This window comes from Thermotoga sp. SG1, from assembly GCF_002865985.1.
Classification (GTDB): domain Bacteria; phylum Thermotogota; class Thermotogae; order Thermotogales; family Thermotogaceae; genus Thermotoga.
The window spans coordinates 283,723-335,221 of record NZ_LNDD01000005.1; the positions used below are offsets into that span (position 1 = coordinate 283,723).

At 46.4% G+C, this 51,499-nt stretch carries 54 protein-coding genes and 4 tRNA genes (1 of these 58 cut by a window edge); 40 read left to right on the forward strand and 18 right to left on the reverse strand.

Annotated elements, in window-relative coordinates:
- From AS006_RS09165 to recJ, 4 genes are all read right to left on the reverse strand, one after another.
- Positions 1-257 carry the start of a rod shape-determining protein gene (locus AS006_RS09165; RefSeq protein WP_101514039.1) on the reverse strand. Its footprint begins 754 nt before the window's first position, so the window shows 257 of its 1,011 coding nt (coding positions 1-257); it begins with the start codon at positions 255-257; its stop codon lies off the left edge, out of view.
- A 60-nt stretch (positions 258-317) separates the two neighbouring features.
- Positions 318-393 (reverse strand) — tRNA-Arg (locus AS006_RS09170).
- Complete coding sequence (locus AS006_RS09175; RefSeq protein WP_101514040.1) at positions 384-1,007, reverse strand: RuvX/YqgF family protein; 624 nt, start codon at positions 1,005-1,007, stop codon at positions 384-386. Before AS006_RS09175 ends, AS006_RS09170 begins: the two co-directional genes overlap by 10 nt.
- A complete protein-coding gene (gene recJ / locus AS006_RS09180) occupies positions 1,004-3,841 on the reverse strand; it encodes a single-stranded-DNA-specific exonuclease RecJ (RefSeq protein WP_101514041.1) in 2,838 nt (945 codons plus the stop codon). The genes AS006_RS09175 and recJ overlap by 4 nt, the downstream gene beginning before the upstream one ends.
- 81 nt (positions 3,842-3,922) lie before the next feature.
- Between recJ and AS006_RS09185 the strand changes: the two genes are divergently transcribed.
- Genes AS006_RS09185 through AS006_RS09195 form a run of 3 tightly spaced genes read left to right on the forward strand, consistent with a single transcriptional unit; the run spans position 3,923 to position 8,005 of the window.
- The gene (locus AS006_RS09185) at positions 3,923-5,335 is read left to right on the forward strand and encodes an HD domain-containing protein (RefSeq protein WP_101514042.1); all 1,413 of its coding nucleotides are present in this window, start codon (positions 3,923-3,925) and stop codon (positions 5,333-5,335) included.
- Positions 5,329-7,149 (forward strand): nucleoside-diphosphate sugar epimerase/dehydratase, encoded by a 1,821-nt coding sequence (locus AS006_RS09190; RefSeq protein WP_199167562.1) that lies wholly within the window; start codon positions 5,329-5,331, stop codon positions 7,147-7,149. Before AS006_RS09185 ends, AS006_RS09190 begins: the two co-directional genes overlap by 7 nt.
- Positions 7,130-8,005 carry a glycosyltransferase family 4 protein gene (locus AS006_RS09195; RefSeq protein WP_101514043.1) on the forward strand — a complete coding sequence of 292 codons (876 nt, stop codon included), beginning with the start codon at positions 7,130-7,132 and terminating at the stop codon, positions 8,003-8,005. Before AS006_RS09190 ends, AS006_RS09195 begins: the two co-directional genes overlap by 20 nt.
- Here the strand turns inward: AS006_RS09195 and AS006_RS09200 are convergent.
- Complete coding sequence (locus tag AS006_RS09200) at positions 7,901-8,791, reverse strand: DUF1385 domain-containing protein (RefSeq protein ID WP_101514097.1); 891 nt, start codon at positions 8,789-8,791, stop codon at positions 7,901-7,903. The two genes, AS006_RS09195 and AS006_RS09200, sit on opposite strands and share 105 nt — an antisense overlap.
- A gap of 88 nt (positions 8,792-8,879) precedes the next feature.
- Here AS006_RS09200 and amrA point away from each other — a divergent pair, with 88 nt between their 5' ends.
- From amrA to lepB, 22 genes are all read left to right on the forward strand, one after another.
- On the forward strand, positions 8,880-9,404 hold the full coding sequence (gene amrA / locus AS006_RS09205; RefSeq protein ID WP_101514044.1) for an AmmeMemoRadiSam system protein A: 525 nt from the start codon (positions 8,880-8,882) through the stop codon (positions 9,402-9,404).
- Positions 9,405-9,416: 12 nt separating this feature from the next.
- Entirely contained in the window at positions 9,417-10,412 is a 996-nt protein-coding gene (gene amrS, locus AS006_RS09210) for an AmmeMemoRadiSam system radical SAM enzyme (protein WP_101514045.1), read from the forward strand.
- Positions 10,379-11,428, forward strand: coding sequence for an FAD:protein FMN transferase (locus tag AS006_RS09215; RefSeq protein ID WP_199167564.1), 1,050 nt, complete (start codon positions 10,379-10,381; stop codon positions 11,426-11,428). Before amrS ends, AS006_RS09215 begins: the two co-directional genes overlap by 34 nt.
- A gap of 4 nt (positions 11,429-11,432) precedes the next feature.
- Positions 11,433-11,783 (forward strand): NusG domain II-containing protein, encoded by a 351-nt coding sequence (locus tag AS006_RS09220; RefSeq protein WP_101514047.1) that lies wholly within the window; start codon positions 11,433-11,435, stop codon positions 11,781-11,783.
- Positions 11,777-12,319 (forward strand): Gx transporter family protein, encoded by a 543-nt coding sequence (locus AS006_RS09225; RefSeq protein WP_233185715.1) that lies wholly within the window; start codon positions 11,777-11,779, stop codon positions 12,317-12,319. Before AS006_RS09220 ends, AS006_RS09225 begins: the two co-directional genes overlap by 7 nt.
- Entirely contained in the window at positions 12,249-12,848 is a 600-nt protein-coding gene (locus tag AS006_RS09230) for a Maf family nucleotide pyrophosphatase (protein ID WP_101514048.1), read from the forward strand. Before AS006_RS09225 ends, AS006_RS09230 begins: the two co-directional genes overlap by 71 nt.
- Entirely contained in the window at positions 12,811-13,458 is a 648-nt protein-coding gene (radC, locus tag AS006_RS09235) for a DNA repair protein RadC (RefSeq protein ID WP_101514049.1), read from the forward strand. The genes AS006_RS09230 and radC overlap by 38 nt, the downstream gene beginning before the upstream one ends.
- Positions 13,455-14,003 carry an HD domain-containing protein gene (locus tag AS006_RS09240; RefSeq protein ID WP_101514050.1) on the forward strand — a complete coding sequence of 183 codons (549 nt, stop codon included), beginning with the start codon at positions 13,455-13,457 and terminating at the stop codon, positions 14,001-14,003. The genes radC and AS006_RS09240 overlap by 4 nt, the downstream gene beginning before the upstream one ends.
- A 10-nt stretch (positions 14,004-14,013) precedes the next feature.
- Positions 14,014-14,760, forward strand: a complete 747-nt coding sequence (gene deoC / locus AS006_RS09245; protein ID WP_101514051.1) for a deoxyribose-phosphate aldolase — start codon at positions 14,014-14,016, stop codon at positions 14,758-14,760.
- The gene (locus AS006_RS09250; RefSeq protein ID WP_101514052.1) at positions 14,750-15,358 is read left to right on the forward strand and encodes a cyclodeaminase/cyclohydrolase family protein; all 609 of its coding nucleotides are present in this window, start codon (positions 14,750-14,752) and stop codon (positions 15,356-15,358) included. Before deoC ends, AS006_RS09250 begins: the two co-directional genes overlap by 11 nt.
- Positions 15,343-16,452, forward strand: a complete 1,110-nt coding sequence (tgt, locus tag AS006_RS09255) for a tRNA guanosine(34) transglycosylase Tgt (RefSeq protein ID WP_101514053.1) — start codon at positions 15,343-15,345, stop codon at positions 16,450-16,452. Before AS006_RS09250 ends, tgt begins: the two co-directional genes overlap by 16 nt.
- Complete coding sequence (locus AS006_RS09260; RefSeq protein ID WP_101514054.1) at positions 16,449-17,249, forward strand: hypothetical protein; 801 nt, start codon at positions 16,449-16,451, stop codon at positions 17,247-17,249. The genes tgt and AS006_RS09260 overlap by 4 nt, the downstream gene beginning before the upstream one ends.
- A gap of 5 nt (positions 17,250-17,254) precedes the next feature.
- Entirely contained in the window at positions 17,255-18,061 is an 807-nt protein-coding gene (locus AS006_RS09265) for a mechanosensitive ion channel family protein (RefSeq protein ID WP_101514099.1), read from the forward strand.
- On the forward strand, positions 18,036-18,308 hold the full coding sequence (locus AS006_RS09270) for an acylphosphatase (RefSeq protein ID WP_101514055.1): 273 nt from the start codon (positions 18,036-18,038) through the stop codon (positions 18,306-18,308). The genes AS006_RS09265 and AS006_RS09270 overlap by 26 nt, the downstream gene beginning before the upstream one ends.
- A gap of 151 nt (positions 18,309-18,459) precedes the next feature.
- Positions 18,460-19,761 (forward strand): signal recognition particle protein, encoded by a 1,302-nt coding sequence (gene ffh / locus AS006_RS09275; RefSeq protein ID WP_101514056.1) that lies wholly within the window; start codon positions 18,460-18,462, stop codon positions 19,759-19,761.
- Between the two features lie 13 nt (positions 19,762-19,774).
- Positions 19,775-20,062 carry a 30S ribosomal protein S16 gene (rpsP, locus tag AS006_RS09280; RefSeq protein ID WP_101514057.1) on the forward strand — a complete coding sequence of 96 codons (288 nt, stop codon included), beginning with the start codon at positions 19,775-19,777 and terminating at the stop codon, positions 20,060-20,062.
- Positions 20,059-20,286, forward strand: a complete 228-nt coding sequence (locus tag AS006_RS09285) for a KH domain-containing protein (RefSeq protein ID WP_041844320.1) — start codon at positions 20,059-20,061, stop codon at positions 20,284-20,286. The genes rpsP and AS006_RS09285 overlap by 4 nt, the downstream gene beginning before the upstream one ends.
- A 4-nt stretch (positions 20,287-20,290) precedes the next feature.
- The gene (gene rimM / locus AS006_RS09290) at positions 20,291-20,821 is read left to right on the forward strand and encodes a ribosome maturation factor RimM (protein ID WP_015919642.1); all 531 of its coding nucleotides are present in this window, start codon (positions 20,291-20,293) and stop codon (positions 20,819-20,821) included.
- Positions 20,821-21,558 (forward strand): tRNA (guanosine(37)-N1)-methyltransferase TrmD, encoded by a 738-nt coding sequence (gene trmD / locus AS006_RS09295; RefSeq protein ID WP_101514058.1) that lies wholly within the window; start codon positions 20,821-20,823, stop codon positions 21,556-21,558. The genes rimM and trmD overlap by 1 nt, the downstream gene beginning before the upstream one ends.
- Positions 21,552-22,130, forward strand: coding sequence for an RNA methyltransferase (locus tag AS006_RS09300; protein WP_101514059.1), 579 nt, complete (start codon positions 21,552-21,554; stop codon positions 22,128-22,130). The genes trmD and AS006_RS09300 overlap by 7 nt, the downstream gene beginning before the upstream one ends.
- 9 nt (positions 22,131-22,139) lie before the next feature.
- Positions 22,140-22,487, forward strand: coding sequence for a 50S ribosomal protein L19 (rplS, locus tag AS006_RS09305; protein WP_101514100.1), 348 nt, complete (start codon positions 22,140-22,142; stop codon positions 22,485-22,487).
- On the forward strand, positions 22,487-23,407 hold the full coding sequence (gene lepB / locus AS006_RS09310; RefSeq protein WP_101514101.1) for a signal peptidase I: 921 nt from the start codon (positions 22,487-22,489) through the stop codon (positions 23,405-23,407). Before rplS ends, lepB begins: the two co-directional genes overlap by 1 nt.
- Here the strand turns inward: lepB and AS006_RS09315 are convergent, their stop codons facing one another.
- Positions 23,408-25,219 carry a PQQ-binding-like beta-propeller repeat protein gene (locus AS006_RS09315; protein ID WP_199167566.1) on the reverse strand — a complete coding sequence of 604 codons (1,812 nt, stop codon included), beginning with the start codon at positions 25,217-25,219 and terminating at the stop codon, positions 23,408-23,410.
- A 74-nt stretch (positions 25,220-25,293) separates the two neighbouring features.
- Here AS006_RS09315 and truA point away from each other — a divergent pair, with 74 nt between their 5' ends.
- The 5 genes from truA (at position 25,294) to prfB (ending at position 33,081) form a co-directional block, all read left to right on the forward strand.
- Positions 25,294-26,031 (forward strand): tRNA pseudouridine(38-40) synthase TruA, encoded by a 738-nt coding sequence (truA, locus tag AS006_RS09320; RefSeq protein ID WP_101514061.1) that lies wholly within the window; start codon positions 25,294-25,296, stop codon positions 26,029-26,031.
- A gap of 1,294 nt (positions 26,032-27,325) precedes the next feature.
- A complete protein-coding gene (locus AS006_RS09330; protein ID WP_101514063.1) occupies positions 27,326-28,129 on the forward strand; it encodes a TlyA family RNA methyltransferase in 804 nt (267 codons plus the stop codon).
- Complete coding sequence (locus AS006_RS09335) at positions 28,126-29,355, forward strand: hypothetical protein (RefSeq protein ID WP_101514064.1); 1,230 nt, start codon at positions 28,126-28,128, stop codon at positions 29,353-29,355. The genes AS006_RS09330 and AS006_RS09335 overlap by 4 nt, the downstream gene beginning before the upstream one ends.
- A gap of 1 nt (position 29,356) precedes the next feature.
- Positions 29,357-31,972 (forward strand): preprotein translocase subunit SecA, encoded by a 2,616-nt coding sequence (secA, locus tag AS006_RS09340; RefSeq protein WP_101514065.1) that lies wholly within the window; start codon positions 29,357-29,359, stop codon positions 31,970-31,972.
- A 5-nt stretch (positions 31,973-31,977) separates the two neighbouring features.
- The gene (gene prfB, locus AS006_RS09345; RefSeq protein ID WP_199167567.1) at positions 31,978-33,081 is read left to right on the forward strand and encodes a peptide chain release factor 2; all 1,104 of its coding nucleotides are present in this window, start codon (positions 31,978-31,980) and stop codon (positions 33,079-33,081) included.
- On the opposite strand, the gene AS006_RS09350 is transcribed toward prfB, so the two are convergent.
- Positions 33,073-34,056 carry a helix-turn-helix domain-containing protein gene (locus tag AS006_RS09350; protein WP_101514067.1) on the reverse strand — a complete coding sequence of 328 codons (984 nt, stop codon included), beginning with the start codon at positions 34,054-34,056 and terminating at the stop codon, positions 33,073-33,075. The two genes, prfB and AS006_RS09350, sit on opposite strands and share 9 nt — an antisense overlap.
- Positions 34,057-34,137: 81 nt before the next feature.
- Here AS006_RS09350 and AS006_RS09355 point away from each other — a divergent pair, with 81 nt between their 5' ends.
- Genes AS006_RS09355 through AS006_RS09370 form a run of 4 tightly spaced genes read left to right on the forward strand, consistent with a single transcriptional unit; the run spans position 34,138 to position 37,389 of the window.
- On the forward strand, positions 34,138-35,277 hold the full coding sequence (locus tag AS006_RS09355) for an alkaline phosphatase family protein (RefSeq protein ID WP_101514068.1): 1,140 nt from the start codon (positions 34,138-34,140) through the stop codon (positions 35,275-35,277).
- Entirely contained in the window at positions 35,222-35,734 is a 513-nt protein-coding gene (locus AS006_RS09360) for a ribonuclease H-like YkuK family protein (RefSeq protein ID WP_233185718.1), read from the forward strand. The genes AS006_RS09355 and AS006_RS09360 overlap by 56 nt, the downstream gene beginning before the upstream one ends.
- A gap of 15 nt (positions 35,735-35,749) precedes the next feature.
- On the forward strand, positions 35,750-36,790 hold the full coding sequence (locus AS006_RS09365) for a hypothetical protein (protein WP_101514069.1): 1,041 nt from the start codon (positions 35,750-35,752) through the stop codon (positions 36,788-36,790).
- Positions 36,784-37,389 carry a ComF family protein gene (locus tag AS006_RS09370; protein WP_101514070.1) on the forward strand — a complete coding sequence of 202 codons (606 nt, stop codon included), beginning with the start codon at positions 36,784-36,786 and terminating at the stop codon, positions 37,387-37,389. The genes AS006_RS09365 and AS006_RS09370 overlap by 7 nt, the downstream gene beginning before the upstream one ends.
- On the opposite strand, the gene AS006_RS09375 is transcribed toward AS006_RS09370, so the two are convergent.
- Together AS006_RS09375 and AS006_RS09380 are read right to left on the reverse strand one after the other, a co-directional pair.
- Positions 37,382-38,632, reverse strand: coding sequence for a glycerate kinase (locus AS006_RS09375; protein WP_199167569.1), 1,251 nt, complete (start codon positions 38,630-38,632; stop codon positions 37,382-37,384). The genes AS006_RS09370 and AS006_RS09375 overlap by 8 nt on opposite strands.
- Entirely contained in the window at positions 38,611-39,231 is a 621-nt protein-coding gene (locus AS006_RS09380) for a nitroreductase family protein (protein ID WP_101514072.1), read from the reverse strand. The genes AS006_RS09375 and AS006_RS09380 overlap by 22 nt, the downstream gene beginning before the upstream one ends.
- 29 nt (positions 39,232-39,260) lie before the next feature.
- On the opposite strand from AS006_RS09380, the gene AS006_RS09385 reads away from it, so the two are divergent.
- From AS006_RS09385 to AS006_RS09400, 4 genes are all read left to right on the forward strand, one after another.
- Complete coding sequence (locus AS006_RS09385; RefSeq protein WP_101514073.1) at positions 39,261-39,647, forward strand: hypothetical protein; 387 nt, start codon at positions 39,261-39,263, stop codon at positions 39,645-39,647.
- Positions 39,631-40,371 carry a GGDEF domain-containing protein gene (locus AS006_RS09390; protein WP_233185719.1) on the forward strand — a complete coding sequence of 247 codons (741 nt, stop codon included), beginning with the start codon at positions 39,631-39,633 and terminating at the stop codon, positions 40,369-40,371. The genes AS006_RS09385 and AS006_RS09390 overlap by 17 nt, the downstream gene beginning before the upstream one ends.
- 33 nt (positions 40,372-40,404) lie before the next feature.
- A tRNA-Val gene (locus tag AS006_RS09395) sits at positions 40,405-40,479 on the forward strand.
- Positions 40,480-40,491: 12 nt separating this feature from the next.
- A tRNA-Phe gene (locus AS006_RS09400) sits at positions 40,492-40,567 on the forward strand.
- Positions 40,568-40,851: 284 nt separating this feature from the next.
- On the opposite strand, the gene AS006_RS09405 is transcribed toward AS006_RS09400, so the two are convergent.
- The 3 genes from AS006_RS09405 to AS006_RS09415 form a co-directional block, all read right to left on the reverse strand.
- Entirely contained in the window at positions 40,852-41,397 is a 546-nt protein-coding gene (locus tag AS006_RS09405) for a YkgJ family cysteine cluster protein (protein WP_101514075.1), read from the reverse strand.
- Positions 41,398-41,508: 111 nt separating this feature from the next.
- Entirely contained in the window at positions 41,509-42,735 is a 1,227-nt protein-coding gene (locus AS006_RS09410; protein WP_101514076.1) for a hypothetical protein, read from the reverse strand.
- A gap of 459 nt (positions 42,736-43,194) precedes the next feature.
- Positions 43,195-43,270, reverse strand: a tRNA-Glu gene (locus AS006_RS09415).
- Positions 43,271-43,363: 93 nt separating this feature from the next.
- Between AS006_RS09415 and AS006_RS09420 the strand changes: the two genes are divergently transcribed.
- Positions 43,364-44,188, forward strand: a complete 825-nt coding sequence (locus AS006_RS09420) for a DMT family transporter (protein ID WP_101514077.1) — start codon at positions 43,364-43,366, stop codon at positions 44,186-44,188.
- A gap of 86 nt (positions 44,189-44,274) precedes the next feature.
- The gene (locus AS006_RS09425; RefSeq protein ID WP_101514078.1) at positions 44,275-44,451 is read left to right on the forward strand and encodes a hypothetical protein; all 177 of its coding nucleotides are present in this window, start codon (positions 44,275-44,277) and stop codon (positions 44,449-44,451) included.
- Positions 44,452-44,470: 19 nt separating this feature from the next.
- Here the strand turns inward: AS006_RS09425 and AS006_RS09430 are convergent, their stop codons facing one another.
- From AS006_RS09430 to AS006_RS09455, 6 genes are read right to left on the reverse strand one after another with little or no spacing between them, the layout of a single operon-like run.
- Entirely contained in the window at positions 44,471-45,625 is a 1,155-nt protein-coding gene (locus AS006_RS09430) for an acetylornithine transaminase (protein WP_101514079.1), read from the reverse strand.
- Positions 45,626-45,627: 2 nt separating this feature from the next.
- On the reverse strand, positions 45,628-46,476 hold the full coding sequence (gene argB / locus AS006_RS09435; protein ID WP_101514080.1) for an acetylglutamate kinase: 849 nt from the start codon (positions 46,474-46,476) through the stop codon (positions 45,628-45,630).
- A complete protein-coding gene (gene argJ / locus AS006_RS09440; protein WP_101514081.1) occupies positions 46,473-47,666 on the reverse strand; it encodes a bifunctional glutamate N-acetyltransferase/amino-acid acetyltransferase ArgJ in 1,194 nt (397 codons plus the stop codon). The genes argB and argJ overlap by 4 nt, the downstream gene beginning before the upstream one ends.
- 16 nt (positions 47,667-47,682) lie before the next feature.
- On the reverse strand, positions 47,683-48,702 hold the full coding sequence (argC, locus tag AS006_RS09445; protein ID WP_101514082.1) for an N-acetyl-gamma-glutamyl-phosphate reductase: 1,020 nt from the start codon (positions 48,700-48,702) through the stop codon (positions 47,683-47,685).
- Positions 48,699-49,895 (reverse strand): argininosuccinate lyase, encoded by a 1,197-nt coding sequence (argH, locus tag AS006_RS09450; protein ID WP_101514083.1) that lies wholly within the window; start codon positions 49,893-49,895, stop codon positions 48,699-48,701. Before argH ends, argC begins: the two co-directional genes overlap by 4 nt.
- The gene (locus tag AS006_RS09455; RefSeq protein WP_101514084.1) at positions 49,892-51,121 is read right to left on the reverse strand and encodes an argininosuccinate synthase; all 1,230 of its coding nucleotides are present in this window, start codon (positions 51,119-51,121) and stop codon (positions 49,892-49,894) included. The genes argH and AS006_RS09455 overlap by 4 nt, the downstream gene beginning before the upstream one ends.
- Positions 51,122-51,499 lie beyond the last annotated feature (378 nt).

A 51,499-nucleotide genomic window follows, 5' to 3' on the forward strand; every position in this document is an offset into this window, starting at 1 on the left:
CGCTTTAGAAAACTTCGAATGATCGCTTCTATGGTTTTATAGTCTGCTATCACACCGTCTTTCATCGGCCGGATGGCCTTCAACCCCTCGGGGGTCTTTCCGAGCATCTTCTTCGCTTCCTCACCGATGGCGACGATCTCCCCTGTCTTCTCCGATATCGCCACAACGGAGGGTTCGTGCAAAACGATTCCTTCACCTCTTTTGTAAACGATGATGGATGCTGTTCCCAGGTCTATGCCGATGTCTCCCTTTGGCATATCGAAAACCTCCTCGTTTTGATTGTTCTTTCTTCAGGTGGGATGTTCCTAAAAAAAATCTGGTGTGCCTGGCGGGACTCGAACCCGCAACCTCTGGATCCGGAGTCCAGCGCTCTATCCGTTGAGCTACAGGCACACCAGTTTTCCTTTTTCCGATAAATATTTTTTCAGCTCTTCACACTCTTTTCCTGAGACGATCAGATCGTACTTTTTCTCGGGAACGTTTCTTTCAACGAAGTATCCTTTCTTGTAGAAAAAATAGGCAAGAACAGGGTCCTTCGTTACCACATCGGTTTCTTTCGAATCCAATTTCAAAGAAGGGTCAGGAAACTCGTACAGAAGAACCTTTTTGTCTGAAACGCTCTCCAGTGAAAGATTGACTTTCTTTCTTCTGTCTTCGACCTTCGTACATCCTGCTGGATTTTCAACAAAAGACTGAAATATAAGAGCTGCACTCACCACATCGTCTCTTTTCGATAACCTGCTTGCAATTCTCGTTGTGAGTCTTTCATCACACAGATAGGTCTCGTACTTTTTCGAAAAAGACAGGGCAGTTTCGACTGTTTTGAACGTTTGCTGTGAGTATCGACCACTCATCGAAAGAGGCATTCCGAAAACTATTTTATCAGGATTCAGCCTCTCCACGAACTTTTTGAGTTCCTTAGTGGGTACGACCACGCTGTCTTGTGGGAGAATTTTTCCAAAGGCCACACCGCATTTTCTCTCGCCGTAATCTATCGCAACGATCACCTTATCACCCTGTCCCTGAAGAAGGAGTACAGATTTTTCAGGTCTTCTGTGAGGACGAAGGCTGTATCTTCGAAAACACTCTTTTCAAGATCGCCCTCAAGAACTCTCCATGGGGTTTTCCCGGAACGCAACTCCTCTATCAGGTCCACGTACAAATCCTTCAAGACATTTCCTTTTATTCCGTAGTCATTTTCGAGGATCTCTTCCAGTTCTGTCCTGTCTTTCGTTCTTTCAGTTGCACGGGCTATCTCTTCCAGTTTATCTGGACTGGGGAACAACCTTTCCAGTTCAGCCCGGCGCTTTTCCATGTCCTGAGATGAATAGCACAGATTGATGACGGTTCTTCTTCTCAGAAGGTCCACGATCTCGTAGATGCTGAATGGAAAATCGTAGAAAATGATATCAGCCTTGATATGGGTGGGCAGACCATCAGTGTTACTCGTGAAAATTGCCCTCCGGGCAGATCCGCTTTCTATCAATCCCACCACTTTCAATTTTTTCTCCAGATCCATGCCTGCGTAGTAAACGACCGCTTTCTTACCGAGTTTTTTGTAGATGTCTGGAATCAACCTTTTTTCGGAAACCACTATCGAAAAACCGCTGGAACCTGTGAGCGTTTCAAGGTCAAATCGTCCTCTCTGGTCTGAAAACAGAAACTCTTCAAGTTCATTTGTTTTGAGATCCACAACTTCGTATTCACCGTTTCTCAAAAAGTCTTCCAAGGCTGGATTTTTCATCGAGGAGACGAAGAGAAATTTTCCGGGGTGTCTTTCCAGAAGGTTCAGAAATTCCTGAACCTGACTGTTGCTGTTGTGGGATACAAAATCCTGAAATTCGTTCACGATGAACACATCAAAGTCGTTCAAAGGAAGATGTTTCAGAAAACCCACAAGAGTGAAAACAACGATGTCGTTTTCCAGCCCCCTGGTGAAAACAGAGTTCACATATCCTGATGCATTTGATGAACTGTATCTTGCCAGACAACCTGAGACGTTCTGTGCTGAAGCGTTCGTCAGGGAAATGATGCCGAGTCTTCCCCCGGTTTCTTCCTTCACCGAAAGCAGAAACTTCGTCTTGGAAGGGTACGGGATTCTGATCAGAATTTTTTCCTCTTTTGCTTTTCTCAGAAGAGAACTCACTTCTTTGCTCTTCACGCGAAAGACCGGTTTCACATCCAGAGAAACAAGGTAATAAGACAGGCTGTCTCCCATGGGTCTCAGGTTGACGACGACGCTACCCCTTGTTGGAGCAACAGGAAGGGCGGAAAACGAGTTCGACAGATTCTTGAAGTTGTACCCGATCACTTCCAGTTTCCTTTCTCCATCCTTCAGGTGGAGAAAGACGTTGCTGTTGTCTTCTCCGAAGAAGTGTATCTTCTCTATGAGCAGGTCGCTGAACAGGAGTACAGGCTCGGGGTTTCCCTGACCAAACGGCATGAGAAGCTGAATGTCCTCGATGAACCTTTCATCGATGTCGTTGAGGCTCACTTCGGCATCCACCAGCACTTTCTCGTCTTTCATCTCAAGGGCGATATTCTTTATGTACTCTTTGAAAGATTCCAGATGCTCTTTTCGGAGGGAGAATCCCGCAGCAGAGGAATGTCCTCCTATTTCATCGAATATCTCCAGAACGTCACCGGAGAAGGCGTTCATTATGTCGTAGCCGTTGTAACTTCTTATGGAGCCCTTGGCGTACCCGTCGTTGAGAGAGACAACCGCCACAGGCTTTTCGTATCTGTTGGCAAGTTTTGCTGCCACGATACCTATAACTCCCACATGCCAGTTTTCTCCGGCAACCACTATAATGGGATCTTTCCACAGATCGTTCGCCTCGATTTTCTCGACTGCCTCTTTGTATATCTGCCTTTCGATTCTCCGGCGTTCGTTGTTCAACTCCATCAATCTCTCCACAACGCTTTCGGCTCTGGTAGGATCTTTCATCGTCAGCAACATAAAAGCATCCGTTGCACTTCCCATACGGCCCGCTGCGTTGAGGCGGGGAGCTATTTTGTAGCTGATATCGTGTGAGGTGAGCCTTTTCAGTCCAAGTTTCTCCAGGAGTTTTTTCAATCCCAGACGTTCTGTTTTCATGAGGAGTTCTATACCCTTTTTCACGAAATACCTGTTCTCATCTAGAAGGGACACCATATCGGCGACTGTTCCGAGGGCTACCAGTTCCAGGTACTTTTCGACATCGGGATATTTCAACACCTGGGCGAGAGCCTGTACAAGTTTGTAGGTTACCCCAACACCCGCAAGGTCCCTGAAGGGATAGTCTTCTTCTGGCACCTTTGGGTTCACAACGGCATCGGCGGGTGGAATGTCTCCATTCACTTCATGGTGATCGGTCACGATCACTTTCATACCGAGTCTTTTTGCCAGATCTATGGACTCAACGGCCGTGATTCCACAATCGACCGTCACAAGACAGGAGACTCCCATCTCCTTGAAGGAAAGAACGTTTTCCTTCTGAACGCCGTAGCCTTCTTCGATTCGATGGGGGATGTAGACGTCCACCTTCCAGCCGTTCTCTTCGAGAAACTCCTTCAGCACGACAGCCGATGTTATTCCGTCCACATCGTAATCACCATGGATCAGAACGAGTTGACCTTCAGAGCGAACTTGAAGGAGGGTTTCAACGGCTTTCCCCATGTCCTTGAAGAGGAAAGGGTCATGCTGGCAGGCTTCATCTGTGAACAGAAAAGATCTTGCAGCCTCTTCTGTGTCAATGCCACGGTTCACCAGAACCCTTGCGGCTATTTCACTGAGACCAAAATGCTGTGAAATTCTTTTCACAGCGTGTTCATCAGGGTGTGAAAGTTCCCACTTTTTCATCCTCCGTAGTCTCCTTTTCTTTTTTAATAATTTTACCACATCTTCGAGTGATACAATTTTAGTTGAAAGGTGGTGGTGAAGGTGTTCAAGAAAGTTTCAAGGGATCCTGTACATTCGGAGATATATCTGTATCCTCTGGAAATACTTGTAGCCGATACGAAGGTTGTTCAGAGGTTGAGATTCCTGTCTCAGCTTGCAGGGGCAACGATGGTGTACCCTGGAGCAACGCACACCAGGTTTGCCCACTCTCTTGGAACGATGCACATAGCGGGTATGTACGCCAGGAACCTGTTCGACGATCACAGTCGGATCAGGTTGATACGTCTCGCAGCACTTTTACACGATGTGGGACACGGTCCTTTCAGTCATCAATTCGATGATGTGGTCTTCAAAAGATACGGTTACGAAGATGGTCACGATGAATTCAGAGATAGACTGGTTCTTGAGAAACTTCCAGAGGAAATGAAGAGGGTCTTCAGCAGTTACAACTCGAGGTTGAAGCGTGCGGTGGAAGAAGATGTGATAAAGACCGTGGGGGATCTTCCCATCGAGGAAGCGTTCCAGGAGATTGCGAAAAGGGTTGTGGAGGTCTTCAGAGGAGAAGAGATGGGAAGCGTTGATTTCAACGTGATACAGGGGCCACTGGGGGCAGACAGACTCGATTTCCTTCTGAGAGACTCGTACCACAGCGGTGTTGGACATTTTGCACCGATGAACGTGGACAGGGTGCTCAGAAACTCTCTTGTCAGAGTGAAGGACGGAAAGGAAATCCTGTGCTATCATGTGAAAGTGGTGGACAACATCTACTCCATCCTCTTCAGCAGGTTCATGATGTACAAGAACGTCTATTTCCACAAGACATCGCGTGCGGCAGACCTCATGATTCAGGAAATGCTCTCGCACGCCTGTGAAATTCTCAACCTGGAAGAGCGACTGAAAAACCTGGATGAATTTCTTGAACTCACGGATTACTCCATTCTCAAAGAGCTGGAGATGAAGGGTGACGAGAGGGTCAAAAAACTCATAAACAGGTTCAAGAATCGTGACCTGTGGAAGATGGTGGTGGAGCGTCCGTTCTCCACTGAAGGTTTCGACCCGTCCGAACTGAGTCTTTCGGCGGCAAAGAATCTGATAGACAGAATCGTTGAGAACATCCGTGATGTTTTAGAAAATGGTGATGTGGCGGACGAAGACAGAAAGATCCTCGCTGACATCTGTGAGAGGAAAGACGATTACTTCAGAATCGACACTCCTTACAAGCTCACCATCTTTCATCCAGATGAATTCTTGCAGAACAACGTGTTCCTTTATGATCCAGGTTCTGATGAAGTGCTCACCGTGGACGAATACGTGAGAAAGTATCCTGCCTACAAGTTGATGGTGAGTAACATGATACAGATCGTCAGGATATATGTAACGGAAGATGTGCGAGAGATCCTGTACAGGTACAGAGTCGTGCCGGAGGATGGAAGAAGGGCGGTCACGAGATGGTGAACATGAGGAAACTGTCGCTGTTTCTTCTGGATACAGGTCTGACCCTCTTTTCCGGTGTGGTGGCGCTCTTTGCGAGGTTCGGATTCGACTTTCAAGAGATGATGCGATACGATGAGTCGATCTTCATATACACTATCATCTCGATGGTTGTTTATGTTCTAAATGGGAACTACTCCGTTGTGTGGGAGTATGCCAACGCAAGAGACTTTCTTCTGCTGATAAGGGGAAGTGTCATATCCTACATCTCCGCACTCGCTTTTTTCTACTTCTACCGCGATGTTGTTCTTCCTCGCTCCGTTGGTTTTGCCACCTTCCTTGGTTCCATGATTCTCATCGTTCTTAGCAGAATCACCTGGCAGTGGTTGACGTTGAATCGAAAAGGAAGCCCCACGGAGAAGAGGATCATGATCATCGGGGCTGGTGACGCGGGCGTCTCCATCCTAGAGGAGTTCGAAAAGCATCCTCACCTCGGAAAAGTGGTTGCCTTCATGGATGACTCACCACGGAAGATAGGAAGAAGAATCAGGGGAATTCCCGTTTTTGGTCCCATCGACAGAACGATGGAGTACGTCGAAAGGATGGGTGTGGATGAAATCATCGTGGCCATCCCGTCTGCCACAAAACAGCAGATGGAGCGCATCCTTGAAAGTATAGATCTGAAAAAGGTCAGGGTGAAAACCCTTCCGAGTATCAGAGAGTTGATGGAGGGCCAAGTGAGACTTTCTCACCTGAAGGACATATCGATAGAAGATCTTCTTGGAAGAGAAGAGGTGAAGATCGATGTGCATGGAATAGAGAATCTTCTGAAGGGAAAGAGAATCCTCGTGACGGGAGCCGGGGGAAGTATAGGATCTGAACTCTGCAAGCAGATAGCGAAGATGAATCCTGAAGAACTCATCCTCCTAGGACACGGTGAGAACAGCATCTACCTGATAGATGAATTCCTCAGCGAGAATTTCCCGAATTTGAAGAAGAAAAGGGTGATAGCAGACGTTGCCTGTGAGAATCTTATGGAACTCTGGATGTCAAGTCTGAGGCCGGATATCGTCTTTCATGTTGCTGCCCACAAGCACGTGCCGTTGATGGAGGAGAACCCGCTGGAGGCCTTCCGGGTGAACACCCTCGGAACGATCAACCTGGTGGAACTCTCCAGAAAGATGAAGGTGGAACACTTCGTTTTCATCTCCACCGACAAAGCGGTGAATCCTACCTCCGTGATGGGGCTCACAAAAAGGATCTCAGAGCTTTACATTATGACACAGGATACAGACGATACGAAATTTTCCATCGTGAGATTCGGAAACGTCCTGGGAAGCCGGGGCAGTGTGGTGGAAAAATTCAAACGGCAGATAGAAAAGGGTGGACCGGTGACCGTGACAGACCCACGAATGAGGAGGTACTTCATGTCCATACCGGAGGCGGTATCCCTCATCCTTCAGTCTCTTTTGTACTCGTCCGGCAAAGACCTCTTCATCCTCGATATGGGAGAGCAAATACCCATCGTGAAACTCGCAGAAACAATGATCATGCTCTCGGGATTTGTGCCTCACCAGGACATAAAGATCGTCTACACCGGTGTCAGACCAGGAGAAAAGATGTACGAAGAACTCACCTATCCTTATGAAAGGAAAGAATTCACACCTCATCCGAAGATATTCAGAGTGAAGCCCGATTCTCTACCCTCCAGGGAAACAATCCTTGAAGCGATTCTTTCCATGAAAAGTGCTCTTGAAAGAAAAGACGTGAATGCCCTCCTTTCTGAGATGATGAGACTCGTTCCGGAGGCAAAGTTGAATGACGGAGTTTTTGACTAGTTTTCTTTTGACCTGCGTGCTTGCTTATTTTGGAAAAAAGACCGGTTTTCTCGATCACCCTTCTTCCAGAAAAACCCACAGAAAGGCGGTTCCTCCGGTTGGAGGGATTGCTCTCTTTTTGACGCTTCTGATGTTCGAAAGGGACAATCCAATCTTTCTCTACTCAACGCCCATGTTCGTCCTTGGGCTTTTTGATGACCTGTTCGATCTGTCGTACAGGCTGAAACTCATAGTCACGGGTCTTGTTTCGCTGTGGTTTGTGGTTTCGGCTTCAACCGACACTTTCATCTTTGGGCTGGAAGTTCACCCCGTTTTTCTTCTTGTCTGGCTTGCCGGTATGATGAACGCCTTCAACGTGATAGATGGACTGGACGGATTGCTGGGCGGGATTTCCATTGTTTCTTCTTTTTTGATAGGTGAGAAGAGCCTGGCTTTCTCTCTTCTTGGTTTTCTTCCCATGAACCTTCCACCAGCGAGGGTCTTTCTTGGGAACAACGGTGCTTTCTTTGTCGGTGCTTTTCTTTCCATGTCGACTGTGAGGTTCTTTCATGGAGACGTGGGATTTGCTACCCTCTTTCTTGGCCTTCCCTTCTACGAAATAGTCTTCAGTTTTTTGAGAAGGGTGGTTTCCGGAAGGAATCCTTTTTCCGCTGATGAACTTCACATTCACCATGTATTCAGCAGAAAACTGGGAAAATGGCGTGCGCTCATCTTGCTGGTGGCGTTTTCTTTTCTTTTCAACCTTCTGGGTTTAACCGAGAAGTTCCACGTCCTCTTCCTTTTTCTGCTCCTCTGTGGCGTTCTTTTCCTCTCCTACAGCATGTTTCAGAGCAGCGATTGCAACCTCGATCTGTGAGTCGTCCGGTCTTGCCGTGGTCAGGTATTGAAGGAGATACCCCGGAAGATAGAGGATCTTCACCCATCCCTTTCCGTTGAAAAACGCAACGACTTTCAAAAGTTCGTAGGAGATTCCAGCGACAACGGGAAGCAGAATCAACCTCGAAAGTATCCTCGTCCAGGTGGAAAGATTCACCACACTCCCGAAGACGCTGAGAAGAACGATGGCCACGATCAGAAATATCATGAGAAAGTTGGTCCCGCACCTTGGATGTATGGTGGAATACTTCCTCACGTTTTCCACGCGCAGGTCTTCACCACGTTCGAACGCATGGATCGTCATGTGTTCGGCACCGTGGAACTGAAATACCTGTTTCACGTCCCGAAACAGGGAGATGATCCACACGTAGAGGAGAAAGAGTCCAAGCCTGATGAAACCCTCCACGATCGAGTAAAGAAATTCTCCCCTTTTCTCCACAAGGAAGTTGGTCAGAAAGATCGGAACGACGATGAAAAGCCCAACAGCAAGTCCAATCGCAAGAAGCAGTGAAAGAACTTTTTCGCTGTTTTTCATCTGTTCACCGGAGGAGAGCTCCGAGGAGAGGTTGAGGGCTTTTATTCCGAAGTAAAGAGATACGAACAGCGAATAAAAACCCCTTATGAAGGGAACCTTTGCCCATTTTGGAAAGTTCACCTTTCCCAGATCTCTGACGACGATCTCTCCGTTTGATTTTCTGACGGCCAGAGACACCTTTTTTGCTATCATCAAGACACCCTCGATGACCGCCTGACCTCCAACTTTCACCCTATCCACTCCTTCTGTGGTCTTCATCTTCAATGATACACCAGAATTTTTGTTGCTCCATAGTATAATTGTTTTGGTGGTGGGAATCATGATAGGTGAACATCCCTACGTAAAGTGGGCAATAAAGGTGATAGAGAATTATGTGAAATATGGAAAGATCTTAGAACCCGATGAATCTGTTCCAAAAGAGCTTTTCGAAAGAAGGGCTGGTGCTTTTGTCACCCTTCACAAAGTGGATGGATCTTTGAGGGGCTGTATTGGGACGTACCTTCCCACCAAGCCGAATCTTGCCCTCGAAATAAGAGACAACGCCATTGCAGCAGCCACGCAGGATCCCCGTTTTCCACCGGTCACCTCCGACGAGCTGGACGAAATTGTGGTTCATGTGGACATCTTGAGTCCTCCCGAGCCCGTCAGAGAGATTTCGGATCTGGACCCGAAGAAATACGGTGTGATCGTTGTTAAGGACTGGAGGAGGGGGTTGCTCCTTCCAGACATAGAGGGTGTCGACACCGTGGAGGAGCAACTTCGAATTGCAAAGTTGAAGGCTGGTATCCCGGAATGGGACGACGATGTGGAGATATACAGGTTCACCGTTGAGCGCTACAAGTGAGGAGGTTGGGACATGGAGCGGATGGCCATACACTTTGAACCCCTTGAGGGAAAAAAGGTAAAATGTCTTCTGTGCCCACACGAGTGCGTTCTCAGTGAGGGACAGACGGGTTTGTGCGGTGCGAGGAAAAACAAAGATGGTTTCCTTGTGAGTCTGAACTACGGAGAAGTGACTGCCATTGCCATGGACCCAATAGAGAAGAAACCTCTCTTTCATTTCAATCCCGGTGAACAGATCTTCTCTGTCGGGACGTTCGGATGCAATTTCAAGTGTGGGTTCTGTCAGAACTGGGAAATCTCTCAGGCAAAACCTGAGACCAAGAGGGTGACTCCCGAACAACTTGTGAAGATAGCCCTGATGAATCGAGAGTCAAAAGGTATTGCCTTCACGTACAACGAGCCGCTCATCTGGTTCGAATTCGTACTGGATACCTCCCGGGTGGCTGTGAAAGAGGGAATGTACTGTGTACTTGTGACGAACGGTTTTGTGAACGAAGAGCCACTGGAACTTCTGTTCCAGTCTGTCCACGCTATGAACATAGATCTGAAGGGATTCAACAAAGAGTTTTACAGAGAAATAGGCGGCGATCTTGACGTGGTTCTCAGAAACATTGAGAAGGTGTACAACGCAGGAATTCATGTGGAATTGACGACCCTCATAATCCCCGGGAAAAACGATGACAGAGAAGATCTGAAGAGAGAATTCGAGTGGATCGCCAGTTTGGACAAAGACATTCCCCTTCACATAAGTCGCTACTTTCCAAACTACAAGTACACCATTTCTCCTACACCCCTCGAAGAGCTCGTGGAGATATACGAGATGGCGAAGGAATATCTCAACTTCGTTTACCTCGGTAATGTGTGGGACGAAAGGTACGAAAGTACCTTCTGCCCGGACTGCGGCAGTCTTGTGATCAGAAGACAGGGATACGAAGTGGAGAAGGTGGGACTGGACGAGGAAGGGAAGTGCAAAAAATGTGGCCGTCAGATAGCAACGATCATCGGGTAACCAGAAGAAATGTTGTGATTTTTGCCATTCTCCTTTTTGGAACCCTCGGAACTTTTCTTTCCTTCCTTCTTCTTCGTGGAAACGAGCAGTATTATGAACTCAGGGGATTCGCACTCGGAACGAGTGTGCGCATCGTGGTCTCTTCCAAAAAGATAGACCCAAAAACCATCGCCGAAGCCATCTTAGAAGATATGAAGAGAATCACGTACAAATTCTCCACAACCGACGAAAGAAGCGTGGTGAAAAAGATCAACGATCACGCTGGAGAGTGGGTGGAAGTTGACGAGGAAACTTACAGTTTGATAAAGGCAGCCTATGCGTTCGCTGAACTCACAGAAGGAGCGTTCGATCCCACGGTGGGAAAGCTTCTGGAGGTGTGGGGATTCACTGGAAACTATGAAAACCTCAGGGTTCCCTCGGATGACGAGATAAAAAAAGCTCTGAGCTTTGTTGGGTATCGTAATGTTCTCTTCGATGACAAGAATATGCAGGTGATGGTGAAGAACGGCTCAAAGATAGACCTTGGCGGAATAGCGAAGGGTTATGCACTGGATCGCGCAAGACAGATAGCCCTCTCTTTCGACGAGAATGCGACGGGATTCGTTGAGGCGGGAGGAGACATCAGAATCATTGGGCCAAAGTTCGGGAAATATCCCTGGGTCATAGGTGTGAAGGATCCAAGGGGTGATGACGTTATAGACTACATATACCTGAAATCGGGTGCGGCGGCGACCTCCGGTGATTACGAAAGATACTTCATAGAGGATGGCATCAGGTACCATCACATCATAGATCCATCTACGGGATATCCGGCACGGGGTATCTGGAGTGTAACGATCGTTGCGGAGGATGCTACAACGGCGGATGCCCTCTCCACGGCTGGGTTTGTGATGGCCGGGAGGGACTGGAGAAAGGTGGTCCTGGATTTTCCACGGATGGGAGCGCATCCTCTGATAGTTCTGGAGGGCGGAAAGATCGAAAAGTCCGAGACTTTCAAATTGTTCGAGAGAGAGTGAAAGAATGAGGAAGTTCTTTGAAAAAAGAGATCTTCTCATCTTTCTGATCGTACTGTTTTCTATCGGGTTTTCTTTCGTTGTTCCAAGGGGAAATGGAGAGAAAGTTATTGTCGAGGGGAAGGATTTCAGGAAGGTTCTGGAAAAGCCGGGACTCTACGACATCACAGAAAACGGGAGATTCCTCATGAGGGTGGAGTTCGATGGGAAGAAGGCCAGGGTGATTGAATCCACGTGTCCTTTGAAGATCTGTGTGAAAACAGGCTGGGTTGGTCCCGGTGGAACCATAGTGTGTGTGCCGAACGAGGTGATAATATACTTCGAAGGAAAAACGGATTACGATACAAAAACGTGGTGAGAAGAACTGCGTTTCTTTCCATTCTTACTGCCCTTTCTTCCGTTATGTACACGGTGGAGAACTTTCTACCGTTTCCAGTACCCTTTGGAAGGTGGGGATTTTCGAACTCCGTTGTTCTTCTGGTGGCATCGGAAGTGGGGTTTCTGGACGCCCTGATCGTTTCTTCGGCCAAGAGTATCATGGGTTCGCTCTTCGGTGGACAGTTTCTTTCTCCCTCCTTTTTGACGGGTCTTTCCGGAGCGGTCTCTGCTGCCGTCGTTGAATCGTTGCTTGCAAGATTTGGATTTGGCTTTCTTGGTTTGAGTCTTGCTGGATCGTTTGCAAGCAACCTTGCACAGCTGATGGTGATATCGCTTCTGTTGAAAAGTACAAAGACCTTTTTGCTGTTCAACGTCATGGTGGGGCTTGGTATGATCTCTGCCAGTGTCAACGCTTTCATCGCCAGCAAAATGGGAGGGATCGTGTTTGAGAATTATTCTGGCTTCTTCTTCACCAAGGAGAAAGGAGTTGATGAAACTTTTGGGAATAGAGTTTGAGATCAAACCACCTGAGATCGATGAAAACGTTTCTGGAGAGCCAGCTGAGGTGGTAAAGGAACTTTCCCTGAAAAAGGCAGCACACGTTTTCCAGAGGGAAGGATCTGAAAACGTTCTGGTCATAGGTTCTGACACGGTGGTCGTTCTGGATGGGAAGATACTGGGAAAACCCAAAACAGAAGAGGAAGCAAAAGAGTTCCTCAAGAGGTTGTCTGGAAGATGGCACACGGTGTACACCGGGGTTGCCTTTGTCTCCAATTCTGAAAAAGACGTCTTTGTCTCCTCAACGAGGGTGAAATTCAGAGATATCCCGGATGAAGTGATAGATTATTACGTTGAAAACTACCATCCTTTTGACAAAGCAGGAGGGTACGGCATTCAGGATTTTGCCGCTGTCTTCGTCGAAAAGATGGAGGGAGATTTTTTCACGGTCATGGGCTTTCCGGTGGGACTCGTGTGGCAGTACCTTTACGAGAAAGGCTGGTGGAAGGTTGCTTCCAAGAGAGAGGTTGATAAAGGCAGGACCTGATGCTCTTTCGAACGAAGAACTCCTCGCCGTTCTTTTGAGAACAGGAAAGAAAGGAAAACACGTTCTTGAACTTTCAAAGGAGCTCTTCAGAAGGTTCGATAACTCACTGGTTAAATTGATGAATGCGAGTGTGGAAGAAATTGCGGCCATCGAAGGGGTGGGAATCGTAAAGGCGGTCACGTTGAAAGCCGCTCTTGAACTTGGAAAGAGACTCCACAGAGAACTGGAACGGGTTCCGGAAAAACTAGACTCTGCGGGCAAGGTTTACAGGTACTGTCAGGACATGATCTATCTCGAAAAAGAGGTTGTGAAAGTGGTGTGCCTGGACAGAAGACTGAACGTTCTATCCGAATCTGTCATCACGGTGGGAACCTCCGACAGAAGTCTGGTCCATCCAAGGGATGTCTTCAGAGTGGCGATCAGATCGAACGCTTCTGGTGTTATCGTGGTTCACAACCATCCCAGCGGTGATCCCACGCCCAGCAAAGAAGACAGAGCGATCACAAAGAATTTGAAAAGAGTCGGCGAGATCCTCGGGATAGAACTTGTCGATCATGTGATAATCTCAAAGAGGGGATACTACAGCTTCAGGGAGGAGGGAGAGATTTGATAAGCAGAGAAAACGCTCTTGCTCTGTTGAAAAAACACGTCAGAACGAAAAATCTGATAAAACACTGTCTGGCGACGGAAGCGGTGATGAGAGCCCTCGCAAGGGAATTCAACGAAGACAAGGAAAAATGGGGAATAGCGGGCCTGCTTCACGACCTGGATTACGACTACACCAAAGACAATCCGGACGAACATGGACTGAAAACCCTGGAGATTTTGAAGGAAGAGGACGTTCCTGAAGACGTTCTCAACGCGATCCTTGCACACTGTGGAAAGAAAGACCCCGAAACTCTTATGGAAAAAGCGCTCTACGCGGTGGATCCAGTGACGGGTTTTATCGTGGCGGCAGCCCTCATCAGACCAGAGAAAAAACTGGAAGTGCTCGATGTCGACTTTTTGATGAGAAGATTCAAAGAGAAAGCATTTGCGAGGGGAGCTAGCAGAGAACAGATCAGATCCTGCGAATCGTTCGGACTGTCGCTGGAGAGGTTTCTGGGGATATCCCTTGAGGCGATGAAGTCCATTGCCTCTGATCTTGGTCTGTGAGGTGGTCTCGATGCTGGAGTACGAAATCGAAAAGGAAATAGTGAGGTACAGAGAGTCCTACGAGTTCAAACCGTTCAGAGAGAGTGTTTCCCTCGAGGATGTGAGAAGAGCGATAGAGCACACAAATCTGAAGCCCTTTGCCACACCAGATGACATAATAAAGCTCTGCCAGGAGGCAAAGGATAACAGGCTCTACGGTGTGTGCGTAAACCCCTGTTATATTCCGATTGCAAAGAGAGAGCTTTCAGAGACCGATGTTAGGGTTGTCACCGTTGTTGGATTTCCTCTGGGTGCGAACGAAAGCAGAACGAAAGCTCAGGAAACTGTCTTTGCCATCGAAAGCGGAGCTGACGAAATCGACATGGTTCTGAACATCGGTATGTTGAAAGCCAAAGAGTGGGAGTTTGTCTACGAAGATATCAGAAGCGTTGTGGAGGCTGCGCGCGGGAAAACGGTCAAGGTGATACTGGAGACGTGTTATCTCGATCTGGAAGAAAAGATAGCAGCATGCGTCATTTCCAAACTTGCAGGTGCTCACTACGTGAAGACCTCGACCGGATTTGGTCCAAAAGGTGCGACTGTAGAAGACGTCCACCTTTTGAAATGGATCGTTGGAAAAGAGATGAAAGTGAAGGCGGCAGGTGGCATCAGAACCTTCGAAGACGCCGCCAAGATGATGATGTACGGTGCGGACAAGATAGGCACGAGTTCTGGGCACAGAATTGTGATGGAGGGGGAGGAAAAGCATGGAGGTTGAAAATCTTTCACTGAAAGAGTTCTGTGAAAAGGTTGCGGAGAGAAAACCCACCCCCGGTGGGGGAGCTGTCGGTTCAGTTGTCGGTGCTCTGGCCTGTGCCCTCGCCGAGATGGTAGCAAACTTCACGAGGAAGAAAAAGGGATACGAGGACGTTGAACCGGAGATGGAAAGAATCGTTGAGGCAATGGAGGAAGCAAGAGAAAAGCTCTTTTCCCTCGCAGAAAAGGACATGAAAGCCTTCGAAAAAGTGATGAAGGCCTACAAGGGATCTAGAGAAGAGCTTCAGACTGCGCTCAAGGAAGCTGCATCTGTTCCCTTGGATGTCATAAGGGTCATGAGAGATCTGGGGCACGATCTTGAAAAGCTTGCAGAATTTGGAAACAAAAATCTAGCTTCTGACACGCTGAACGCCATGGACCTCTGTCGTGCGGTGTTTCTGGTTGAAAAAGTGAACGTTCTGGTCAATCTGAAGAATATAGAGGATGAGAAATTCAAAAACGAGATGCTGGAAGAACTCGAAGGGCAGGAAAAGCAAATAGAGGGAAGTTACAGAAGAGTGAGAGAGTATCTGGAGGGAGTCGTGTGGAATTCGAAGTGAAAAAGACCTCTGGAAGGGCAAGAGTCGGTGTTCTGAAACTACCACACGGTGTTGTGAAGACACCCGTTTTCATGCCGGTTGGAACGAACGCGAACGTAAAACTCCTCACTCCACGCGACCTGGAAGAAGCAGGAGCAGAGATCGTGCTGTCGAACACGTTCCATCTCATGCTCAAACCGGGAGTCGAGATCATAAGACTCCACGGTGGACTTCACAAATTCATGGGATGGAAAAAGCCCATACTCACCGACAGTGGAGGGTTTCAGGTCTTCAGTCTCCCAAAACTCAAGATAGACGATGAGGGTGTGACCTTCAAGTCGCCGATAGATGGATCGAAGGTCTTCCTCAGCCCGGAGATTTCGATGGAGGTTCAGAGCGCTCTCGGTTCTGACATCTGCATGGCCTTTGATCACTGCCCCCCGCCCGATGCGGACTACGAGGTGGTGAAGGAGGCAACTGAACGCACTTACAGATGGGCCCTGAGATCCAAAGAGGCGTTCAAAACGGAAAATCAGGTGCTCTTTGGCATCGTTCAGGGGGGTGTGTATCCCGATTTGAGGAAGGAAAGCGCTCTTCAGATAACGTCGATAGGATTCGATGGGTACGCAATAGGAGGGCTCAGCATAGGAGAGGAAAGAAGTCTCACGCTCGAGATGACAGAAATCAGCGTGGAGTATCTGCCGGAGGACAGGCCCCGGTACTTCATGGGAGGAGGATCTCCCGAACTCATCCTGGAACTCGTCGATCGTGGTGTTGATATGTTCGACAGTGTCTTTCCAACAAGGATCGCCCGTCACGGAACCGCCCTCACCTGGAAAGGAAGGTTGAATCTGAAGGCATCCTACAACAAGAGATCTCTCGATCCTGTGGACGAGCAGTGCGGGTGTTATACTTGTAAAAACTTCACCCGTTCTTACATACACCATCTGATAGATCGTGGTGAAGTTCTGGGACAGATCCTGCTCACTCTTCACAATGTGAGCTTCATGATTTCCTTTATGCGTGAAATGAGACGCTCCATAGAGGAAGGAACTTTCAGGGAGTTCAAAAGCAAAATGATCGATGTTTATTCATCAGGGGGTGTTAACGTATGAAGAAGGTACTCCTTTTCTTTTTGATAGCGTCAGGTGTACTTTTAGCCTCTCAGCTAGAGATTTTCTCTTCTTCAGGTGAATGGGCTTTTTTTGAAAATCCCGCGAGGGTGTACTTTCTCAGCAAACAGGGACTCATAGGGTCCTACGATGTTCTGTCTAGCGATGGAGGATCTCTGGGTACGTTTTTGATCGGTCTGTTTCAACCACCCGAGGCGAATATAGCAGGAGTTCTGTTCCTGAAAAGGAGTACATTGAAGAGCGCCGAGTACACCACTTCGATTGAGTACGATGTGGCGATTTCTCCAGAGGAAAACGTGATGATCGGAGCCGGTGCTTCTCTTGCAATGGATCAGGATGGAAGAAAGAAGCTTGATCTTCACGGCGGCGTTTTCGGATATCTTCTGAAGGACGTCGGATACTCTGTGAGTGTGAGAGATTTCACGCTTTGGAGCCAGGAAGGAACCTACATGGGAGGAGTTTACACATTGAAGCTCTTCTATGACTCGTCCAGAAAGAACAGATTTTCCTACTGTCTTCAGTTCGATCAGGAGGTGCTGGAAAACAGAATAGATTTCGTGATAGGAAAAGAACAGAAGGCTGGCCTTGGTATCTCCATGGTGACCAACACTGACACAGGGCAGAACGCTTTCAAGATATCTCTTGGATTCTATGCAAGCGTGAACAACGTTTCAATAGGATTCGACACGTTCGTTCTCAGTTCTTCTGTCAGTTCGAATTCCTTCTCCGAATACCATTACACGAGAGGAACTGGTATTAGATTCGCCGTGAGGTGGTGAAAATGTTGCTAACGAGACTTATTCTCACAGCGATCACCGTCGCCGTATCGTATTTGATTTTCAAGTGGCTCTTCAAACTCATCGAAAAAAGCGTCGAAAAACTGGGAAAAGAGCTCCAGATGAGAAACACCATCAGGTTCTTTCTTGGTCTCATCATAGCCGTGATGGCCATCATGGTTGTTCTTGACATCTGGGATCTCAACCTTGCCCCCATGCTGGCGGGTGTGGGAATAGGAGGACTCGTTGTTGGTCTGGCACTTCAGGAGCCGCTTTCCAATTTCTTCTCCGGGATTTTCCTGCTCGTTTCCCGGGCGGTGAAGGAAGGAGAGGCACTGGAAGTGGGAGGGGTTTCTGGAACCGTCGAGGTGGTGAACCTGAACCACACGGTAATCAGAACGTGGGACGGAAAAAGGGTGATGATTCCAAACAGATCCGTCTGGAACGACAAGATCATTCATTTTTGGCCTTCCAGTGTGAGAAGACAGGAGATCACAGTGGGAGTTCCGTACTCTGCGGATCTCAGAAAGGTTGTGGAAATTTTTCAGAAGGCTCTTGAGGACGAAGAGACGGTGGAAAAGGATCCTGCACCTGCGATCGTTTTCTCTGGATTCAACAACTCTTCCATAGATTTCATAATCAGGTTCTGGGTGAATCGTGATAACTTCTTCGAGGGTGTAAAGAGGCTTGCTTTCAGGATAAAGGATTATTTGGAAAAAGAAGGAATCTACATACCCTTCCCGCAACTCGATGTACATTTCGACGAAGAGTTCCTGAGGGCGTGGAAATATGAAAGCACTGAAAATAAGAATTGAAGGGATCGTACAGGGAGTTGGATTCCGGTACTTTACCAGAAGGATCGCCAGAACCCTTGGTATAAAGGGCTATGTGATGAACATGGACGATGGATCCGTCTTCATCCATGCCGAAGGTGAGGAAGAAAAACTTCGCCGGTTCCTGGATGAGGTATCAAAAGGACCTCCGGCGGCCGTTGTAACGAATGTGAGTGTTGAAGAAACCTCTCCAGAGGGATACGAGGACTTCACGATCAGATATTATTAATGTTATGTGACATTGGTTGGGTGTATTAAGTTAAACCACCGAGTCTTTGAAATCGTTTTGTAACAATGATTAAGTCACTCTTTAGACAATCGGAAAACTGTCATTAATGAGAAGCGTCTAATATCAGAGAAGGCGCTCTGGAGGTGTTTGGATGTTCGAAAATCTTCAGGAAAAACTCTCTCGAGTTTTCAAAAATCTTTCCGGACGCGGAAAGATAACAGAGAAAAACGTGAAAGATGCCGTCAGGGAAGTGAAACTTTCCCTGCTGGAGGCCGATGTCAACTACAAGGTTGTGAAGGAGTTCGTCGATCATGTTTTACAGAAGGCACTCGGTGAAGAGGTTCTCAAGAGCCTGACACCGGATCAGCAATTCATAAAGATCGTAAGGGACGAACTGATCAAGATAATGGGCGAAAAGAACGAACCTCTGAGATTGATTCACAGACCCGCTCCCATAATGATGGTAGGACTTCAGGGTAGCGGAAAAACCACAACATGTGCAAAACTCGCAAAACTTCTCAAGAAAGAAGGGAGAAACCCTTTGCTCGTTGCGGCCGACCTTTACAGGCCTGCGGCAGTGGATCAGCTCGTGAAACTCGGAAACCAGATAGGGGTGAACGTGGTCCACGATTACAACAAGTCACCCGTTGAGATAGTAAAAGAAGGCATTCAGGAGGCAGAAAGAACGGGAAAAGACGTTCTCATAGTCGATACAGCGGGGCGTCTTCACATAGATGAGGATATGATGAGAGAACTTGAGGAGATAAAGGCCATTCTCAACCCCGATGAGATTCTGCTCGTTGTGGATGCGATGATGGGGCAGGATGCGGTCAACACTGCGAAAGTCTTCGATGAAAAACTCGACCTTACAGGGTTTGTTGTGACGAAGATGGACGGGGACGCAAGGGGCGGAGTGATTCTATCCATAAAGTACGTAACAGGAAAGCCTGTCAAATTCATAGGAACGAGCGAAAAACTCGACGGGCTGGAACCCTTCCACCCAGACAGGATCGCAAACAGAATTCTCGGCATGGGAGACGTTCTTTCCCTGATCGAGAAGGTAGAAAAAGAGCTCGACCAGGAAAAGATGAAAAAGAGTGCCGAAAAGTTTTTAAGGGCAGAATTCACTCTAGAAGACTTCAAAGAACAGCTTCAGGAGATGAAAAAATTGGGACCACTCTCTTCCATCCTTGAGATGCTCCCGGGTGCTCCTAAGGTGGATGTCGAAATGAGCGAAAAAGAACTGAAAAAGATAGAAGCCATCATAAATTCTATGACCATAGAAGAGAGGAGAAACCCCCGGATAATAGATGCAAGCAGAAAAAGAAGGATCGCCCGCGGAAGCGGCACCACCGTTCAAGATGTAAACAAACTTCTCAAGAGCTATGAGCAGATGAAGGTCCTCATGAAGAGAATGAAGAAAGGGAAATTCAAAATACCATTTGGGTTCTGAGGAGGTGTAGGTTGTGGTCAGGATAAGACTCACGAGAATGGGAAAGAGGAAGCAGCCCTTTTACAGAATAGTGGTTGTGGACAGCAGAAAGAGAAGAGACGGTGCCTACATTGAATCGCTCGGTTACTACAATCCTCTGAAAGAGGGAGAGATAAAGCTCGATGTCGAGAAGGCTGTGGACTGGATATTGAAGGGAGCCCAGCCAAGTGACACCGTGAGGGATATCTTCAGAAAGTTCGGCGTTATGAAGAGGGTACATGAAATAAAGTACGGAAAGAAGGAGGAGGCAACCTCTGAATGAAAGAACTCGTTGAGAAGATCCTTCGGGGGATAGTGAAACATCCCGAGGAAGTGGTGGTTGTTGAGTTCGACGAAGAAGGGAAAAAGGTGTACGAGATAGTGGTGAACGAAGAAGACGTTGGACAGGTCATAGGAAAAGATGGAAGGACCATAAAGTCTTTGAAGATTCTGCTGAGTGCTCTCCTGGGTGACTCCAAGGAGATCACCATCAGGGTGGTCAGGTGAAAGCATGATAAAGACCGTTCAGGACCTGATCAACGAAAGAATTGCCGTTGGAAAGGTTGTCAACACACATGGATTGAAGGGAGAGGTTAAGTTCTTCCCTTACACGAACTCGGAAGAGATTGTGAAGAACCTCTCCAGCGTCGTGCTTTACAACAGAGAAAAGAAGGTCTTCTACAACCTTTCCGTTGAGTCCGTGAGGAGGATGAACAAGCTTTTCCTGATCAAATTCGAAACGATCGACACAGTGGAGGCAGCAGAGAAGATAAAAGGGTGTGAAGTCTTCATAAAGTACGAGGAACTACCTCCCCTTCAAAACGATGAATACTACTTCTACGAAATACTGGGATGCGAGGTTTACTACGAATCCGGAGAGTGTGTTGGAAAGGTCGTCGACATAATCGAAACAGGATCGAACGATGTCCTCGTGGTCAAGAAGAAGAACAGGGAAACACTGATTCCCATGATAAAAGACTGTGTCGTTGAAATCAAAAAGCCTGAGAAAAAGATCGTGGTTAAGGAACTGGAGTGGATTTGATGAGAATCACCATAGTGACCATATTTCCGGAAATGGTCGAGGTTGTGAAGAAATACGGTGTCATCGCCCGTGCGGTTGAAAGAGGTATTGTGGAAATAAACGTGGAAAATCTGAGGGACTACACCACCGACAGGCACAGAACGGTGGATGACTATCAGTACGGCGGCGGATACGGTATGGTCATGAAGCCCGAGCCATTCTTCAGATTCTACGAAAACTATGTTGAAAAACACGGAAAACCGTACGTGATCTTAACAAGTCCTCAGGGCAGGATTTTCAACTACAAGATAGCCGAGGAACTTTCGAAGAAAGATGACATTGTGATATTCTGCGGTAGGTACGAAGGAATAGACGAGAGAGTGATGAGCATTGTCGATGACGAGATATCCATAGGTGACTACATCCTCACCGGTGGAGAGCTTCCGGCGATGGTGATAACGGATGCCATTGTGAGACTTGTACCCGGTGTTGTGGAAAGGGAATCCGTGGAGAGGGAGTCGTTCCATCAAGGGTTCCTTGATCATCCCGTCTACACCAGGCCGTACGAGTACAGGGGCATGAAGGTTCCCGAAGTACTGCTCTCCGGAGATCACCAGAAGGTGGAGTTGTGGAGAAGGAAAGAAAGCATCAAAAAAACCATAATGAAAAGACCGGATCTTTTTCTTTCAAAAGAACTGGACGAACTCGATAAACTGGCTATAATAGAGTTGTTCAGGGAGTTGATGGAGAAGTGTTAGAGAAGGTGTACGTGGCTCTCATCCATTACCCCATAATGGGAAAGGATGGTAGTATCATATCGACTGCTGTGACAAATCTCGACGTTCATGACATAGCAAGAACCGCAAGAACGTACGATTTGAAGGGTTACTACATAGTCACCAATCTCAAAGCTCAGCAGGATATGGTCTACAAGATGCTGAAGTTCTGGAGAGAAGGTTTTGGGAGTCGATACAATCCATCCCGAGCCGAATCCCTGAAGCTAGTTAAGCTGAAACCCTATTTGGAAGATGTTTTGGAAGATATAGAGAAGATCGAAGGAGAAAAACCTCTGATATTCTTTACCTCCGCAAAGAAGCGAGAGAATGACATATCTTTTGAGGAAGGAAGAAGGATCATAATGGAAACAGATCGACCTGTCCTCATACTCTTTGGTACAGGCTGGGGGCTTCCTGATGAAATTCTTGTGATCTCAGATTATATCCTTGAGCCTGTGAGGGCAGGGGCGGATTTCAATCATCTGTCCGTCAGGGCGGCAGCGGCTATAATAATCGATAGACTGATAGGAGAAAATTACGTGAGGAGGGATTGAAAGATGAGTATGGATAATCTTGTAAGAATCATCGAAAAAAAGTATGAAAAGAAGGAAATCCCGGATTTTAGGCCGGGTGACACGGTAAGAGTACATGTGAAAGTGATCGAAGGTGATAGAGAGAGAACACAGGTTTTCGAAGGAATCGTTATTGCCAAGAGGGGATCTGGAATAAACAAAACGTTCACCGTGAGAAGAATAGGAAGCCACGGTGTTGGAGTGGAAAGGATATTCCCGATTCACTCACCCGTTGTAGAAAAGATAGAGGTCGTGAGAAAGGGTAAGGTGAGAAGAGCCAAACTTTACTACCTCAGAGACGTCAAGGGTAAGATCAGGATCAAGGAGCGCAGGGATTGATGAACTTCAAAAAAGAATCCGTAGAATGGATCAAAGCGTTGCTCTATGCACTTGTTGCTGCAACGATCGTGAGACTCTACATATTCGAGACCATGCTGGTACCAACGGGCTCGATGATCCCAACGATCCAGATTGGGGATCGTCTCTTCGTGGAGAAGATCACCTACACCGTTCGAGAACCTCAAATAGGAGAAATCGTTGTGTTCTGGTCACCCTTTGTTGACGAGCGTGCAAGTCACATGCTTCGTCTCTTTGACAAATTCATGGATCTCTTTTCTCCGGCGAAGTTCAGAGGCCACGTCAAGTACGTGAAGCGCCTGGTCGGAAAAGGTGGAGATGTTCTGGAGATAAAGGACGGAAAACTCTACGTAAACGGAAAAATTCCTGAAGCCCTGAAAGACAGATACTACGAGCCAGAAGGGATTTTCAAGTACGAGGATTTCTATGAGTGGCTCTACACCGCAAGCAAATTGAGAAAGGACAAAGAAGCATACAGGAATTTCATATACGAACTTGCAAGAGAACACGGAAGGACAGCGGCTGTGCTGGTGTTTTCCCTCATCGGGGAGGAAGGCTTGAAGTACGATGAACCGTTCCTCCCCGGTTTGCTGAACTACTTCGATCCTTCGATGGTTTACTACGACGAGAAAACCCAGACCTACTACATTCCAGGAATGATCTACCATGAGTTCTACGAGGAGTACTATTCCAAGCTGGACCTCAAGAAATACATCGAGAAAACAGAAGACGGTACGGTGAGGATAAGAGTCCCGGAAGGTTTCTACTTTTTGATGGGTGACAACACGAAAGAGAGTCTGGACTGCAGATACTTCGGTTTTGTTCCAAAAGATCACATCATTGGCTGGCCCATCTTGAGAATCTGGCCGTTTGAGAGGTTTGGGCCCATTCAAAAGTACTGATCACGGGTGAACCGAGTCGAAAAAGCAATAGACGGTCCCATCCCGTGTGGCAACGATCACACGTTCTTCTCCAACGGCTGGCTCAGAGATGGTTTCCCCCACTTTTCTTTCCCATCTTTTCTGACCATCGATCGTGTAGGAAAAGAGAGTTCCGTTTGAGACAAAGAACAGTACCCCTTCCTTTGAAACGGCAACAGGGGATGGAGACTCTGCGAAGACAATATTCTTCACATTGCCCTGAAGGTCAACAAGGTATATCCCGTCGCTGCCGTTTATGATCAGAAGATCTTTATAAACGGAAAGAGCAGAGTTGAGGGTCAGGGGAAGTTCCTTCTTCCAGATCACACTTCCGCTTGATCTGTCAAAGCAGAACAGCCATCCGGAGCTGCTTGCGGCAAATACGTATTTTCCAACAACAACGGGTTTTGTCGTCAGAAGGTATCCAGTCTTCGTTTTCCATTTTAAGGAACCGTTCGGGTAGAGAGAGTAGAGATTTTTCAATGTCCCAAAATAGACGGCGCCTTTTTCGTCAACGGTGACCCCCGTGGACACCCATTCGTCATCCTTGAACTGCCAGAGTGTTTCAGAGTTGTGATCGATCAGATACACCCTTCCTCCATCGATTGCAAGATAGACTCCATACGGATTCACCTCGAACGGCTTTGAGACGTCCGATTCCAGTTCTACTTTCCAGACCAGATTCCCATTCTCTGAGATTGCGTACAGGAAGTTGTCCCAGCTCGTCACGTAGACTCTATCCAGATAAACCTTCGGAGGTGCTGTTACCACAAAGCCCGTCCTGTATTCCCACAATCTTGCTCCGTTCAGTGACATGGCGTGCACAACTCCTTCGACATCCGCCACAAGAACGAGTGTGTCGGTGACGGCAGGAGATGCTCTCACCTCGGAATCCAGATTCCTCTTCCAGAGAAGTTCACCCGCCGTGATCACCCTTTTCTCGGGTGAAAGGACCAGAAACACCCGCTGAGCCACACCCAGTCTTTTCATCGAAAGCGTTGAATCCATTCTGTAGAGGATATTTCCCGAGGTGAAAAAGATCGATCCATCTGCCTTCACAAACGAAGAGACTCCGACGTTGTATTCTTTGACCACTTCTGGGGCGTTCATCTTTCCGGCGTTCATGATGATTATTCTGTTCCCAGAAGAAACAAAAAGGAAGTTTTCCAGCCACTCCACATTTTTTGCATTTTCAACTCTGGTGAAGAACACTATCTTCGGTGCAAGGGTGTTTTCCAGGTCGGCGAGAAATAGAGTTCCATCTTTCGTGATTCCAGCGAGTGCCTTCCTTTTTACGTTCACGGAGATATCGACAACAGCAGAAGGTGCTTCTATCTTCCAGATTTCCTCTCTGTTTTTCACAAGGGAGACGTACTTTCCGTAACTCACGATCAGTTCGCCTTCAAATGTCTCAACATCCACCGGATCTTCAGACAGATCTATGGCAGTGTAGTTGAACGTGATGGGATCCAGCAGAAAGATCTTCCTTTTGGAGAGAATCAAAAGATTGTTTTCACTCCATCTCAGATCCTCCACCCACATCTGGGCCTTTCTGACGATCTCTTCTCTTTCCAGATCGTACTCCATCAGTTCTTTTCCACTCACAAAGTAGGCCTTGTTCGAGATCACGATACCCTTTGATGGTGAAAAAGGGAGTGTGAAACTGGAGATATCTTTCATCTCTTCTTCCTCGACCGTCATCAAAGATGCCACGTTATCATGGATCAACATCAACTGGATGGAGAAAGAAAGTGTTGCCAGTACAGCAGAGAAAAGGACAAAAATCTTCCACATCGTTCTCAACTCCGGCTGTTAAAATATCATGGGTGGCCCGAATAAGAATATAGCACAGATCGAGGTGATAAGCGTTGAGAAGGGTAGCGGCAATCGTCGAGTACGACGGGAGCAATTTCTTCGGTTATCAGGGACAACCAGACGTGCGAACCGTTCAGGGAGTTATAGAGGACGCTCTGGAAAGGATTTTCAAGCAAAGGATTTACACTCAGGCAGCGGGGAGAACGGATGCGGGTGTCCACGCAAACGGACAACTGATAGCTTTCAACTGCCCGAACGACAGGATGACCACGGAGGACATCAAAAATGCCATGAACGCAAACTTGCCGGATGATGTGTACGTGAAGAAAGTGTTCGAGGTACCAGAGAATTTCCATCCAAGGTTCGACGTAAAAAAAAGGATCTATCACTATTTCATACACACCTCCAGAGAGAAGAACGTCTTCCTCAGGAAGTATGTATGGTGGTTCCCATACGAACTGGATCTTGGGGCGATGAGAAAAGCTGCAAGATATCTGGAAGGGACGCATGACTTCACATCCTTCAAAACGGGAAGCGACGAGAGAGATCCGGTGAGAACGATCTACAGGATCAGGATATTGAGCCTTGGAAAAGACATGATCCTCATCAGGGTTGAGGGGAGATCCTTCCTCAGAAGAATGGTGAGAAACATCGTTGCAGCTTTGGTGAAGGTCGGGTTGAAACAGTGGGAACCGGAAAAGTTGAAGGAGGTGCTTGAGGCACGGGACAGAAGCGCGGCGGCTGGTACCGCACCTGCACATGGATTGTATTTCTACAAAGTGCTCTTTTGATGTTTGCATTCGACTACAGGATAGAAGAAAACGGTGTTCTCTACTTTCTTGGGGATGCCACTCCCACCGAAGTTGAACTGGAGATCGTCCAGGAGTGGAAAGATCTCCCGGTGGTGACACTCGTGTACGACGGACCGGGTGAGTACGAAGGTCTTGTGGAAAACCTCCTGACACAGGATGGTGTTCTTACAGGTGTGGGGACGCCTTTGATAGTGAAACTGAGAGTTAAAGAAGATCTTGTTGCCTTTCAGATCGTCTTCGAGGACAAAAAACTTGACAACTTCGAAAATCCGGTAACTTCAAATCTGTTCCCCGAGCAGTTCAGAGAGGTCGTGAGGAAGATCTTTTCCCAACTGGAGGTTCCGTCGAGGTTTTTCCTCATCGAGTACAGAGATGGAAAGTTCGAAAAGAAGATCGCTCAAACCCATGATTTTCCAGGGAAAAAAGCCCCTGTGGTGATAGTTCCTGTGTGGAAACAGAAGCACGTTCTGGAGATAGGAAACTACAGAGAAGTTGTGGACGAAGGATTCTACCAAATAGGCGGAAAGACGATATACGTGGGAAGGGACATATCGTTGAAGAGTGTACCGGGACTGTACGAAGGGGTCGATATGGTCTTTCTGGATGGAGAAAAGGAGTACATCTACAAAGATGGATTCCTCAGAATGGGAGAGAAAGTTTTGAAGATTCAAGAACCCGTGGATGTCGTCGATGAAAAGGTGATCACAGGATACAGGATAGGAGAGCAAGAAGTGGATGACACGATACTCTTCAGATGGAACGATTTCGTTCTGACGGCATCCGGTGTTTTGATTGGTATCAACGGCAACTGGACATGGCAGGTCTCCAGAGCACCGGTGGAGTTTTCTTTCCGGGACGGTAGAATGTACATACTGGATGTTTGCGGATTTCTGAGAAGTTACGATTTGAAGACAAGACGCCTCCTCTGGGAGAGAAGGATCGAAGGTGCGTGGGGCCTTGATACATCCAGAGACAGGGTGTTCGTTGGTGTAGGGAGCAACGTGGTGGTTTTGAACGCAGAAGACGGAGAGACGATCGAAATACTGGAGGCAGAGGATTTTGCGGTGTGGGAGGATGAACTTCTGATCTACAAAGAGGGCAAGATAAGCGGAGAAAACGTTGGAGATGGCTTTTTCATCAGAAACTTTGGAACTCCTCTTTTTATTTCAGAAGGCAAAGTTCTGTTTTTTGGATCGGAGAAAAAGATTTACAGGAATGTTGAGAAAATCCGGGTGTTTCAGTGGGGAACTGTCATAAAGGAAGGTAATGAACTATGGCTGATAAGAAGAGACTAGATCTACTCGTTCTGGAAAAAGGTCTTGTGGAAAGTCGTGAAAAGGCAAAGGCTCTGATTCTGGCAGGAAAGATACTGGTGAACGGCGAGAGAGTAACAAAAGCAAGCAAACTCGTTCCGGTGGACTCGCACCTGGAAGTTCTGGAAGAGCCAAGGTACGTGAGCAGAGGAGGATACAAACTCGAATCTGCGTTCGAACGATTCAAAATAAACGTCGCGGGAAAGGTCGCATGTGACATAGGTGCTTCCACCGGTGGCTTCACTGACTTTCTCCTGAAAAACGGCGCCCGGAAGGTCTTTGCGGTTGACGTGGGATACGGCCAGCTCCATTGGAAGTTGAGAAACGATCCGAGAGTGGTAGTGATGGAGAGGGTGAACGCCAGATATTTGAAATGGCAGGATCTGGGAGAAAAGGTTGACATCGTCACCTGTGATGTTTCGTTCATATCGGTGAAGAAGATCCTCCCTGCTATCTACGATATCTTGAAGGACCAGGGTGATGCGGTCGTACTGGTGAAGCCCCAGTTTGAAGCGCCAAGAGAGTTCGTGAAAAAGGGAATCGTGAAGGATCCTGAGGTCCATGTGAAAGTGTTGATGGATGTACAGAAAAGCCTGACAGAGAACGGGTTTGTGGTGAAGGACTGCTGTTTTTCCAAAATAAAGGGAGTGGAGGGTAACATAGAGTTTTTCTTCTGGGTGGGAAAAGAGGGGAAGAATCAAAACGTGGATTTCCAGAGAGTGGTGGAAGAGGCCTGGAAGTTCTTCGGGGAGATGAAATCGTGAGGACACTTCTTTTTCTGGTGATGATCACAACGGTGGCCTTTTCTGTACCCGTTTTTCAGGATTACGATTACTTCATATGGTTTAGAAACACGGGTGAGTTTTACTCGATAATAAAGCAACTTCCTCTCTTTGAATTTCTGCTTTCAGAAAAGGGAGCCGGTTTTGAGCAGGCAGCGATCAAATGGGTTGAAAACCGTGTGGATCGGCCGGAGAACTTTTTTCAGGCACTATCAAAGGAGATCGTTGTCTGTGGAAAGGGCAATCTGGAAGATCTTTTCACCTTCAATATCAACAATCTTCTTTCTCTGCCTTACAGACTCAAAGAAGGTTTCATCGCCTTCAAAACAGGCGCTCCACAAGAATTCGTGGAATCCTTCGCAAAACTGAATACGGCAGAGTTTTACGAAAAGGATGACCTTTACATCATCGAAAGCTCTACCCCTCTTTACCTGAGAGCGCTCGGAGAGTATCTTGTGCTTTCAATAAGCAGAGAGTTGCTCGAAAAAGTGCAGGACGAAAAAACGTCTTTTGAAAGCGCTCCTTTTGTGGCACACGTGAAGGAGCTGGAGCTTTTCGGGAAAAAGGGTGAAGCATTTTTGAAAGCAAATGCGAGCGTTTCTCAGCTCACACTTGAGATCACCCAGAAGGCAAAGCCTTTTTCAGTTTCAAAACTTGAAGACCTTGGTCAACTCCCCTACTCTGGAGATCTCTACGTTTTCTCAGGTGATTCTGAAATCTCAAAGGAGCTTCTGGGAGAAATCTTCAAAGGAAGTGATTTCGAATATTTCTACCGAACGTTCATCGATGGAAGTATCATGCTTGCTTCGTCACTCTATGGAGCTTCTGAACTTGTTCTTTTCGTTCAGAACAAGAGTCTGAAAGACGTAGAAACCGATCTCATAAGTCGGGGAGCAGAAAGACTTGGTGAAGAATGGGAGCTTTCTGTTCAGAATCGTCCACTTCGTTTCTTTGAGTACCGTGGCCGTCTTGTTATCTCTTCTATGAAGAAGATAGAATTCCTTCAGGCCGTCAACAGAAGAAGGCTTTCGAACCATCCCAGTTTCAGATTTCTGGAAAAGCAGATGCCAGAAAACGTGTTTCTGGAGATGTTCTTAGATCTTGACTCTTTCCTGAACAAACTCCTCGGCTTTTCCCCAAATTCCAGTTTGCTTCTGATTGGATACGTGGAGGGTGAAACCATAAAGTACAGATTGGAGGTAATGTGACATGTTGTTTTTTGACAAAAACAAGCGCATTTTGAAGAGGTATTCGAAGATCGTCGAAAAGATCAACCAACTGGATCAGAACATGAGATCAAAAAGCAACGAAGAGATAATAGCTCTGTCCTCCGAGTTAAAAGAGAGGGTGAATTCTCTCGAAGATGCAGATAGAAACCTTGTAGAAGCTTTTGCCCTGGTGAGGGAAGCCGCTCGAAGAACGCTTGGTATGAGACCTTTCGATGTTCAGGTGATGGGAGGAATTGCCCTCCATGAAGGAAAAGTGGCGGAAATGAAAACGGGAGAGGGAAAGACACTCGCCGCCACCATGCCCGTGTACCTGAATGCCCTCATAGGAAAGGGCGTACACGTGGTCACCGTAAACGACTACCTTGCAAGGAGAGACGCCCTGTGGATGGGACCTGTATACCTGCTTCTGGGGTTGAGAGTTGGGGTGATAAACTCCCTTGGGAAATCCTATGAAGTTGTTTGGAAGGACCCTTCGTTGGTTGAGAAGGCGATAAAAGAAAACTGGAGTGTGTGGCCACAGGAGTTCGATGGGGAGGTTCTGAAGGAAGATCAGATGAACAAAGAAGCTCTGAACGCCTTTCAGGTGGAACTCAAAGAGATCTCGAGAAAAGAAGCCTACATGTGTGATGTGACTTACGGTACAAACAACGAGTTTGGATTCGACTACCTGAGAGACAACCTCGTTCTGGACTACAACGATAAGGTCCAAAGGGGCCATTTTTATGCCATAGTGGACGAGGCTGACAGCGTGTTGATAGACGAGGCAAGGACTCCCCTGATCATCTCCGGACCATCTAAAGAGAGTCCTTCCACCTACAGAAGATTCGCTCAGATCGCAAAGAAATTCGTCAAAGACAAAGATTTCACGATCGATGAAAAGGCGAAAGCGGTCATTTTGACCGAAGAGGGTGTGGCAAAGGCAGAGAAGATAATAGGTGTGGATAACCTCTACGAACCCGGGAACGTCTCCCTTCTGTATCACCTCATAAACGCCCTGAAAGCGCTACATCTCTTCAAAAAGGACGTCGATTACGTTGTCATGAACGGAGAAGTCATCATCGTCGATGAATTCACTGGAAGGCTCCTTCCTGGAAGACGCTACAGTGGGGGATTGCACCAGGCCATAGAGGCAAAAGAAGGGGTCCCGATAAAGGAAGAATCCATAACGTACGCCACGATCACCTTCCAGAACTATTTCAGGATGTATGAAAAACTCGCGGGGATGACAGGAACCGCCAAGACGGAAGAAAACGAATTTGTTCAGGTTTACGGCATGGAAGTTGTGGTCATTCCAACGCACAAGCCCATGATAAGAAAGGACCACGATGATCTTGTTTTCAGAACACAGAAGGAAAAATACGAAAAGATCGTGGAAGAAATCGAAAAACGCTATAAAAAAGGTCAGCCAGTTCTTGTGGGTACCACTTCCATAGAAAAGAGTGAACTCCTTAGCTCCATGCTGAAAAAGAAGGGAATACCTCACCAGGTACTGAATGCAAAGCACCATGAAAAGGAAGCGGAGATCGTTGCCAAAGCCGGGCAGAAAGGCATGGTGACCATAGCAACCAACATGGCCGGAAGGGGAACGGACATAAAACTCGGTCCTGGTGTGGCGGAGCTCGGTGGCCTCTGTGTCATTGGAACAGAAAGGCACGAAAGCAGAAGGATAGACAACCAGCTCAGGGGTCGATCCGGAAGGCAGGGAGATCCTGGAGAATCGATATTCTTCCTCTCACTGGAAGACGACCTTCTGAGGATCTTCGGTGGAGAACAGATCGGAAAGGTGATGAAGATACTCAAAATAGAAGAAGGTCAGCCCATACAGCATCCCATGCTTTCAAAGCTCATAGAGAACATCCAGAAGAAGGTGGAGGGAATTAACTTCTCCATAAGGAAATCCCTCATGGAAATGGACGAAGTTCTGGACAAACAGAGAAGCACCATATACTCTCTTCGAGATCAAATACTTCTGGAAAAAGACTACGATGAGTACCTGAAACAGATCTTCGAAGACGTCATCGAAACAAGGGTGGAGGAGTTTTGCTCCGGCAAAAACTGGGATCTCGAAGGCCTGAAAAACTCCCTTTCGTTCCTTCCAAGAGATCTCTTCGAATTCGATGGAAAGCGTTTCGAATCGTCCGAAGAGCTTTACGAGTATCTTTTCAACAGAATGTGGGAGGAGTATCAAAAAAAGAAGCAGGAAATAGGGGAGGAATACAGCAAAGTAATCAGATTTTTGATGCTTCGAATCATCGACGAGCACTGGAGAAGATACCTTGAAGAAGTGGAACACGTCAGGGAAGCGGTTCAGTTGAGGGCGTACGGGCAAAAAGATCCGATCGTTGAATTCAAAAAAGAAACGTACCTTATGTTCGATGAGATGATGAGAAGGATCAACGATACGATAGCCAATTATGTCCTGAGAGTGGTCAAGGTGACGGAGAAGGATGAAAAGGAAGCAAAGGAAGAACTTGGTAAAATAAGACTTGTGCATGAGGAGTTCAACCTTGTGAACAGGGCCATGAGAAGGGCCATGGAGAAAAGAAAGAAAAAAGGTGGCTCCCACGGACTTGGTAAAATAAGAGTGAAGAGGTGATGAGAATGATCAGTTTTGAGACGAGAACGAAGATAGAAGAACTCGAAAAGAAGTTCAAAGATGTGCTTTCTATAGTCAACGAGGAGGAAGTCAACAGAGAGCTGAAGGAACTCGAAAAGAAACTCTCTGATCCTTCCGTCTGGGACGATCAGAAAAAAGCCCGTGAGTACACACAAAAACTGAAGAGACTTAAGAACATCTCTGAAGATCTGAAGAGGGTAAGATCTCTCTTTGAAGATCTCGAGGTCGCAATAGAACTCTCAGAAGAAGATATGGATATGGTGAATCAGGTAGAGGAGATCGTTCAAGATCTGGAAAAGGCTGTGAAGAAGCTTGAACTGGAGATCATCCTGAATGGAAAGTACGATCCCAACAACGCCTATCTTTCCGTTCACCCAGGTGCAGGAGGGACCGAGTCTCAGGATTGGGCTCAGATGTTGCTCAGGATGTACATGAGATGGGCAGAAAGAAAGGGCTTTGACGTTGAGATTGTGGAGTATCAGCCAGGTGAAGAGGCAGGCATAAAGGACGCAACGATTTTAATAAAGGGTGAGTACGCTTACGGATACCTGAAGTACGAGTCTGGTGTCCATCGACTGGTGAGAATTTCGCCCTTCGATGCGGCAAGAAGAAGACACACGTCTTTTGCATCGGTGAACGTGATACCAGAGATAGAAGACGATGTCGATATCGAGATAAAGCCGGAGGATTTGAAAATAGAAACCTTCAGAGCCTCTGGACATGGCGGTCAGCACGTGAACAAAACAGAGTCCGCTGTGAGGATCACGCACATTCCAACGGGAATCGTTGTCACCTGTCAAAACGAAAGATCGCAGCATCAGAACAAGCAAACAGCGTTGAAGATTTTGAAAGCAAGACTGTATCAGCTGGAGCTGGAAAAGAAGAGAAAAGAGATACAGGAGATCCAGGGAGAACTGAAGGACATATCCTGGGGAAACCAGATCAGATCCTATGTCTTTCATCCGTACACGATGGTAAAAGATCACAGAACGGGTGTGGAGACTTCAAACGTTGATGCGGTGATGGACGGTGATATCGATATCTTCATAGAAGCGGAACTTGTATACTTTGCACGTCATTCATCCTAAGCCGTACTTCTTTATCTTGTAGGACAGTGTTTTGTAGTTTATGTTCAGGATTTCACAGGCTTTTTTTCGATTGCCCTCGCTCTCTTCGAGGGCTTTTTCTATCATCTTTCTTTCCACGAACTCAACGACCGTTTCGACGAACTTTTTCAGATCGGTGCCCTTTGTTCCTTTGAGATCGCTCACAACGCTCTTGACCTGTTCTGCAGAATCCTTCAGCGTGAGGATCTCGTACGTTTTCTCAAGGAACTCCTGCGTGTTTCCCGGCCAGTGGTAGTTCATGAGCACCTTGACTAGCCCATCGTCGATTTTGAAGGTCTTTCCCTGAAGTTGGAGAGATCTGAGAACCCCGTCCAGCATGTAGGGGATATCCATTCTTCTTTCCCGCAAAGGAGGAATTACAACGAATGGAATGTCGATCTTAGGTGGAAGGTTCATTCCCAGAACCACCTTTTTCCCGGAAAACCTTGGAGGTTGGAAATCCGATGGTGCGTCGTCTATGAACACCGTGCTTGCTCCTGTGTTTATGGGAAGTTCTTCATGGTATATGAGTGAAAGATAGTTTCCACCCGTCACAAAATCAACGTACGCGTGTCTGTGAATGCCCTTCTCAGAAACAAGAGCAAAGACAGGATAGGAGTTGTAGAACTTCTGTACCTGAAAGAGCGTCTCTTTTATTTTTGCTCCCTGAAGTTCCGGAGTGTACAGAAGAAGATTGTATTTCGCCTTCAAGGATTCGTAGTCTTTCTTGCTCACGACATACTCAAGAGCCAGTTCCAATTCTTTCAACGTTTGAACGAACACCGTGTCGTCCATTTCAAAGATCTTCTCACCGAAGATTACATCCCACTTTTCGGCCAGAACCTTGTCTCTGTAATCCTCACCCTCGTAGAGATCCCAGTCTACATCGTGTGGGATCTTGGTTATCATATCTTTGAAGGCATCGACGATGTCTTTTCTCACGAGCACTTTCAGCACTCTCTCATCCCCATCGTGCTATCATTCTTCTACGAAACCCCGTTTCAAATCTTACCATATGGAAGGGAGGAACTCGGTTCGATGAAGCTGGAAAGACTTGATGAAGGACTCTTCTATCCACATTATAACGGATATTCCATCGTCAATTTTTCGAACACCATCCTGAAGATATTCGGTGAAAAAACGCTTCACAGACCCTTTCCACTTCCCGAAAGATTTCTCGAAAACGTTCGCAAGGTGGTTGTTCTGGTTGTCGATTCTTTGAGTTACGATGCGTTCTCGAATACCATACAGGACGATGATGTGCAGGTGTTTCCGTGTTCTTCCGTTTTTCCCACAACCACGGCCGCCGCACTCCCCAGTTTGTACTCCGGGTTGACCCCCCTGGAACACGGTTTTCTGGGGTACATCCTTTACCTTCGAGAAGTGGGTAGCCCCGTGAACATGATAGAGATGGCTCCCCCGGGTTTTCCGAAAGAAAGTGTACTTAGAATTCATGAGTTTCGATTCACAACGATATTCCAGAGGTTAAAGATTCGATCCTTCTTTCTTGTTCCCAGATATCTACTGGGGACGGGCTTTTCCAGGCTCATGTCTCAAGGAGCAGAGCAGATCGGTTTTTCCAGTTTCGGTGACATGATCGAGAAAATGCTGGAGATACTGGCAAATCAGGAAACAGTGCTTGTCTTTGGATATTGGCCCTCACTTGATTCAATAGCACACAAATCGGGTGTTGGAAGGGCCTATTTCAGAGAACTCAAATGGCTCTACAGAATCCTGAAGGAAGAACTCATCAGGAGATTAAAATCAGACACCCTCTTTTTCATGGTGAGTGATCATGGACAGATATCAACACCACCGGAGAGGGAAGTGTGGTGGGACAGTTCTTCAGAAGTAATGAAGCTTCTCGACAGACCTCCTGCTGGTGAGCAAAGAATGATGTATCTTTACACAAAAAGAAAGAAAGCTCTGGTAGAATATCTTGTGGAAAAGTACGCTGATTTTGCGGTCTTCATCGATGCCAGAAGGGTGACACGCCTTTTTGGAGTGGGAAGGAATCATCCTGAGTTCGCGAATAGAATCGGTGATGTGATACTGATAACAAAAGAGAATTTCTCCTTCAACTACAGGTACACGGGAAAAGAAGAAAGTCTTGCTGGAAGGCATGGAAGTCTCACTCATCAGGAGTTGGTGGTTCCCCTGGTGGTCTATCGGAGGTGATAGGTTCCGTTATCTGAAGAGTCCCACTTGGGGAAAAGTAGATCATCAGAAGGCAAAGCATCTCATAAAAAAGTTCACAGAGGGGCACAGGTATGAGGTCTTCGTAGGAACGGACAGTGACATCAGAGACGGAGAGGTAGTGTACGCCACAGCGGTCGTGGTGTATCGATTTGGAAACGGTGCAACCTATTTTTACACCGTATACAAAGATGGAAAGAACAGAGACCTGTACACGAGAATATTCAAAGAAGCGGAGATGAGCCTGGAGATGGCCAGATTCGTGGAAGAGGTCCTGGAACTAGGAAAACCAGTGGTTCATCTGGATATCGGATACGAGGGTCTCACAAAAGATCTGGTCTCTTCTGTGATAGGATACGTGAAGGGAATGGGGTATCCCTATCAGGTGAAACCGGATTCTTTTGCCGCAACGAAGATCGCCCATAAACACACCAAGTGAGGAGGTTGCCCGCCCATGAGAATCCTGTTGTGTAATCCTGAAAGCAAAAACGAGATATTGGGTGTTCTGAAAGACCTCGATGAGGAGTACGAGATTCTACTTCCAGCGGAACGTATGAAGGATTTTGATATCCTCTACGTGAAGTGGAAAGAACTGCCGTTCAGGAGGGGGGAGGAGGAAGTTCTTTCTGTTGTAGACGAGAATGTGATAGGACTTTTCTTCGAGGCGATAAAGAACTACCGGGAAAAGGTGGTAGTTACGGACCTCGATGATCTGAAACTTGCTCTTTCTGAGATAGAACGAACGGGTGATGTTTCACTTCAGACCAGAAGGTTTCTTTTTCTCAAAGCCCTGGCATACTTTCTGAATTTCCAGTCGAGAATTTTGAAGGATCTATCCGATCTTTTTTTCATAAAAAGATGGGAAGCATTCGTTCTGGAAAGGATAGAGGAGGAAGGTTCCGAAGCAATTGTGAAACAGCTTTCTCAGAAGATACCTGAGAAGAAATCACTGGATATCAGTCTTGCGGTTCATTTCCTCCGGTATCTTCCACATGGTTCGTGCATCCTGGTGAAAGATTGCACCGTAGTGTACGCCTCTTCGAAGGGAGACCTTCCCGATGTGAGCAGTGGTGTTCTGGGATACAGTGGAACTTTCTCTGGGAAGAAAAATTATGACTTCGTCGTGGCTGAAGATTTCAGGGAAGACACGGAAGGAATCAGGTTGAACGAACTCGACACATTCGAGGAAGGAATGGTTCTTCTTGGAACAGCCGGTGTTCTCAGAGAGCCTGTTCCAACGGACAACTTCACGGAGGCTCTCTCCATGCATCCTGCTTTCGACTGCTGTGCTGTGACGAAGGATGGCTATCTGGTGGCACACCTTGTTGAACTCGACAAAAGTAAGATCTTTGAAAAACTGGAACATCTCGACCTTTCCGGAACGTCTGTGGCCTTCAATTTTCCTGTAGAGGAATCTTCAAGGAAACATCTCAAAGAGAAGGGAGTAGCGAGAATATCCTGGATAGACTCAAGAAGAATCTGGAGAAGGTGCTGAACTTCCTCTATACGAACACGTGTCTTCTCTGTGAAAGGGAAATTTCCCCGTTTTCCTCTCTTTGTGAAAGGTGCAGGACAGAAATCATAGAAAAGGGTCCCTCTTTCTATCATGAACGTCACAGAAGCTACGAGATTTTCGTCTATTCCACCTACGCCGATAAATTAGAAGAGGTGATAAAACTCTACAAGTATCACAACGAGACTTTGCTTTCTGGTTTCCTTACAGAGATTTTCATCAGACTGTACGGTTACTTTCAGAGGGAAGCAGATATTGTTACCTGGGTACCGTCTTCTTTAAGCTCACTCGAAGAAAGAGGATTCGATCATATGGAGCTGATAGCAAAGAAGTTCGCCAGAAAACTTTCCATCCCTTTTGCGAGGGTTCTCAAAAACGTCTCGGAAGGAAGACAGGTGGACAGAGAAAAAGAAGAGAGGAAGAAGCTGGGAAGGTTCGTGTGTCAAAAGCCCCCACCCCGCAGGGTCATTTTACTGGACGATGTGCTGACGACGGGAACGAGTGTAAAAGATTGCGTCCAAACACTCCTCAGAAACGGAACAGAAAGTGTTTTTGTGTACGTTTTAGCAAAGGCTAGATGACAAGGCCAACGATCAGATCGTTGACGTTCGTTCCTGTGGGTCCTGTCTTGAAAAGAGCACCTGCTTTCTTCAGGGCGTTGTAGGAGTCGTTGTTCTCGAGGTATTCAATAGGATCTTCTCCCATCTCTTTCAGAATCTTTACCGTTCTTCCATCAACGATGCCACCCGCTGCATCCGTGGGACCGTCTGTTCCATCTGTTCCGACGGAGCACAGAACGACTCCTTCTATTCCCTCCAGGGCTATCGCTGCCGAAAGTGCGAGTTCCTGATTCCTTCCTCCAAGACCTTTTCCTTTCACATGTACCACCGTTTCTCCACCGAGAATCACCGCAGCAGGTTTCTTTAAGGGTCTGTCTCTGAATTTTATTTCCTTCATGATGCTTGCGATGAACCTTCCTGCTTCTTTTGCTTCACAATCCAGTGCAGTTGTCAGTATTTCGCTGTTAAAACCCTTCTCGATGGCTATCTTCTTTGCTGCCTCGCATACCTTCTGAACGTTTCCCAACACATGAATCTCCACGTTTGACAGGTGCTTTGGTGTTTCCTTTAAAAGGGCTTTCTTTACATTGTTGCTCACATTGATCTTGTATCTTTCCAGGATCTTAATGGCCTCTTCTGAGGTTGAAGTGTCTAAAGAGGTGGGACCGGAAGCTACAACATCGATCCTGTCACCAAGAACATCGGAAAGAACAAGCGTAATAACTTTTGCAGGATGTACCTTCTCTGCGAATCTTCCTCCTTTTACCTGTGAAAGATGCTTTCTTACGGTGTTTATCTCCTCAATATTCGCGCCACTTTTCAACAGTAAATCGGTGATTTCCTGAATCTCCTCAAGAGAAACACCTTCCATAGGCAGTTCAAACAAGGCAGATCCCCCACCAGATAGAAGAAAAAGGACCGTATCTTTCTCATTCAACCCCTCAACCATCTCTATAACCCTTCGAGTGGCTTTCAGAGTATTTTCGTCTGGAATGGGATGTCCTGCTTCGTATACCTCAAAGTCATTGATGGGGCCTTCACTGTGACCGTACTTTGTGATAACGATCCCTTTTCTTATCTTTCCGTTCAATATTTCGTAAGCAGCTTGGGCCATACGCCATGCCGCTTTTCCGACCGACACGAGTAAGACATCTTGAAGGTTCAATCTTTTCAGCGTGTCTTTCACCGCTCTATCTGGCAACACAGACTCTATGGAGTTTCTCGCTATCTCGATCGCTGTTTTCAGTAATTCAGAACCAGACAATATGTATCCTCTCCTTTCTTCACAATTTCTGGTTCCCTTTTGAATATCTCCCGTGCGACAAGGAACGCATGTGAAAGGGCTATTCCGAGATCCACAGGACTTTTAGAGGAGATGCAGATCTCCCCACCTGTGAACCTTATTCTCCATGGTTGTCTGTTCATAGCAGAGGGTGAAAGTACGGTCATTTCCACTATCTTCATGATTTCTGGCGGCAGCTCTTTCACATCGTTTTCAAGAAAAGAGGTGATAGGTTTTCTGTTTCTGGTGAAGTTTCTTGATCTGGGATACCCGAAAACGATGATGTAAGGAACATCCGGATGAGGAGAACGTGCCATCCAGCATGTTCCAAAGTCCTTGATGGTAAGAAAAAGAACGATCTGTTCTCCTTGGAAACCATAATCAACCAGTTTTTCAAAATCTTTCTTGGTTGTTGCATAAACGTAACCTGGGAAAGTGGAAAGATTCACTTTCCAGTTGAGTTTTTCCGTGATAAACTTTAAAAGAAGATTTTCTATTTCTTCTTTTATATCTTCCGGCAACTTTCTTTCCAGAAAATCCCGCACTGAATGCCTTCTTTCAATCGCCTCGAAAATATCCATACGTGCCACCTCCAGAAGGGGGATAGAAGTTGAGAAAATTGGCTCTCTTTTTGTTGCTTTTTCTATTTTCTCATGCCTTTTCTGCCCTTATACTCTTTGAAAAAGTCGACGTAGATTTCCCAGAGGATCTATACAAAACAGTCGGCACAAGGTCTTTTCTCGTGAAATATTTTACTCTCTTTGAAAGTGAAGAGCAAAGAGGATTGATCCTTTCTGGATGGATCTTTTCTCCAACCGATCAAGCCTCCACAACTGTCGAGATAAGAGTGGAAAGTGGAAACGAATTCCATGTCTTCAAAGTGGAAACAGAAAAAGAAGGGTTTTACTCTGTTATTCCCCCTTGTCTTCTAATAGTTCCAAAAGGTGCGAAGATATTCCTTGGAAAATACGAAATAGGGGGTGATATTGTTGATTGAAAAATTGGTCCATTTTTCCGCTGCGATCCTTCTTGTATTTTTCATCCTTCATCTGAGAAAGTATTTGAAGAGTTTCAAAAGTAATTTTATGGAATTCGGCATAGCCATCATAATAGCAGGGCTTCTGGTCGATCCATTCTATGAGATCTTGGGATACAACATCATGATAGTTGGTATAGTAGTTGTTTTCTTTGGGATATTGAGAGTTTTTAAAAATCTCAAAGAGATTGCAATTAGAGACTATCTAACAGGACTTTACACCAGGTACTATTTCTTCGAAGAGTGGCTTCCTCAAGAGATGGAAAGACAAAAGCGAAGGAAAGGAAAGGGAATAGCTTTTCTTGTGATAGATCTTGACGACTTCAAGATAATAAACGATCGCTACTCTCACAAAATGGGAGACAAGGTTCTGAAATTTGTTGCCCAAAAGATAGTAGAAAACATAAGAAAAACAGACTGTGCCGTGAGGTTTGGAGGAGACGAGATACTGGTCGCTTTCCCAGAAGCAGACGAGAAAACAGTTGAAAACATCGTGAAGAGACTGGAAAAAAAGCTTTTGTTCAATCCATTTGGACTTCCTTTGAAATTTTCCTACGGTGTGGAAACCTGGAAACCAGGTGAAGATATAGAAAGCGTGGTGCAGAGAGCAGATCTTCAGATGTATTCTTTGAAAAGCCTGAGAAAGCAAAGGCAGATCTTGTCTGGAGAAGAAGATGTTGACTAATTCCGAATTTTAATGTAATATATTTAATGCGGTGGGAGCGTAGCTCAGGGGAAGAGCGCCTGCCTTACAAGCAGGAGGTCGTAGGTTCAAGTCCTGCCGCTCCCACCAGAGATATGAGGTGGCCAGGTAGCTCAGTTGGTAGAGCACTGGACTGAAAATCCAGGTGTCGGCGGTTCGATTCCGCCCCTGGCCACCAGATCTACTAATCAGAATGCGAACAGCCCGGCCATTTCGGCCGGGTTTTTTGTTTTTTACACTTCAAAACGGTGGTGAACAAAACAGGTGGAAGGAGTTTTGGTGGGAAATGGGATAGAATAACCCAGCTTGAGATAATCTTGGAAAGTTTCCCCTGCCACTAGTTTTGTTTGTCAGTTCTGAGTTTTTCAAGAAAATCTATACTATCATCAGACCAGAAGTTAAATCCCAGGTTTTGTTTTTTCACTCTTCTCGAAGAACCAATCTGTCATGTCATTTGTCTTATCATGCTCCTTTGTATCTAAGCTCCGGAAAAAGAGAAACGCAGGTGTATTCCAGGGCTTTCTTGAAAGCGATGTTTATAGGGTATCTTTCCTGTGCAAGGAAGAAATCGATGGAGAGCAACTTCGAGTGAATTTCCTGACATTCGGGAAGGTTTTCAAGAAGTCCGCCCAGCTGTGGTTTTAGGTATCTGCAAGCCCACACCTCTGGTTTTCCCTTTCTCAATATGTAGCTTCCAGAAAACAGTCTGCAAACAAGAGGTCTGAAAGAATGATAAGAGCATCCACCGTGTTCAGAACGAGGATCAAAGAGCACACATCGATCTGACTCATCGATGGTTTCAAGGATGTTCAGCCACTTTTCTATGGAGCCCTTCCTTAGAAGATGAATTGCCAAGGGAAGAAACTCAAGGATTGTCGCTTCGATGTTGATGGAGGGAGTACCGCAACACTCCCTGCACCCGTTGCAGGAAGGAAGTCCGCTCTGGATGTTTTCCAGTTCCAGATACAGCTTCATCACTTTGATAGCCAGTTCTTCCAGCCTTTTCACAAAGAGTATCTATATCGAGTCTAGGTAACAAACAAAGGCTAACTCAGGAAAGGAAAGAAAAAGGAAGTGTTAAGATCAAAGAACAGTAGAAAGGGGCACAGCTGTGCCCCCTTATTCTTCGAATACGAGGAGCCCTCCAAATGTAGGATCCGGAAATTCGTAATACTCATTTTGAAGATCAAGGGTTGGGAAGAAGGCTTTGAGGTTTTCAAAGGAATCAGGATCTTCAGCAAGAACACCAAAATCTATACCAACGATTGTTGCAGTGAGTGTTTCTGTTTCCCAAGACTTGTAAGTGAATGGCTCTCCTTCTGAAAGTTCCACCGAGTTCGTTTCTACTATCTCCTGCAAAGTGTTTTCCGTGTCTTCGTCAAGTAGCGGCTCTTCAAAGTAATACATACTGGTGAAATCGTGTTCGTCTCCTGGGGCATCTTCTATAATATCTTCGTTGAGCCACAGAACGGACTTTATAGCCATCACAATGCTGTCAACAAGATCTTCAAGATAGCTTGAACCATTTTCGTTGAACGTCAGGAACGGATCGAGGTTGTTCCACTCACCACCGTCTCCGCTGTTGCTTATAATATAGTCTTCACTTGCAAGCTGGGCGAGAACATCTTGTATCCATGCTCCCATATCTTCGTAATCAGCAGGATTTGGCAGATCTGTCGGTAAGGTCAAATCCCACGTTAACAGCAGGTCAGATATCGAAAGAACTGCTTTCACAACGAGAAGAAGTGCGGAAAATGTCCCTTTATCCAGAATCAGGTAGTCGTTCTCATTGAAAATAATTTCTCCAGGGTTCTGTCCACTGATTGTTTCAAAATCGAACCAGGCATCTCCTCTGCTCTGCACAACCACAAGTGTTCCTTCAGGACTTGCACTGTCGTAGAGTAGATCCACCACAGAATAAGTATTCGTTCCATCAGAGAGTTCCAATGGGGTTTCAGGCTCAAGTACACTATCTCCATCCCAGTCGAAGTTGTTTGGATGGATCGTGAGACTTGCATTTCCTGTTATTGCGTATTCAAGACAAGTTTCCAGTTCTTTCAGGCGCGGCCAGAGTTCTGAGAATGTGGTATAAAGGTTTTCATAAAACTGGTTCCATGTTTCTATTGTATTCTCTTCTGGAAGGAAAGGAGGAGGTGAAACTGGCGGTTCAGGTGGCAGAGGCGGTGGAAACTGTCTCATGTTCATGAAGTACTTCATGAAAGAAAAAGAGCGTGTGATCTCTTTGAAAGATTTGAATCTAACAGGAACAATTCTGAAAATACCCGTGAACTGTCCGATCTCATCGGAGTAGTCACGAAACAGTTCGTACAGTAAGATTATAGACATACCAGCGTTTGCTGTGGGATTCTCCGGGTCTTCAGCCAGAGCGTCTTCAAAAGCATCTTTTGCCCCGTCAGTGTCACCATATTCCAGAGAGTCCAGACCGCTCTCCAGAAGGTTTGAAAGATTTTCTTCCGACGTTCCTCCGGGTCCAACAGTGATGGGTCCAGCGCAAGAAAATTACGAGTGCCAGCCCAAAAAGGAGCATCGGCAAAAATCTTTTGAAATACACGATGATCCCCTCCTCGTTTAAATCTGTTAGCTATTTTTGGTAATTCTATTGGAGGGGATCAAATAAAAATAAAATAATTCTGAAAAATCAATAAAAAATCAATAGAAGGCTCAAGAAAGGGAGGATATCTTCCACTCAAACGGGTTCCTCGAAGGTGGGAAGATTTTTTATAAAAAACAAAAGGGACACCTCTTATGGCATCCCCCTATGAAACCAGAAGCCGTAAAAGTCTCTGGCGCCCCCAAGGGGATTCGAACCCCTGCCTCTGGCTTGAAAGGCCAGTGTCCTAGGCCGCTAGACGATGGGGGCAAAGAACGTGCACCAGAAAGAAATATACTATAAAATGGGAAACAGTTCAAGGGGTCTTGATCGTAAATATACTGTTAAGAAGGATGTGAAACATTGAGACCGGTTTTTTATCTCTTGTTCGGCGTCTTAATTGCTTCTTTCTCTGGTGTACTCGTGAAGATCTCAACTCTTTCTCCCCAAACCATTGCCTTCTATAGAGTCTTCATTGCCTCTTTGCTGTTTCTTCTAATCGCAAAAAAACCCAGGTTTCTTCCTCTCCGGGATGAGATGCTTTCAATCCTTGCTGGTTTCTTTCTTGCGATGCACTTTCGTTTCTGGATAGCAGCCTTTGATCATACCACAGTGGCCGGAGCCGTGATACCGCTGATGTTACAGCCTGTTGTCACAAGCTTTCTTTCGTATCTTCTCTACAGAGAAAGACCCGCACTACAGCAGCTCATCACAGGATCGATCGTTGTCATGGGTGTTATGATCTCTGCTCTTGGAAATGGGAAGTTTTCTAATGCTACCACAGGAGACTGGCTGGCGATCACTGGTACACTTTTTCTCTGTGGCTATCTTGTCCTTGGAAGAAAGTTGAACCGGAAGATGGGAAGCACCGCATTCAGTTTGAGAACACACGCTGTGGCTTCGATCGTTCTTTTTGCTTTCTCTTTCCCTTCTTTTGAGATCGTACCGTTGAGAGAATGGTTCATACTGATAGCTCTGGGGGCAGGATGTTCTTTCCTGGGATATCTGTTCATAAACATTTCACTCAAAAATTTTCCCTCGAGTGTTGTGAGTATGGCACTGGTTGGTGAAACTTCCCTTTCTATGTTGTGGGCATATCTGTTTTTGGGTGAAGTTCTGGGAATTTTCCAAATTACAGGGTTTTTGATTTCCACAGCTGGTCTCATCTTATTTCTTCTAAATGCTTGAAATAAAACGAATAAAGTATTAGAATATACTAAAAAAGCGAAGCGAAGATCCACAAGATCCAGTGACTCTCATGAGGGGGTGGCTTGATGCCTTACATATACAGATGCAAAAAATGCGGAGCCATATACTACTCTGCAACATCCATAGAATATCAGCTGAACAAAAACTGTGAGAAATGTGGTGGAGAGCTTGAGCAGTTAGGAGAAGAAGGGGAACTGATGAAGAAAGAAAAGGAAAAAGAGGAGGAAGATAGAAAAAAATGAGGGAGGCAACGCCTCCCTTTCAAATTTCCTGAAGCACCTCTTCCAGGATCCTGAGGGCTATATCGATCTCTCCGTACTCAACGGTCAGCGGAGGAAGGAGTCTCACCGTGTTGCTTCCGGTCGGAATCACAAGCAGTCCCTTCTCAAAGCACTTCATTGCAACGCTTTTGTTTTCCACACCGGAAAGTTGAATCCCTATCATCAATCCCATACCACGAACATCTTCCACCGCACCGTACTTTTCTTTCATTCTGGAAAGTCTCTCAAGAAGGTACCTTCCCTTCCTGTCCACTTCGTCCAGAAAACCTTCCTTCGTCAACTCCTTCATCACCGTGACACCTGCTCTGCATGCAAGCGGATTTCCACCGAATGTTGTTCCATGGTCTCCCGGCTCCAGTACGTTTGCTTTTTCGTTCACAACAACCGCTCCTATGGGAACACCTCCACCGAGACCCTTTGCAACGGTGAGGATGTCGGGTGTTACTCCGTATTTCTGATAGGCAAAGAGTTTTCCAGTTCTTCCCATTCCACACTGAACCTCATCGAAGACGAGCAAAATGTCGTACTCGTCACACAGCCTTCTTGCCTCTTCGAGAAATTCTTTTGTTGCCGGAATGATACCACTTTCTCCCTGGATGGGTTCAAGAAAGATGGCACAGACCTCGTCCGATACCTTTTTTCTCAGATCTTCGATGTTGTTGAACTCGAAGTAGTCAAAACCCGGAACGAGTGGTTCGAATGGTTTCTGATACTTGGGTTGTCCTGTTGCGGTGAGAGAGCCAAGTGTTCTTCCATGGAAAGAGTTTCGAGCCGAGAGGATCTTGAACTTCTTTTCGCTTTTCATCTTTCCGTACTTTCTTGCGATCTTTATTGCCGCTTCGTTCGCCTCCGTTCCCGTGTTGGCAAAGAACACCTTTCCACCGAACGTGTTCTTTGAGAGAAGCTCTGCAAGTTCCATCTGTGGAAGGTTCCAGTAGAGGTTGGAACAGTGAATCAGTTTTTCTGCCTGGTCCTTTATCGCTTTTACGAGTTCTGGATGGGAATGGCCAAGCACGTTCACGGCTATGCCCGAGGTGAAGTCAAGGTATGCTTTCCCCTTGATGTCATAGACCCACGATCCTTTTCCGTAAACGAGCGTTGCGGGGAACCTGTTGTAGGTGTTCATGAGAAACATCTTCATCCCTCCGATTCTTTGATCATTGTACCTATTCCCTTTCGACTGAATATCTCAAGCAAGATAGCGTGTTCCAGTCCACCGTTTATGATGTGTACCGCTCCGACACCCTCTCTCACAGCGGAGATTGCACACTCCACCTTTGGAATCATACCACCTGTTACAACACCGTCTTTTATCAGGTTTTCTGCCTCTTCTGGAGTTAAGGTGGAAAGAAGTTTTCCGTCTTTCAAGACACCATCAACGTCCGTGAGGAGGATGAGTTTTTCCGCCATCAGACTCTTTGCGATCTCTGCGGCGACGGTGTCTGCATTTATGTTGTACGAGTGGCCGTCCTCTCCTATTCCAACGGGTGCGATCACAGGGATGTAGTCGTTTTCTATGAGTGCGTGGAGTATCTCCGGGTTGACCTGTTTCACCCTTCCGACGAATCCTATGTCACCGTATTTTGTTTCCTTTTCGGCCACGATGAGTTTAGAATCCTTTCCACACACGCCAACCGCTCGTCCTCCGTGAAGGTTTATGTTCATGACTATTTCCTTGTTCACCTTTCCTACAAGCACCATTTCAACGATTTCCATTGTTCTTTCATCCGTGACCCTGTGGCCGTTTTTGAAGACGGGTTCTATACCGAGCTCTTTCATCATCTGAGAGATGGCAGGTCCGCCTCCATGGACGATGACGGGCTTTATGCCTGTGTACTTCAAAAGGATTATATCCTGTATGAAGGCTTTTTTTGCTCTTTCTTCCTTCATGGCACTGCCACCGAACTTTATAACGAACGTTTTTCCGTAGAACTCTTTTATGTAAGGGAGTGCTTCAAGAAGAACGTTGACGGTATCGATCCTCATGTCCTGTACCTCCCGTTTATTTCCACGTATTTTTCGGTCAGATCGCATCCCCAGGCTCTTGCTATCTCTTTTCCCTGCTTCATATCGAGGACGATTCTCACCTTCTTTTCGCTCAGTATCTTCTTTGCTGTGGCTTCGTCAAAATCCACTCCCTGACCGTTCTCTGCCACCTTTATTCTGCCGGCTGCACTTTCGAAGAAAAGGTCGAGTCTGTCTGGATCGAACTGCGCACCGGAGTATCCCGCGGCTGCGATCACCCTTCCCCAGTTTGCATCTTCACCGTAGATGGCTGTCTTCACAAGATTCGAAGAGACGATCGCCCGTGCGATCAGACGGGCAGAATTTCTGTCTGGAGCATTCCTCACTTCCACTTCCATTACCTTTGTGGCTCCTTCGCCATCCTCCACGATTTTTTCCGCAAGGACCTGGTTGACCTCGTGTACGGCCTCGTAAAGCTTCCAGAAATCATCGGTTTCTTCCTGAATGGGTGTGTTTCCTGCTAGTCCATTTGCGAGTATGATCACCATGTCGTTGGTGCTCGTGTCACCGTCGACATCGATCATGTTGTAGGAATCGTCGACAGAGATCTTCAGGAGTTTTTTCAAGACATTTTCTGACACGTTCGCATCTGTAGTTATGAAGGAAAGCATCGTTGCCATGTTGGGATGTATCATGCCAGAGCCCTTTGCTATTCCAAGGACGGTGATCTCTTTTCCTTCTATCGTCACTTTTTTGCTGTGGATCTTTATCTTCGTGTCCGTTGTCATGATGGCTTCTGCAAAGGGAACCGGATCCTTTGAGAGATTTTTCACCGCCTCTTCAATCCCCAACTCCACTTTTTCCATTGGAAGTTGAACACCTATCACTCCTGTTGAAGACACAAGGACACTTTCAACAGGGATTTTGAGCTCTTTAGCTGTTTTCTCCGCCATCCTTCTTGCGTTGATCATTCCTTGCTTTCCCGTACAGGCGTTTGCTACACCACTGTTCACGGTAATCGCTCTGATTCCAGAAGGATTTTTCCTCAGAATTTCCATGTCGTAGATCACGGGTGCCGCCTTCACAACGTTCGTGGTGAAAACCCCGGCGGCGGTGCAGGGTACTTCAGAGAAGATGATCCCGAGGTCTTTTCTTTTCCTCTTTATTCTGCAGTGTACCCCCGCGTAGCTGAACCCTTTTGGAACGAGCACTTCTTTCCAACCCCTTTCATGGGTATATGGGAAGAGACTCCAGTCCTTCCGTTTCTTTTAGATCGAACATGATGTTCATGTTCTGTATCGCCTGACCCGATGCGCCCTTCACGAGGTTGTCTATGGCACTCATCAGAATGAGCGTTCCGGTTCTTTCTTCCAGCTGCATTCCTATGAAAACATGGTTCGAACCGTAACACCACTTCGTTGATGGGAACATCCCAAGAGGCAGTACATGCACAAACGGCTCTCCAGCGTAGAACTCCTGGTAAATCCTGTGGATCTTTTCTAGAGGAGCGCTTGTTTTCACGTAGATCGTAGAGAGGATTCCCCGCGTCATGGGAACAAGGTGCGGTGTAAATATCACTTTCACATCTTTTCCAGCTATTTTCTTCAGCTCCTGTTCCATCTCCGGAACATGCCTGTGCTTTGCCACGTTGTAAGGCTTCAGGTTTTCGTTCACCTCGGTGAAGATGTAATCGAGCTTTTCTTTTCTTCCTGCCCCCGACACACCCGACTTTGAGTCGACAACTATCGTATCAGTTTCCACAACACCTGCCTTCAGAGCTGGAGCAAGGGCAAGGATCACGCTTGTAGGATAACATCCTGGATTTCCCACGATTCGGGCTTTCTTTATTGAGTCTCTGTAGATTTCTGGAAGACCATACACTCTCTCTATACTGTTGTAGCCCTCAAGTTTGTTTCCGTACCATTTTGAGTATGTATCTGGGTCATCGAAACGGAAATCTGCACCAAGATCGATGATCTTTACGTTTTGAAGCTCCATGGCAAGACTGTAGCTGACACCAGCAGGAAGGGCGGTGAACACCACATCGCAGCTTTCTGATATCTTTCTGGCATCGAAGTCTTCCAGAACGGCTTCTTCGAGCGTGGACGGGTACACCTCCAACATCTTCTTTCCGGCGTACGTTCTGGAGGACATGTAGACGATCTTCACGGAGGGATGTTTTTTCAAAAGTCTGAAGAGTTCGATCCCGGTGTAACCTGTGGCTCCCACTATGCCAACTCTGATCAATCCTTTTCCCTCCCGTATTCTTCTGCCACCATTCTGTAAGCGTCTCGGAACGGAATACCTTTTTTCACAAGTTCGTACACCCTGTGAGTTGCAAGAACTTCCTCGGTAATACTATCTTCAGATTTTTCCTTATCTACTTCGATGCGGTCAAAAATTATTTTCATTATTCTTAAGATATTCTTAACGACATCTATTGACTCTATCACCGGTTTTTTCAGAAGCTGAAGATCTCTGTGGTATCCAAGTATCAGGTTCGACGGAAGCGAGACGGCCATTACCATTTTGGAAACAACAAAGTGGTGGTACGCTCTCACAAGTTCCAGAGGATCCGGGTTTATCTTTTGTGGCATTATGGAACTTCCCGTGCACAGTTCCTTTGGTAGCTTCAAAAATCCAATCTCTGGAAGAGAAAAGAAGATGATATCGGAAGCAAACCTGTTCAGATCGTATGAAATGTGAGAAAGAACGTGAAGAAGAAGGTACTCGAACTTTCCTCTGCTGTTCTGTGTGTAGATGGGATTCCACTGAACCCTAGAAAATCCCAGCTCTTTCGCTGTGAACTCTCTGTCCACTTCTATCGGGACGCCGTATCCGGCACCAGTTCCGAGTGGAGATTGATCGATGATGTCGTACACCGTCTCGAGGAGTTTCAGGTCATCCTGGAGGGCATCTTTGAGGGCACCTGCCCACGTTGCAAAGTCAGTTGGCATCGCCTTCCTGGTGTGAGTGAAGCCGGCAAATCTTACCTGTCCGTACCTTTCGATGAATCTGTCCAGACTCTTCTGTAGTTCGACAACCAGTCCTTTTATCTTCTTCAGTTCATCTTTGTACATCAGTCTCAGGGCGGTGAGCACCTGGTCGTTTCTGGAGCGCGCTGTGTGGATCTTTTTTCCAGTCTCTCCCAGTTTCTTCACAAGGAAGTTTTCTATGGCAGTATGGCAGTCTTCTTCCTCGGGCTTTATCTGGAATTTTCCTTCTTCCACAAGCTGTAGAAGTTCGTTGAGGGCTTTTTCTATTTTTTTCTGCTCTTCTTGTGTTAGAAGTCCTATTCGCTGAAGCATCCTCGAGTGAACGATGGAAGCCTTTATATCGTACTTTATGATTCTCATATCAACGATGTAATCGTCTCCCACCGTGAACTTTTCCACTTCTTCGTTGACTGTGTATCCTTTTTCCCAGAGCTTCTCGCTCATTTTTCATACCCCTTCTTTGTGAGTCTGTACGCCTTGAGCCTGAGAGCGTGGATATTGATAAAGCCTTTAGAGTCCGTTGCGTCGAATCCTCCTTCAACATCCATGCTGGAAAGTTCTGGATTGTACAGCGAACACGGCGAATATCTCGCAACTGGTGTGACGTTACCTTTGTACACGGATACGATCACCTTTCCTGTCACGTTCTCCTGAGATTTTCTGAAGGCAGCAAGCAAAAACTCCATCTCCGGTGAGAACCAGAATCCATTGTATATGAGTTCGGCGAATTTCGGTGCAAGCATATCGCGAAGGTGCATCACTTCTTTGTCCATGGTGATGCCTTCAAGATCTCTGTGAGCAGTCCACAGAATGGTGGCTCCAGGTGTTTCGTAAACACCTCTTGACTTTATTCCGATGAATCTGTTTTCTACCATGTCAAGCCTTCCCACACCGTTTTTTGCTCCGATCTCATTCAGATATTCAAAAAGTTCAAGTGGATCGGTTTTTTCTGTTCCGTCCTTCAGATTCACAACTTTCACCGGTATACCTTTTTCGAAATGGATCTCAAGGAGTGTCTCCTCATCTGGTGCTTCCTTTGGAGATACAGTCCATGTGAATACATCTTCATCCGGTATGTACATGGGATCTTCCAGCTTTCCAGCTTCATGAGATATGTGCATGAGGTTTTCATCTTCACTGTATGGCCTTTTTTTGGAGACCTTTACGGGTATGCCTTTTTCCTTGGCGTAGTTTATCAGATCGGTTCTCCCTTTGAATCTTGAAAGAAACTCCGGATCTTTCCATGGCGAAATCACTTTAAGATTTGGATTCAAAGCAGCGTATGTGAGCTCGAATCTCACCTGATCGTTTCCTTTTCCTGTGGCACCGTGTGCGACGTATTGGGCTCCTTCTTTTTCGGCTATTTCAACCTGCTTTTTTGCGATAAGGGGCCGGGCGATTGCAGTTCCAAGGAGATATCTTCCTTCGTAGAGGGCGTTACCGAGGAGAGCGGTGAATATGTAGTCTGTGACGAATTCTCTTCGAAGGTCTTCGATGTAAACTTTGGAGGCACCTGTTTTAAGGGCTTTCTCTTTTATGGCTTCAAAGTCATCTTTTTGCCCCACATTTGCCACGTAGGCGATTACTTCAAAACCTTTTTCACAAAGCCATTTAAGAATAACAGATGTGTCCAGACCTCCGCTGTATGCAAGAACAACTTTCTCTTTCATGGAAAACCCTCCTTTGATTCTTGATAGCATAATTATAGAATTTTCTTTCCAGATTTATATGACGTGTTTTTTCACTATTATTTTCATTTTTGTAAATGCTACATCTAACATATTGTTTTGATGATAAGGAATATCAATTACAAATTCAGAAGATTCATGTTAGAACAAATTTTATTTAAGTCAATCAATTTTATTTTATTCACTAAACCACGGTAAGTTCCATTCATTCACAAAGTAGGGTATGTTTGTATTTAGCATTAGAAAGGAGATACAGAGTATGCAATTACCGGTAACGAAAAATTTCATGCGCCTTTGTGGTACCGGAAGCTATGCAATAAAAAAGGAATAATGAGCGAAAAAGGAAAACAACTACTCAGA

What these genes read in the sequence shown, in the direction of transcription:
- recJ (WP_101514041.1), bottom strand. Translation starts at nt 3,841, where the DNA reads ATGAAAAAGTGGGAACTTTCACACCCTGATGAACACGCTGTGAAAAGA.
- AS006_RS09190 (WP_199167562.1), top strand. Translation starts at nt 5,329, where the DNA reads ATGGTGAACATGAGGAAACTGTCGCTGTTTCTTCTGGATACAGGTCTG.
- AS006_RS09195 (WP_101514043.1), top strand. Translation starts at nt 7,130, where the DNA reads ATGACGGAGTTTTTGACTAGTTTTCTTTTGACCTGCGTGCTTGCTTAT.
- amrA (WP_101514044.1), top strand. Translation starts at nt 8,880, where the DNA reads ATGATAGGTGAACATCCCTACGTAAAGTGGGCAATAAAGGTGATAGAG.
- amrS (WP_101514045.1), top strand. Translation starts at nt 9,417, where the DNA reads ATGGAGCGGATGGCCATACACTTTGAACCCCTTGAGGGAAAAAAGGTA.
- AS006_RS09215 (WP_199167564.1), top strand. Translation starts at nt 10,379, where the DNA reads ATGTGGCCGTCAGATAGCAACGATCATCGGGTAACCAGAAGAAATGTT.
- AS006_RS09220 (WP_101514047.1), top strand. Translation starts at nt 11,433, where the DNA reads ATGAGGAAGTTCTTTGAAAAAAGAGATCTTCTCATCTTTCTGATCGTA.
- deoC (WP_101514051.1), top strand. Translation starts at nt 14,014, where the DNA reads ATGCTGGAGTACGAAATCGAAAAGGAAATAGTGAGGTACAGAGAGTCC.
- AS006_RS09250 (WP_101514052.1), top strand. Translation starts at nt 14,750, where the DNA reads ATGGAGGTTGAAAATCTTTCACTGAAAGAGTTCTGTGAAAAGGTTGCG.
- AS006_RS09260 (WP_101514054.1), top strand. Translation starts at nt 16,449, where the DNA reads ATGAAGAAGGTACTCCTTTTCTTTTTGATAGCGTCAGGTGTACTTTTA.
- AS006_RS09270 (WP_101514055.1), top strand. Translation starts at nt 18,036, where the DNA reads ATGAAAGCACTGAAAATAAGAATTGAAGGGATCGTACAGGGAGTTGGA.
- ffh (WP_101514056.1), top strand. Translation starts at nt 18,460, where the DNA reads ATGTTCGAAAATCTTCAGGAAAAACTCTCTCGAGTTTTCAAAAATCTT.
- AS006_RS09285 (WP_041844320.1), top strand. Translation starts at nt 20,059, where the DNA reads ATGAAAGAACTCGTTGAGAAGATCCTTCGGGGGATAGTGAAACATCCC.
- rimM (WP_015919642.1), top strand. Translation starts at nt 20,291, where the DNA reads ATGATAAAGACCGTTCAGGACCTGATCAACGAAAGAATTGCCGTTGGA.
- trmD (WP_101514058.1), top strand. Translation starts at nt 20,821, where the DNA reads ATGAGAATCACCATAGTGACCATATTTCCGGAAATGGTCGAGGTTGTG.
- rplS (WP_101514100.1), top strand. Translation starts at nt 22,140, where the DNA reads ATGGATAATCTTGTAAGAATCATCGAAAAAAAGTATGAAAAGAAGGAA.
- lepB (WP_101514101.1), top strand. Translation starts at nt 22,487, where the DNA reads ATGAACTTCAAAAAAGAATCCGTAGAATGGATCAAAGCGTTGCTCTAT.
- AS006_RS09315 (WP_199167566.1), bottom strand. Translation starts at nt 25,219, where the DNA reads ATGTGGAAGATTTTTGTCCTTTTCTCTGCTGTACTGGCAACACTTTCT.
- AS006_RS09330 (WP_101514063.1), top strand. Translation starts at nt 27,326, where the DNA reads ATGGCTGATAAGAAGAGACTAGATCTACTCGTTCTGGAAAAAGGTCTT.
- secA (WP_101514065.1), top strand. Translation starts at nt 29,357, where the DNA reads ATGTTGTTTTTTGACAAAAACAAGCGCATTTTGAAGAGGTATTCGAAG.
- prfB (WP_199167567.1), top strand. Translation starts at nt 31,978, where the DNA reads ATGATCAGTTTTGAGACGAGAACGAAGATAGAAGAACTCGAAAAGAAG.
- AS006_RS09355 (WP_101514068.1), top strand. Translation starts at nt 34,138, where the DNA reads ATGAAGCTGGAAAGACTTGATGAAGGACTCTTCTATCCACATTATAAC.
- AS006_RS09360 (WP_233185718.1), top strand. Translation starts at nt 35,222, where the DNA reads ATGGAAGTCTCACTCATCAGGAGTTGGTGGTTCCCCTGGTGGTCTATC.
- AS006_RS09365 (WP_101514069.1), top strand. Translation starts at nt 35,750, where the DNA reads ATGAGAATCCTGTTGTGTAATCCTGAAAGCAAAAACGAGATATTGGGT.
- AS006_RS09380 (WP_101514072.1), bottom strand. Translation starts at nt 39,231, where the DNA reads ATGGATATTTTCGAGGCGATTGAAAGAAGGCATTCAGTGCGGGATTTT.
- AS006_RS09410 (WP_101514076.1), bottom strand. Translation starts at nt 42,735, where the DNA reads ATGTCTATAATCTTACTGTACGAACTGTTTCGTGACTACTCCGATGAG.
- AS006_RS09425 (WP_101514078.1), top strand. Translation starts at nt 44,275, where the DNA reads ATGCCTTACATATACAGATGCAAAAAATGCGGAGCCATATACTACTCT.
- AS006_RS09430 (WP_101514079.1), bottom strand. Translation starts at nt 45,625, where the DNA reads ATGTTTCTCATGAACACCTACAACAGGTTCCCCGCAACGCTCGTTTAC.
- argB (WP_101514080.1), bottom strand. Translation starts at nt 46,476, where the DNA reads ATGAGGATCGATACCGTCAACGTTCTTCTTGAAGCACTCCCTTACATA.
- argH (WP_101514083.1), bottom strand. Translation starts at nt 49,895, where the DNA reads ATGAGCGAGAAGCTCTGGGAAAAAGGATACACAGTCAACGAAGAAGTG.
- AS006_RS09455 (WP_101514084.1), bottom strand. Translation starts at nt 51,121, where the DNA reads ATGAAAGAGAAAGTTGTTCTTGCATACAGCGGAGGTCTGGACACATCT.